This is a genomic window from Selenomonas sp. FOBRC9 (assembly GCF_000287655.1).
Lineage (GTDB): Bacteria > Bacillota > Negativicutes > Selenomonadales > Selenomonadaceae > Centipeda > Centipeda artemidis.
Genome location: NZ_ALJR01000028.1, coordinates 57,672 through 115,342 on the forward strand (window position 1 = coordinate 57,672; position 57,671 = coordinate 115,342).

44 protein-coding genes, 2 tRNA genes and 2 CRISPR repeat arrays (2 of these 48 cut by a window edge) are annotated in these 57,671 nt (G+C 58.0%); of the genes, 37 read left to right on the top strand and 9 right to left on the bottom strand.

Annotated elements, in window-relative coordinates:
- Together leuS and HMPREF1147_RS07410 are read left to right on the top strand one after the other, a co-directional pair.
- Positions 1-55 carry the final stretch of a leucine--tRNA ligase gene (leuS, locus tag HMPREF1147_RS07405; protein ID WP_009658329.1) on the top strand. The gene continues 2,417 nt to the left of window position 1, outside the view, so 55 of the gene's 2,472 nt are visible here — the last part of the coding sequence; its start codon lies off the left edge, out of view; its stop codon occupies positions 53-55.
- A gap of 43 nt (positions 56-98) precedes the next feature.
- Positions 99-1,265, top strand: coding sequence for an HD-GYP domain-containing protein (locus HMPREF1147_RS07410; protein ID WP_009658294.1), 1,167 nt, complete (start codon positions 99-101; stop codon positions 1,263-1,265).
- A gap of 85 nt (positions 1,266-1,350) precedes the next feature.
- Here the strand turns inward: HMPREF1147_RS07410 and typA are convergent, their stop codons facing one another.
- On the bottom strand, positions 1,351-3,168 hold the full coding sequence (typA, locus tag HMPREF1147_RS07415) for a translational GTPase TypA (protein ID WP_009658313.1): 1,818 nt from the start codon (positions 3,166-3,168) through the stop codon (positions 1,351-1,353).
- 237 nt (positions 3,169-3,405) lie between these two features.
- Here typA and uvrB point away from each other — a divergent pair, with 237 nt between their 5' ends.
- The 7 genes from uvrB to bioB all read left to right on the top strand — a co-directional run bounded on the left by uvrB (position 3,406) and on the right by bioB (position 13,799).
- Positions 3,406-5,442, top strand: a complete 2,037-nt coding sequence (gene uvrB, locus HMPREF1147_RS07420; protein ID WP_009658320.1) for an excinuclease ABC subunit UvrB — start codon at positions 3,406-3,408, stop codon at positions 5,440-5,442.
- 8 nt (positions 5,443-5,450) lie between these two features.
- Positions 5,451-8,282 (top strand): excinuclease ABC subunit UvrA, encoded by a 2,832-nt coding sequence (gene uvrA / locus HMPREF1147_RS07425; RefSeq protein WP_009658306.1) that lies wholly within the window; start codon positions 5,451-5,453, stop codon positions 8,280-8,282.
- 37 nt (positions 8,283-8,319) lie between these two features.
- Positions 8,320-9,237, top strand: coding sequence for an AEC family transporter (locus HMPREF1147_RS07430; protein ID WP_009658339.1), 918 nt, complete (start codon positions 8,320-8,322; stop codon positions 9,235-9,237).
- A 22-nt stretch (positions 9,238-9,259) separates the two neighbouring features.
- Positions 9,260-10,414 (top strand): metallophosphoesterase, encoded by a 1,155-nt coding sequence (locus HMPREF1147_RS07435; RefSeq protein ID WP_009658298.1) that lies wholly within the window; start codon positions 9,260-9,262, stop codon positions 10,412-10,414.
- Positions 10,411-11,862, top strand: a complete 1,452-nt coding sequence (locus tag HMPREF1147_RS07440) for a glycosyltransferase family 41 (protein ID WP_009658353.1) — start codon at positions 10,411-10,413, stop codon at positions 11,860-11,862. The genes HMPREF1147_RS07435 and HMPREF1147_RS07440 overlap by 4 nt, the downstream gene beginning before the upstream one ends.
- Positions 11,859-12,689 (top strand): methyltransferase domain-containing protein, encoded by an 831-nt coding sequence (locus tag HMPREF1147_RS07445; RefSeq protein ID WP_009658384.1) that lies wholly within the window; start codon positions 11,859-11,861, stop codon positions 12,687-12,689. The genes HMPREF1147_RS07440 and HMPREF1147_RS07445 overlap by 4 nt, the downstream gene beginning before the upstream one ends.
- A 99-nt stretch (positions 12,690-12,788) precedes the next feature.
- Positions 12,789-13,799: a biotin synthase BioB gene (gene bioB / locus HMPREF1147_RS07450; RefSeq protein WP_009658303.1), complete on the top strand. Its 1,011-nt coding sequence runs from the start codon at positions 12,789-12,791 to the stop codon at positions 13,797-13,799.
- A 376-nt stretch (positions 13,800-14,175) separates the two neighbouring features.
- Here the strand turns inward: bioB and HMPREF1147_RS07455 are convergent, their stop codons facing one another.
- The gene (locus tag HMPREF1147_RS07455) at positions 14,176-14,874 is read right to left on the bottom strand and encodes a Crp/Fnr family transcriptional regulator (RefSeq protein ID WP_009658355.1); all 699 of its coding nucleotides are present in this window, start codon (positions 14,872-14,874) and stop codon (positions 14,176-14,178) included.
- 300 nt (positions 14,875-15,174) lie between these two features.
- Here HMPREF1147_RS07455 and HMPREF1147_RS07460 point away from each other — a divergent pair, with 300 nt between their 5' ends.
- From HMPREF1147_RS07460 to HMPREF1147_RS07480, 5 genes are read left to right on the top strand one after another with little or no spacing between them, the layout of a single operon-like run.
- Complete coding sequence (locus tag HMPREF1147_RS07460; RefSeq protein ID WP_009658332.1) at positions 15,175-16,755, top strand: ABC transporter substrate-binding protein; 1,581 nt, start codon at positions 15,175-15,177, stop codon at positions 16,753-16,755.
- Positions 16,756-16,758: 3 nt separating this feature from the next.
- A complete protein-coding gene (locus HMPREF1147_RS07465) occupies positions 16,759-17,745 on the top strand; it encodes an ABC transporter permease (RefSeq protein ID WP_009658312.1) in 987 nt (328 codons plus the stop codon).
- Positions 17,742-18,593, top strand: coding sequence for an ABC transporter permease (locus HMPREF1147_RS07470; RefSeq protein WP_009658338.1), 852 nt, complete (start codon positions 17,742-17,744; stop codon positions 18,591-18,593). Before HMPREF1147_RS07465 ends, HMPREF1147_RS07470 begins: the two co-directional genes overlap by 4 nt.
- A gap of 12 nt (positions 18,594-18,605) precedes the next feature.
- Complete coding sequence (locus HMPREF1147_RS07475; RefSeq protein ID WP_009658396.1) at positions 18,606-19,427, top strand: ATP-binding cassette domain-containing protein; 822 nt, start codon at positions 18,606-18,608, stop codon at positions 19,425-19,427.
- Positions 19,428-20,045, top strand: a complete 618-nt coding sequence (locus tag HMPREF1147_RS07480; protein ID WP_009658327.1) for an ABC transporter ATP-binding protein — start codon at positions 19,428-19,430, stop codon at positions 20,043-20,045.
- A 113-nt stretch (positions 20,046-20,158) separates the two neighbouring features.
- Here HMPREF1147_RS07480 and HMPREF1147_RS07485 read toward each other — a convergent pair whose 3' ends face one another.
- On the bottom strand, positions 20,159-20,356 hold the full coding sequence (locus HMPREF1147_RS07485) for a ribbon-helix-helix protein, CopG family (RefSeq protein ID WP_009658391.1): 198 nt from the start codon (positions 20,354-20,356) through the stop codon (positions 20,159-20,161).
- 189 nt (positions 20,357-20,545) lie between these two features.
- On the opposite strand from HMPREF1147_RS07485, the gene HMPREF1147_RS07490 reads away from it, so the two are divergent.
- Together HMPREF1147_RS07490 and HMPREF1147_RS07495 are read left to right on the top strand one after the other, a co-directional pair.
- Positions 20,546-20,929: a TIGR02530 family flagellar biosynthesis protein gene (locus tag HMPREF1147_RS07490; RefSeq protein ID WP_009658340.1), complete on the top strand. Its 384-nt coding sequence runs from the start codon at positions 20,546-20,548 to the stop codon at positions 20,927-20,929.
- A 75-nt stretch (positions 20,930-21,004) separates the two neighbouring features.
- Positions 21,005-23,035, top strand: coding sequence for a flagellar hook-basal body complex protein (locus HMPREF1147_RS07495; protein WP_009658311.1), 2,031 nt, complete (start codon positions 21,005-21,007; stop codon positions 23,033-23,035).
- A 69-nt stretch (positions 23,036-23,104) separates the two neighbouring features.
- Here HMPREF1147_RS07495 and HMPREF1147_RS07500 read toward each other — a convergent pair whose 3' ends face one another.
- Genes HMPREF1147_RS07500 through HMPREF1147_RS07520 form a run of 5 tightly spaced genes read right to left on the bottom strand, consistent with a single transcriptional unit; the run spans position 23,105 to position 28,227 of the window.
- Positions 23,105-23,521: a type II toxin-antitoxin system HicB family antitoxin gene (locus HMPREF1147_RS07500; protein ID WP_009438758.1), complete on the bottom strand. Its 417-nt coding sequence runs from the start codon at positions 23,519-23,521 to the stop codon at positions 23,105-23,107.
- A gap of 13 nt (positions 23,522-23,534) precedes the next feature.
- Positions 23,535-24,371, bottom strand: a complete 837-nt coding sequence (gene lgt, locus HMPREF1147_RS07505; protein WP_009658381.1) for a prolipoprotein diacylglyceryl transferase — start codon at positions 24,369-24,371, stop codon at positions 23,535-23,537.
- A gap of 14 nt (positions 24,372-24,385) precedes the next feature.
- A complete protein-coding gene (locus tag HMPREF1147_RS07510; protein WP_009658324.1) occupies positions 24,386-24,937 on the bottom strand; it encodes a phosphoribosyltransferase family protein in 552 nt (183 codons plus the stop codon).
- Positions 24,938-24,942: 5 nt separating this feature from the next.
- Positions 24,943-26,262 (bottom strand): aspartate aminotransferase family protein, encoded by a 1,320-nt coding sequence (locus HMPREF1147_RS07515; RefSeq protein WP_009658393.1) that lies wholly within the window; start codon positions 26,260-26,262, stop codon positions 24,943-24,945.
- A gap of 18 nt (positions 26,263-26,280) precedes the next feature.
- Positions 26,281-28,227 carry a peptidase U32 family protein gene (locus tag HMPREF1147_RS07520; protein WP_009658345.1) on the bottom strand — a complete coding sequence of 649 codons (1,947 nt, stop codon included), beginning with the start codon at positions 28,225-28,227 and terminating at the stop codon, positions 26,281-26,283.
- 1,029 nt (positions 28,228-29,256) lie between these two features.
- A CRISPR array of direct repeats spans positions 29,257-29,489; the repeat unit is 33 nt; unit sequence GTCGCGCCGCGCATGCGGCGTGTGGATTGAAAC.
- A gap of 418 nt (positions 29,490-29,907) precedes the next feature.
- Between HMPREF1147_RS07520 and HMPREF1147_RS07525 the strand changes: the two genes are divergently transcribed.
- Genes HMPREF1147_RS07525 through cas2 form a run of 12 tightly spaced genes read left to right on the top strand, consistent with a single transcriptional unit; the run spans position 29,908 to position 43,037 of the window.
- Positions 29,908-30,723, top strand: a complete 816-nt coding sequence (locus tag HMPREF1147_RS07525; protein WP_009658377.1) for an energy-coupling factor transporter transmembrane protein EcfT — start codon at positions 29,908-29,910, stop codon at positions 30,721-30,723.
- A 13-nt stretch (positions 30,724-30,736) separates the two neighbouring features.
- The gene (gene truA / locus HMPREF1147_RS07530) at positions 30,737-31,513 is read left to right on the top strand and encodes a tRNA pseudouridine(38-40) synthase TruA (RefSeq protein WP_009350449.1); all 777 of its coding nucleotides are present in this window, start codon (positions 30,737-30,739) and stop codon (positions 31,511-31,513) included.
- A 14-nt stretch (positions 31,514-31,527) separates the two neighbouring features.
- Entirely contained in the window at positions 31,528-32,766 is a 1,239-nt protein-coding gene (locus HMPREF1147_RS07535; RefSeq protein ID WP_037351295.1) for a GspE/PulE family protein, read from the top strand.
- A complete protein-coding gene (locus tag HMPREF1147_RS07540) occupies positions 32,759-33,757 on the top strand; it encodes a type IV pilus twitching motility protein PilT (protein ID WP_009658301.1) in 999 nt (332 codons plus the stop codon). The genes HMPREF1147_RS07535 and HMPREF1147_RS07540 overlap by 8 nt, the downstream gene beginning before the upstream one ends.
- Positions 33,754-34,971, top strand: coding sequence for a type II secretion system F family protein (locus HMPREF1147_RS07545; RefSeq protein WP_009658364.1), 1,218 nt, complete (start codon positions 33,754-33,756; stop codon positions 34,969-34,971). Before HMPREF1147_RS07540 ends, HMPREF1147_RS07545 begins: the two co-directional genes overlap by 4 nt.
- 43 nt (positions 34,972-35,014) lie before the next feature.
- Positions 35,015-37,483 carry a CRISPR-associated helicase/endonuclease Cas3 gene (locus tag HMPREF1147_RS07550; RefSeq protein WP_009658288.1) on the top strand — a complete coding sequence of 823 codons (2,469 nt, stop codon included), beginning with the start codon at positions 35,015-35,017 and terminating at the stop codon, positions 37,481-37,483.
- A 12-nt stretch (positions 37,484-37,495) separates the two neighbouring features.
- Positions 37,496-38,215 (top strand): type I-C CRISPR-associated protein Cas5c, encoded by a 720-nt coding sequence (gene cas5c / locus HMPREF1147_RS07555; RefSeq protein ID WP_037351297.1) that lies wholly within the window; start codon positions 37,496-37,498, stop codon positions 38,213-38,215.
- Complete coding sequence (gene cas8c, locus HMPREF1147_RS07560) at positions 38,212-40,149, top strand: type I-C CRISPR-associated protein Cas8c/Csd1 (protein WP_009658389.1); 1,938 nt, start codon at positions 38,212-38,214, stop codon at positions 40,147-40,149. The genes cas5c and cas8c overlap by 4 nt, the downstream gene beginning before the upstream one ends.
- Complete coding sequence (gene cas7c, locus HMPREF1147_RS07565; RefSeq protein WP_009658390.1) at positions 40,149-41,048, top strand: type I-C CRISPR-associated protein Cas7/Csd2; 900 nt, start codon at positions 40,149-40,151, stop codon at positions 41,046-41,048. Before cas8c ends, cas7c begins: the two co-directional genes overlap by 1 nt.
- A gap of 1 nt (position 41,049) precedes the next feature.
- Positions 41,050-41,709, top strand: coding sequence for a CRISPR-associated protein Cas4 (gene cas4, locus HMPREF1147_RS07570; protein ID WP_009658334.1), 660 nt, complete (start codon positions 41,050-41,052; stop codon positions 41,707-41,709).
- Positions 41,706-42,734: a type I-C CRISPR-associated endonuclease Cas1c gene (gene cas1c, locus HMPREF1147_RS07575; protein WP_009658386.1), complete on the top strand. Its 1,029-nt coding sequence runs from the start codon at positions 41,706-41,708 to the stop codon at positions 42,732-42,734. Before cas4 ends, cas1c begins: the two co-directional genes overlap by 4 nt.
- A 12-nt stretch (positions 42,735-42,746) precedes the next feature.
- Positions 42,747-43,037, top strand: a complete 291-nt coding sequence (gene cas2 / locus HMPREF1147_RS07580; RefSeq protein WP_009658371.1) for a CRISPR-associated endonuclease Cas2 — start codon at positions 42,747-42,749, stop codon at positions 43,035-43,037.
- Positions 43,038-43,210: 173 nt separating this feature from the next.
- Positions 43,211-46,243: direct repeats of the CRISPR family, unit length 33 nt; unit sequence GTCGCGCCCCGCACGGGGCGCGTGGATTGAAAC.
- Positions 46,244-46,415: 172 nt separating this feature from the next.
- On the opposite strand, the gene nadE is transcribed toward cas2, so the two are convergent.
- Positions 46,416-48,080 (bottom strand): NAD(+) synthase, encoded by a 1,665-nt coding sequence (nadE, locus tag HMPREF1147_RS07585; RefSeq protein WP_009658352.1) that lies wholly within the window; start codon positions 48,078-48,080, stop codon positions 46,416-46,418.
- 60 nt (positions 48,081-48,140) lie between these two features.
- Between nadE and ybaK the strand changes: the two genes are divergently transcribed.
- From ybaK to HMPREF1147_RS07630, 9 genes are all read left to right on the top strand, one after another.
- A complete protein-coding gene (gene ybaK, locus HMPREF1147_RS07590) occupies positions 48,141-48,626 on the top strand; it encodes a Cys-tRNA(Pro) deacylase (protein ID WP_009658300.1) in 486 nt (161 codons plus the stop codon).
- A 71-nt stretch (positions 48,627-48,697) separates the two neighbouring features.
- On the top strand, positions 48,698-50,182 hold the full coding sequence (gene thrC, locus HMPREF1147_RS07595) for a threonine synthase (protein ID WP_009658323.1): 1,485 nt from the start codon (positions 48,698-48,700) through the stop codon (positions 50,180-50,182).
- Positions 50,183-50,304: 122 nt separating this feature from the next.
- Positions 50,305-51,924, top strand: a complete 1,620-nt coding sequence (gene pckA / locus HMPREF1147_RS07600; RefSeq protein ID WP_009658380.1) for a phosphoenolpyruvate carboxykinase (ATP) — start codon at positions 50,305-50,307, stop codon at positions 51,922-51,924.
- A gap of 80 nt (positions 51,925-52,004) precedes the next feature.
- Complete coding sequence (gene recG / locus HMPREF1147_RS07605; protein WP_255345147.1) at positions 52,005-54,092, top strand: ATP-dependent DNA helicase RecG; 2,088 nt, start codon at positions 52,005-52,007, stop codon at positions 54,090-54,092.
- A gap of 62 nt (positions 54,093-54,154) precedes the next feature.
- Positions 54,155-54,505, top strand: coding sequence for a hypothetical protein (locus HMPREF1147_RS07610; RefSeq protein WP_009438908.1), 351 nt, complete (start codon positions 54,155-54,157; stop codon positions 54,503-54,505).
- A gap of 151 nt (positions 54,506-54,656) precedes the next feature.
- Positions 54,657-54,733 (top strand) — tRNA-Val (locus HMPREF1147_RS07615).
- A 43-nt stretch (positions 54,734-54,776) separates the two neighbouring features.
- Positions 54,777-54,852, top strand: a tRNA-Val gene (locus HMPREF1147_RS07620).
- Positions 54,853-55,014: 162 nt separating this feature from the next.
- A complete protein-coding gene (locus HMPREF1147_RS07625; protein ID WP_037351299.1) occupies positions 55,015-55,944 on the top strand; it encodes a phosphatidylglycerol lysyltransferase domain-containing protein in 930 nt (309 codons plus the stop codon).
- A gap of 115 nt (positions 55,945-56,059) precedes the next feature.
- Positions 56,060-57,671: the 5' portion of a 2-isopropylmalate synthase gene (locus HMPREF1147_RS07630; RefSeq protein ID WP_009438647.1), read on the top strand. 56 nt of this gene lie beyond the right edge of the window; 1,612 of the gene's 1,668 nt are visible here — the first part of the coding sequence; it begins with the start codon at positions 56,060-56,062; its stop codon lies off the right edge, out of view.

Genomic DNA, 57,671 nt, shown 5'->3' on the forward strand with positions numbered 1-57,671 from the left:
CGTCGTAAAGGTCATCTGCGTGCCGAAGAAGCTCGTGAACATCGTTGTAAAATAAATCGGGGAATTTTACACAACAGGAAAAGGGAGAGAAAGCCATTATGTTAAAAGCGTTTGCCGTCCGGAGCCTCTTGCCGGACATGCTGATCGGTCGTACGGTCTACGAGGGAGACACGGACGTTGTACTCATTGAGGGCGGAACCGTTCTCAACCGTGAGATGATCAACCTTCTGAAGGAAAAGGAGGTTGCGTCAGTTTATGTCGATGAGGACAGTATTCTGAGCGCCGTCCAAAAGGAGAAAAAGGCAAAGGAAGAGCGTTCTTCCGCCGAGGAAGAGGCGCCGCTCTTTAATATTACCGTGCTGCCGGAGCGCGATGCCCTCGTAGATACCAAATATGAAGAGGACTACAAATTCGTCTACGGAGAAATGGAAAAACTCTTTGCGGATGCGGCACTCACGGGCAAGCTCAACATGGACATCCTTCAGCCTGTCATGGCAAGTCAGCGCCTGCGCGACCTCTACAAGGAGGGGGCGACTGCCGTCTCCATGATTTACAGTATGAACCAAGAGGGAGACTACAACATTCACCATTGCGTGCATCTCGCCATTCTCGGTGGACTGATGGCAAAATGGATGCACCTCTCGGGCATTGATCGTCAAAATCTTGTGCTTGCAGGGCTCTTCCTCGATATAGGAAAACAGTTTATCCCGCATGAAATTTTGGAAAAGAAGGGAAAACTCACAGACGAGGAGTTTGACCTCATGAAGAATCATGTCGTGGACAGCTTTAAGCTCGTTGAGGGCAGCCCTCTCGCAGGGCGCAGTGACCTGATGAACGGCATTATTCAGCACCATGAGCGCAGCGACGGATCGGGCTATCCGTCGGCGCTTCAGGGAGAGCAGATATCGACATTTGGGCGCGTGCTTGCCGTCCTCGACAGCTACGATGCCATGGCGTCGAGCCGCGCCTACGCACAAAAGCGCGCACCGTTCGAGGTGTTTAAGGTGCTCTATGCGGACGTGCTCGATGGGAAACTCGACTCGGAATACGCGGTGCTCTTCATGCGCAAGCTCAACGCCGCCCTCAACGGCTGTTGGCTGCGACTTTCGGACGGCACGGCAGGGCGTATCGTTTATATCGACGAGTCGCGTGTCACTGCAATGCCTGTTGTGCAGCTTGATTCGGGCGGATTCCTTGACCTCAATACGGTTAAGGATATCACCGTCGTTGAGATCATGACAGCGGCGGAGGTCAGCGCACTCTAAGCACAGCATCAATCAAAGAGAAAAGAGGATACTGCACGGATCATTCGTGCAGTATCCTCTTTTTGTGTGTTGTTTGACGTATCTTTTATTTGCGTGCGTTCTTTGCCGCGCGTCCGCGTGCCGTACGGTCGAGAATTGCCTTGCGCAGACGGATGTTCTCCGGTGTCACCTCGACGAGCTCGTCGTCGTTGATGTATTCAAGCGCCTGCTCGAGACTCAGGATGCGCGGCGGGGTGAGGCGGATCGCCTCATCCGATGCCGAGGTGCGCATATTCGTGACATTTTTCTTCTTGCACGGATTGATGTCCATGTCGATGTCGCGCGAGTTCTCGCCGACGATCATACCCTCGTAGACTTGCTGTCCCGGCGAGATGAACATCGTGCCGCGGTCTTGGAGGGAGAAAATGCCGTAGCCCGTCGTCTCTCCCTGCTCGAACGCTACCAGCGAACCGTGCGAACGCCCGCTCATATCTCCCTTGTAGGGGACATAGCCGTGGAAGATATGGTTCATGATGCCGTTGCCCTTTGTGCTCGTGAGGAGTTCAGAGCGGAAGCCGATCAGTCCGCGCGCGGGAATGAAGAACTCCATGCGGATGTAACCCGAGAGCTCCGTCATATTCGACAGCTCCGCCTTGCGTGTGCCGAGCGCCTCCATGACGGCGCCCATGTACTCTTGCGGCACTTCGACAGTCAGATTCTCCATCGGCTCGCAGCGTTGTCCGTTGATGGTCTTGTAGACCACCTCGGGCTTGCCGACCTGCAGCTCGTAACCCTCGCGGCGCATCTGCTCAATCAAAATCGAGAGATGCAGCTCGCCGCGTCCCGAGACCTTGAACACGTCCGCCGAGTCCGTCTCCTCGACGTGCATGGCGACGTTTGTCTCGATTTCCTTAAAGAGGCGGTCGCGCAGATGACGCGACGTCACGAACTGTCCCTCGCGTCCCGCGAACGGACTCGTGTTGACGCCGAACGTCATGGAGAGCGTCGGCTCGTCGATATTGATGGTCGGCAGCGCCTCCGGATTCTCCGCATCCGCGACTGTGTAGCCGATGCTCACATCGCCGAGACCTGTCAGGGCGACGATCTCGCCCATGCCCGCCTCGGTCACATCTACGCGCTTGAGCCCCTGATAGACATAGACCTTGCCGACCTTTGCCTTCGTCTCATGATCGCCGCTGATGACGACCACATTTTGATTCGGGCGGACGGAGCCTCGGATGATGCGCCCGATCGCCACACGGCCGACATAGTCGTCCGCCTCCAGCGTCGTCACCATCATTTGCAAAGGCCCCTCGGCGTCGCCCTGCGGCGCGGGAATCTCCTTCACAATCGTCTGCATCAGCGGCTCCAGGCTGTCGCTCTCGTCCTCCATGTTGAACTTTGCAATGCCGTCGCGCGCCGTCGCATAGATCACGGGGAAGTCGAGCTGATCGTCGTCCGCATCGAGCTCCATGAAGAGCTCGAGCACTTCGTCGTATACATCATCCACACGCTGATCCGGACGGTCAATTTTATTGATGACAACGATGGGCTTGAGCTTTTGCTCCAGCGCCTTGCGCAGCACATATTTCGTCTGCGGCATAGGCCCCTCGAACGCGTCCACGAGGAGCAGGACACCGTCCACCATATTCAGGACGCGCTCCACCTCGCCGCCGAAATCCGCGTGACCTGGTGTATCCACGATGTTGATCTTGATGCCGTCGTAGAGAATCGCCGTGTTTTTCGAAAGAATCGTAATGCCGCGCTCGCGCTCAATGTCGCCCGAGTCCATCACGCGCTCGCCGACCTGCTCGTTCGAGCGGAACACATGACTCTGACGCAGCATCGCATCGACCAGTGTCGTCTTGCCGTGGTCAACGTGTGCGATGATCGCAATGTTGCGCAGCTTCTCATTTGTACTCATATAAAAATTAACCTCCCCAAGGTACCCGTTCAAAAATAGCTTTTCTATCTTATTACAGCCTGCCCCTTTTGTCAACAAATGAAACGCCGGCGCTCAAATTTTGGCGATAAACCATGGCGCCAATGTGCCTTTCTGCGCTCTTCCGGCTTTTTCTATGGCTGTCTATTGCTATTCGTATCCTTAAATCGTATAATGGAGAAATGATTTTTTACGAAGCGGCATAAAGGAGGGCGTGTGATGGCGACGGTTCCAAAACTCAATACGACGAATTTGGGGGAGGAGATCCCGTTCAAGGTTGTTGCGCCCTTTGAGCCGATGGGGGATCAGCCGCATGCGATCGCCGATCTTGCGGGCGGCATTGAGAACGGGCAGACGGCGCAGGTGCTGCTCGGCGCGACGGGCACGGGCAAGACCTACACGATGGCAAAGGTCATTGAGCGCGTGCAGCGTCCGACGCTCGTCATCGCGCACAACAAGACGCTTGCCGCGCAGCTCGCGAGCGAGTTCAAATCGTTCTTTCCAAATAATTACGTCGGCTACTTCGTCAGCTACTATGATTACTATCAGCCGGAGGCGTACATCGCGCAGACGGACACCTACATCGAGAAGGACGCGTCCATCAACGACGAGATCGACGAGCTGCGCCACTCCGCGACCTGCTCGCTGTTCGAGCGGCGCGACGTCATCATCGTGGCGAGCGTCTCCTGCATCTACGGTCTCGGTTCGCCGGAGAGCTATCACGAGATGGTGCTCTCCGTGCACAAGGGGCAGACGATCCCGCGCGAGGAGATTCTGCAAAAACTCGTCTCCATCCGCTACGAGCGCAACGATATCGCCTTTGAGCGCGGACGGTTCCGCGTGCGCGGCGACGTCGTAGAGATCTTCCCCGCGGGGTACAACAACCGCGGCGTGCGCATCGAGATGTTCGGCGACGAGGTGGAGCGCATCATCGAGTTCGACGTAGTCTCGGGTGAAATCTACGGAGAACGCCTGCATTCGATGGTCTTTCCCGCGTCGCATTACGTCACCGAGGACGAGGATATGAAAATCGCGATGGCGGATATCCGCACGGAACTCGAAGAGCAGCTTGCCATGCTCAAGGGCGAGGGGAAACTTCTCGAGGCACAGCGGCTCGAGCAACGGACGAATTACGACCTCGAGATGATGCAGGAGATGGGCTACTGCTCCGGCATCGAGAACTACTCACGGCATCTAACGCACCGCAAAGCGGGGGAGACGCCGTACACGCTGCTCGACTACTTCCCCGAGGACTTTCTCATCATGATCGACGAGTCCCATGTGACCTTGCCGCAGATTCACGCGATGTACGGCGGCGACCGCAGCCGTAAGGTCTCGCTCGTTGACAACGGGTTTCGCCTGCCATCGGCATTCGACAACCGCCCGCTGACGTTCGACGAGTTCGCGGCGCGTGTCAATCAGATCGTCTACGTCTCGGCGACGCCCGGGAAATACGAGATGCAGCAGGCGCAGCAGGTAACGCAGCAGATCATCCGCCCGACGGGGCTGCTCGACCCCGTTGTCGAGGTGCGCCCGCTCGACGGGCAGATCGACGATCTGCTCTCAGAGATTCGTCTGCGCATCGAACGCCGGGAGCGCGTGCTCGTCACGACGCTGACGAAGCGCATGGCGGAGCATTTGACCGACTACCTGCGCGAGGCGGGGGTGAAGGTGCGCTACCTCCACTCCGACATCGCGACCATCGAGCGTGCGGAGATCATTCACGACCTGCGCGCGGGCGAGTTCGACGTCCTCGTCGGCATCAACCTCCTGCGTGAGGGACTCGATATGCCGGAGGTCTCGCTCATCGCGATCCTCGACGCGGACAAGGAGGGCTTCCTGCGCTCCGACACCTCGCTCATCCAGACCATCGGACGCGCCGCGCGCAACGCGAGCGGGCATGTCATCATGTACGGCGACGTCGTGACCGGCTCCATGCGGCGCGCGATCGACGAGACGGAGCGCCGCCGCGAGATACAGGAAGCCTACAATAAAGAACACGGCATCGTGCCCAAGACCATCGTCAAGCCCGTCGTCCCGCTCATCGAGATGACATTGGTCGCAGCCGAGGGGACTGCGCCCTATGGGAAAAAGAACGGGAAAAAGAAGAAACTCGGCAAAAAGGAGCGGGAAAACCTCGTCAAGAGTCTCCTGCGCGAAATGCAGCAGGCGTCGCGCGCCCTCGAATTTGAGCGGGCGGCGGAACTGCGCGATATGATTGTCGAATTGGAGGGCGAACTTCCAAAGAAAAAATAGGGGAAAATATGAACGAAAGCATTAAGATAGAGGGGGCACGCGCCCATAACCTCAAGAATATCAATGTCGAAATTCCGCGCGACAAACTCGTCGTCGTGACGGGGCTCTCCGGCTCGGGGAAATCCTCGCTCGCGTTCGACACGATCTACGCCGAAGGGCAGCGCCGCTACGTCGAGTCGCTGTCCGCCTATGCGCGGCAGTTTCTCGGGCAGATGGACAAGCCCGATGTGGATAATATAGAAGGATTGTCGCCCGCGATTTCGATCGACCAAAAGACCACGAGCCACAATCCGCGATCCACGGTCGGCACGGTCACGGAGATCTACGACTACCTGCGCCTGCTCTATGCGCGCGTGGGGTGTCCGCACTGCCCGAGCTGCGGCAAGCCCATCGCACAGCAGAGCGTCGATCAGATGGTGGATCAGATTAAAGTTCTGCCCGAGGGGACGAAGCTGCTCATCATGGCGCAGCTCGTGCGAGGGAAAAAGGGCGAGCACCGCAAGGTCCTTGACCAAATGCGCCGCGACGGCTATGTGCGCGTCCGCATCGACGGCGAAGTGCGCGACCTCGGCGAGGAAATCACACTTGAAAAGCAGAAGAAACATACCATCGAGGTGGTCGTCGACCGTCTCGTCGTGCGCGCAGGCATGGAGAGCCGCCTGACGGACTCCCTCGAGACGGCACTGCGCGCGGGCGGCGGCGTCGTCTATGTGCAGATCGTAGACGGCGAGCTGCTGATGTTCAGCGAGAACTTTGCCTGCGTGGACTGCGGCATCTCTCTGCCTGAGATCGCGCCGCGCATGTTCTCGTTCAACAGCCCGTTCGGCGCGTGCCCCGTCTGCACGGGACTCGGCAGTCATAAGGAATTTGATCCCGAACTCGTCCTGCCCGACCCGACGCTCAGCGTTGCGGACGGCGTATTTGCGCCGCTCTCAAAGAACCCGAACTCCTACAGTATGCGCGCGATCTCTGCGCTCCTCGAAGCGCATGACTACGACGTTCACACGCAGTGGAACCGCATGGACAAAAAGACGCAGCATCTTCTGCTGCACGGCGCGCCCGACGAATATGTCTCCTTTCGCTATGTCAACATGTTCGGCGAGGAGAAGGAGTACAACGTCCCGTTCGAGGGGGTTCTGCCCGCGCTCGCGCGCCGCTACCGCGAGACGGACTCCGAGGAGATGCGCGAGAGCTACGAGGACTACATGACGGATACGCCGTGTACGGCGTGCCGGGGCGCACGTCTGAAGCCCGAGACGCTTGCCGTCACGATTGGCGGGAAGAACATCGCGGAGCTCACCGCGCTGACCATTCACGAGGCGGATGATTTTCTCACGGCGGCGGCACAGGAGTTCAGTCCGCGCGAGGCGAAGATTGCCGTGGAGATACTCAAGGAAATCCACGCGCGTCTGCATTTCCTGCTCGATGTGGGGCTTGATTATCTAACGCTCTCGCGCGCGGCGGGGACACTCTCGGGCGGAGAGGCACAGCGCATCCGGCTCGCGACGCAGATCGGCTCGGGGCTGATGGGCGTGCTCTACATCCTCGACGAGCCGAGCATCGGTCTGCATCAGCGTGACAACAACCGCCTGCTCGCGACGCTCCGGCACCTGCGCGACCTCGGCAACACGCTCATCGTCGTCGAGCACGACGAGGACACGATGTATGCCGCCGATCACATCATCGACATCGGCCCCGGCGCGGGCGAACACGGCGGAGAGGTCGTCGCGGAGGGAACGGCACAGGAGATCATGCAGGTACCCGCATCCGTGACGGGCGCGTATCTCTCGCGGAAAAAATTCATCCCCGTGCCCGATACGCGGCGCAAGGGGAACGGAAACGTACTCGAAATCGTCGGCGCGCAGGAGAACAACCTCAAGAATATCAACGTGAAATTCCCGCTCGGAACGCTGACGCTCGTCACGGGCGTCTCCGGCTCGGGCAAGTCCACGCTCGTCAACGAGATCCTCTACCGCGGCGTCGCCTCGCGCCTCTACCGAGCGAAGGGAAAGCCCGGCAAGCATAAAAAAATCAAGGGGCTTGAGCACATCGACAAGGTGATCAACATCGACCAGCAGCCGATCGGGCGAACGCCGCGCTCGAACCCCGCGACCTATACGGGCGTGTTCGACGCGATCCGCGACCTGTTCAGCCAGGTCTCCGAGTCGCGGATGCGCGGCTACAAGGCGGGGCGGTTCAGCTTCAACGTCAAGGGCGGGCGCTGTGAGGCGTGCCGCGGCGACGGCATCCTCAAGATCGAGATGCAGTTCCTCCCGGACGTCTACGTCCCGTGCGAGGTCTGCAAGGGCGCACGCTACAACCGCGAGACGCTGGAGGTACATTACAAGGGCAAGACCATCGCAGAGGTACTCGACATGACGATCGACGAGGCGGTGGAGTTCTTTCAAAATGTCCCGCGCATCGCGCGCAAACTCGAGATCATTCGCGACGTCGGGCTCGGCTACATCCGGCTCGGGCAGCCCGCGACGACGCTCTCGGGCGGCGAGGCACAGCGCGTCAAGCTCGCGACGGAGCTCGCCAAGCGCAGCACGGGCAAGACGCTCTACATCCTCGACGAGCCGACGACGGGACTGCACGCGGCGGATATTCATAAGCTGCTCGTCATCCTCCAGCGTCTCGTAGACGGCGGGGATACGGTCGTCGTGATCGAGCACAACCTCGACGTCATCAAGGCGGCGGACTATGTTATCGACCTTGGTCCCGAGGGCGGCGTACGCGGCGGTACCGTTGTGGCGAAGGGAACGCCCGAGCAGATCGTCAAGGTCAAAGAATCCTACACGGGGCAATTCTTAAAGCCTCTTTTGGATGAACGGCATTAAATTTTTGGGGAATGGAATATAAAGAAGGTAATTTCAGATGCTCATTTTAGGCCAGATGGTCGTATTTTTTCTGATGATCTTTGCGGGCGCGCTTGCACGGCGGTACAACATCATCATTCCGAACAATCAGGAACAGTTTTCCTCGCTGATTGTCAACATCGCGTGTCCGTCTCTCATCATCTCCGCCGCGATGCACGCGGAGGAGCATATGGGGCTCTCGCAGGTCATCGAGACCTATACGGCGTATGCCGTACTGCTCGCAATGATGTGCATCGTCGGTTTCCTGCTGCCGCTCATCCTGCGCTTCCGCGGGCGTCTGCGCGGCGCGGTGAACCTCTCGTTCTGGTTCAACAACTCGCTCTTTATGGGACTGCCGCTCGTGCAGGGCGTCTATGGCGATCAGGCGGTCGTCTATATGACGCTCTTCTTCATCCCCGTCAATCTGCTCTTCTTCGTTTACGGCGTGTCGTCCATCAGCATACATAAGCGGCGCGGCGCCGACCTCATCCGTATGCTGCTCAACCCCGGCATCGTCGCGTCGCTGATTGCGTGCATTATCTATTTCGCCGAAATTCAAACGCCGCTGCTGCTCATGCAGGCGTTCACGATGATCGGCGCGCTCACTGCGCCGCTCGCGATGATGATGATCGGCGCATCGCTCAAGGACATCCACGTGCGCCACATGCTGACGGATCGGAAATTGCTCCTCTATACCTTTTTGAAAGCGGTCGTGCTCCCGATTCCGCTGCTCCTCATCATGAAACTCTTCGTCACGAATCCGTATATCCTCGGGTGCAGTCTCGTCATCGTCGCTGCACCGACGGGCGGCATGGTCGCGATGGTCGCGCTGCTCTACAACAAGGTCGCCTATCCGCTCATGACGGAGATCATCGCGCTCTCGACGATGATCTCGGTGGCGACCATCCCGCTCGTCTCGGTGCTGACCGGCATCTGAGTTCGTGTAGAAAGGGGCGTCCTTGCTCATATTCACGTTGATCCTCATCGGAGCGGTCGGTCTGATCCTCGGCGCGTCGCTGTATTTCCTGCGCTATATCGCCGCGGGGCGTCGGCTGTTCTTTGCGCGTCTCGGCGTTACGGCGTTTGACATCCTCGGTATCGGCAGTCTGATCCTCTTCATCCGAAACGCATTCATGCACGGATGGGGCGCGGCGGTCGCGTTTCTCATCATTCTGCTCTTTACGGCGCAGTGCATTACGCTTGCGGCGGTCGTCGCGGGCGTCACACTGCGGTATCTGCGGCGCAGACTGCTCGCCGCGCCGTATGATCCCGCGCGGCGGAGGATGCTCACGGGTGCTGCCGCCTATCCTGCGGTAGGGCTGCTGCTCAGCGGATACGGCGCGTTCTTCGAGCGCCTGCATACGGTACAAAACGACTATACGATTCCCATCGCGCGGCTCCCGCACGAGGCGGAGGGCATCGTCATCGCGCAGATCAGCGACATGCATCTGGGACCCTATTTTTCCGTGGAGGATTTTGAGCATCTGCTCGGGGAGGTCGCCGCGCGCGGCGCGGATCTCCTCGCCGTGACGGGTGATCTCTTCGACGACGAACGTCAAAATGAGGCGGCGGCAGAGACGCTTGCCGCACATGTCGGAGATTATTCGAACGGCATTTGGTACTGCATCGGCAATCATGAGTACTATCATGACGGGCGGCGCATTGTGAACGCGATGGCGCGCGAAGGACGTGTCCACGTTGTGCTGAACGGCGCGAAGCGCGTCGCGGGGCGCGGCATCTATATTGCGGGCGTCGATTATCCCTTTGCGCGCGGGGATGGATTTTATGCGGAAAAAACGGCGTTTTTCAAGGCGGCGATGGCGGATGTCCCGCCGGATGCCGTGACCGTCCTGCTCGCGCATCACCCGGAGTTCATCGACGACGCGGCGGCACGCGGCAATGTACCGCTGACGCTGACGGGGCATACCCATGGGAGCCAGTTCGGCTTCCTCGGGATTCCGCTGTTCCCCGTATTCAAATACACGCGCGGCATGGTGCGCATCGGCGACAACTACGGCTACGTGCACGTGGGCAACGGAAGCTGGTTTCCTCTGCGCATCGGATGCCCGCCTGAAATCGCATTTTTTAGACTGGAAAGGAAAAAAGAGCAATGAGTTGGATGGAGGACTACAGCGCGATTCGCGAGGATATTCACACGGGATACATCTATGAGGCGATTGAAGCGATCCTGCACATGCGCCGCAACAACGAGATCCCCGACGAGGAACAGTGGCGCTTCTCCGAGATGATGGGCGCGTGCTGCGGTGCGCTCGCCGATACGGAGGGCGCGCTCGCCTCGTATTTTGAAGCGGCGACGGAGGATAAATTTCTGCGGAGTCAGCGCGAGCACTTCTCCAACTACCTCTACCTCTGCCATGCCGTGCCGAACCTCACGCCGAAGGAGCTCAAGGCGCAGTTCGACATGTACGCGACGCTCTACCGCCACGAAGAACCGCTTGCACCGCGTGAGAACGTACGGCATGAGCGTCTGCGCATCGGCTTTATCGCACCGCATTTCCTCGATTCGTCCTCATCGCTCTTTTACGCGGGGCTGATGCGCGGCCTCAGGGAAAAATACGATGTTTACGCCTATGCCCTCAGCGACCGTGCGGATGCGTTCACGGAGTCCCTGCGCGCCGACGTACGCTATGCGTCTCTTGAGAACATCTCCATCGAGGAGCAGGCGGAGTGCATTCGCACTGATGAGATCGACGTGCTCATCGACCTCGGCGGACATACCGAGGGCGGCATGACGCTCATGGTGCTCGCGCGCCGTCCCGCGCCCGTGCAGATCTCGGGCATCGGCTGGTTCGCGACGACGGGGGTGTCCTTTGTCGACGGCTTCCTGACAGACGAAGTACTCTCGCCGACGGGGACGGAGGAGTTTTACAGCGAGGAGCTGCTGCGTCTCCCGTACGCGTTTGTCATGACCCCGACCGCCGGGATGCGCGCCGCGGAGGTCTCCGCGCGCCCCGTAGATGAGCCCGTGACCTTCGGCGTTCTGCAGAACTTTATGAAAATCAATGAAGCGGTTCTGAAGATGTGGGAGCGCATCCTCAAAAAGGTGCCGAAATCGCGCCTCGTGCTCCAAGATGCCGTGGACAGTCCCCTGCGCGTGACAACTATCCTTGAGATGCTTGACGGTATGAAGATGCCGATGAAACGCATCTTCGTGCGCCCCGGCAGGCAGGACTATCTCGCGGATTACGGCGACATCGACATCGCGCTCGACACATTCCCCTATGCGGGCGGCGCGTCCACGGCGACCGCGCTCTACATGGGCGTTCCTGTCGTCTCCCTGCGCGGAGAGACCCATGCGTCTCGTCTCGGGGCGAGCATCCTCACGGCGGCGGGACATACGGAGTGGATCGGCGCGGACGAACGCGCCTATGAGCAGATCGCCGTCGATCTCGCGGGACGCATCGGCGAGGTGCGCGCGGGACGCGCGGCACTCCGTGCGCAGGTGGAGACGTCGCCGCTGATGGACGAGGCGGCATATCTGCGTGCCGCCGAGGAAGCGATTGCGCGTATCTGGGCAGAACGCGGAGACTTTGCATTGTGAAAACGGATTTGGCGGAGCTGCTGACCGAAAGCCCCGAGCGGTTGACGATCCTCATTATCGACGGATCGGAGCGGCTCGCGCATCTGCGCGCGCTTTACCCGAACGCCGAGATTCATGCCGTCACGCCTTACGAAGAGGTCGCGGCACATGAAACGCTCGCGCCGCTTCGGATACACTGGCATGTGACGGACTGGCAAAAAGAAATTCTGCCGTTCCCCGAGGAAATGTTCGACCGGATCATCGCGGAGTTTGCGCTCGAGTTCGCACACGAACCCTACGACGTCCTCATGGCGCTGAACCGCAGGCTCAAGGAGACGGGGGCGCTCTACACGAGCTATCCGAACGTGCGCTACCACGGCATGCTCGACCTCCTGCGCGCGGGTGATTTCCCCGTGCGCGGCGAGCGTAGGCTCTATGCCAAGCCCGAGATCGTGCGCCTCCTGAACGACGCGCTCTATAAGGAAATTCACTTTACGCCCGGCGATCGGGACGACGATCTCTCGGCGGGGGAGGAATGGGCGCGTGAGGGCTTCGCAAATGTCAATGACGACCTCTCGACGCGCACATGGCTCGTGCGTGCAGAGCGCAGTACGGCGGCGGGCGCGAATCTAAAGCTGCTTTTTACACTGGAGATGCGGCGGGAACTCGCACGACTCCTGCATCGCATCGAGTACGGCGTCGCACCGGAGGAGAGCAAGGCGGCACTGCGCGCTCTCTGCGTGCGCGAGGGCATCTTTTCGGAGTATCTTACGGATTTCATCAACGAGGTCTGCGTGCACGACGCCCGCGTTCATGCGGAGCTGCGGGAACTCTTCGAAAATATGTGAAAAAGTAAACGGTAAACTAAATATTTAGTTGACGGGATACGATTCCTGTTTTATAATAAGCAAGATAAAAATTACTTATGATAAGGCAGGGATTTTTGTATGCGCAAAGGATATATCGCAGAACTTACACAAAAGATCATCGCGGGCTATCGTCTGGGACGCGACACTGACCGATCGCTGTTCCTCGAAGCTCCGCTCGAAGAGCTCAAGGAGGGGGCATACCGCCTTCAGCGGCAGTTCTGCGGCAACCATATCGATCTGTGCACCATCGTGAACGGGCGCAGCGGGCGCTGCGGCGAGAACTGCAAATACTGCGCGCAGGCGGCGTGCCACAAGACGGGCGTCGAGACCTACAGCTTCCTCCCGCAGGAGGAGATCATCGCGCACGCAAAGGCGAACCAGGACGCGGGCGCGAACCGCTTCTCCATCGTCACCTCGGGCGGTGCGCTCAGCGGCAAAGAATTTGAACAGGCGATCGATACCTACAAGGAGATCAAGCGCACGCTTACGATCGACCTCTGCGCCTCGCACGGACTCCTCTCGCGCATCCAGCTCCGCCGTCTCCGCGAGATCGGCGTGACGAGCTATCATCACAACATCGAGACCTCCGAGCGCTATTTCCCTGAAATCTGCACGACGCACACCTATGCCGACCGCATCCGTACGATCAAGGACGCGCAGGCGGAAGGGCTCTGCGTCTGCTCCGGCGGCATTATCGGCATGGGCGAGACATGGGACGACCGCTTCGAGATGGCGTTCGCGCTCCAAGAGCTCGGCATCGAGTCCATCCCGCTCAACTCCCTCATGGCGATCCCCGGAACTGCGCTCGAGCATCTCGAGCCGCTCTCGGGCGACGAGATCCTGCGCACGATTGCGATCTTCCGCTTCATTAATCCGACGGCGAACGTCCGCCTCGGTGCGGGACGCAAGCTCCTCCCCGAGAATGGTGCAACCGCGTTCAAGGCGGGCGCATCCGCATCCATCACCGGTAACATGCTCACCACCTCCGGCACAACGATTGCAGAGGACATGGAGCTGTTGCGTGAACTCGGCATGACGAATAAGGATGAGGATTGTAGGGCTTTAACAGGAACCTGCGGCGCTCGATAGGCGTGACGTGCGATATTTGCGCATGGCGGCGTCATATCGTCGAATGCTTCGTCGACGTAGGTTGCATCTACGCCTTCCTCGCATTCTCCTCAATTCCTAGCCCTGCATCAAATCTTGCACGTCACTTACTGTACGGCTTTGCGTACGGGATTTTCGCGCCTAGCGTCGTTATTCGTCGAATCCTGCGCTCGACGTAGCTCTTTAACTACGCCTTCGCTTGTATTCTCCTCATGCCTAGCTATGCATCGAAACTTCCGCGTCACTTAGGTTTCCTCTGAACACGGGATTTTGGTGCCTAGCGGTGTCCTAGCATCGAACCAATGAAAAGGCGCTTGTATCAACGTAATGATGCGTTGGTACAAGCGCTTTTTTGTTGTCACAAATACGATTCGAATACATCCATGTCGAGCACGCGGATTTTGCGTCCCGTTGCCTCAATGATGCCTTCGCGCTGCATGGTGCTCAACTCGCGCGAGAGGGATGGGCGGCTGACGGCAAGATATGCGGCGATAAATTCACGGCTGACAGTGAGCGTTACGTTGCCTTCTGCATCCACATGGGGGAAGAGGTAACGCACAATCTTTTCGCGCAGGGTGCCGCTCGCGAGAATCTTGAGTTTCGTGTGCATTGCGTACGCCTTGCCTGCAAAGATTTTCATGAGATTGCGCTGGACGATGAGCGCACTGCGATGCGGTGCAGCGCCGACATCGAGCGTGAATAGGTGACTCGACACCTCAAGCAGACGCACCTTCGTCACGGCACGGACATACATGTCATATGGACGGCGCAGGACTTCATAGACCTCACCGAACATATCCCCCGGATGATCGATCTCCGAGATAAAGATTTGGCGCCCCGAGTAGGTGTCCTTGAGGATATGTACCTCGCCCTCGAGCAGGATATAGAGCGAGTGCGGCATATCACCGTCGTGAAAAATCATCGCGCCTTTTGGGTAGGTGCGCAGCGCCACCTCGGCGGAGGCGAGCAGCTCCTCGAGATCCTCATCGTTCATTCCCGCTGCGAGGGACGTCTTTGCGAGAATCTGTGCCGCGTTTTTCGTGTCGTTCGTCGCCATCATGTACTCCTTTGCACAGAGGGAGAAATATTTTCATTGATTATAACATAGGATGAATAGGGCTGCAAAAATGTTTCGGTCGATTTTCGACATGCAGAATCATTTGAACAACGAATTTATAGATTTTCATTTTCAATGATTGACGATTTGTCAAAACATGTTAAAATACTATGGAAGATGAGACTGAAAAAGCCGGAGCAATGTCGAAACTGTGCCCATATCGGGCATGTCAAAGGAGGGAAGATGCTTTCGACATTCGAAAAGACGTAAAATTCATAGGATTTGAAGAAAGGATTATTAATGAAAAAGCTTTGTATGTGTTTGATGGCGGCGCTGATGCTGCTCGCAGTCGGCTGCGGAGGAAGCGACCGGGCGAAGAATGAACGCGCCGATAAGGGGGAAATCGTTATCTCTGTCGGTAAATACATGGTCGGCGAGGGCTTTGACCCGACGGCAGGTTGGGGGCTGTGGGGACCCGATCCGTTTCACAGCGCGCTCATGGGGCACGATCGCGACAACAATCTCGTGAAGGAGCTCGCGACGGAGGTCAAGCAGTCGCCCGATGGGATGCAGTATGTCTTTACGCTGCGCGATGATGCGAAATTCTCGGACGGGACGCCGGTGACGGCGGAGGACGTCGTATTCACCTATGAGACGGCAAAGGCTGCCGGTGGCGCCGTGGATCTGACGGCGCTGGCGTCCGCGCGTGCGCTGTCGAATACGCAGGTGGAGTTCACGCTGACGAAGCCGTGGTCAGTGTTCCTCGAGACGGCGGCGAGCCTCGGCATCGTGCCGAAACATGCCTACAAGGAGGGCTATGCAACGGCGCCCGTGGGCAGTGGTCCGTGGAAGGTGGTCTCGTTCCAAAAGGAACAGCAGCTCATCATGGAGCCGAACGAGTATTACTATGGGGAGAAGCCGAAGCTGAAAAAGGTCACAGTGCTGAACCTCGGCGACGACGCGGTGCTCGCGGCGGCGCAGTCGGGGCAGGTGGATCTGATCTTTGCGCCGCCCGAATTTGCAGGCGCAAGCGTGCCGCATATGAACCTCGTGCTCATGGACTCGATCGACAGTTTTTGCATTAATCTGCCGCAGGTACCGGAGCATGACGAAAACGGTGTGCTCATCGGAAATAATGTTACGAGCGATCCCGCGATCCGCCGTGCGCTGAACATCGGCATCGACCGCAAGACGATCATCGATAACGGGCTCGGCGGATTTGCAAAGCCGACGATGAACTTTGCCGAGGCGCTTGCATGGGCGAACAACGATCTGCAGGAGCCTGACAACCGCGTGGATGAGGCAAAGCAGATCCTCGAGGATGCGGGCTGGAAGGACACGGACGGGGACGGCATCCGCGAGAAGAACGGTGTCAAGGCGGAGTTCGTCATCAACGGGCGCGCGAACGATCTGCAGCGCTACAACACGGCGGTTGCGCTCGCCGACGATGCAAAGAAGCTCGGCATCAATATCATCGCGAAGTCAACGCCGTGGTCGGAGGCGCGCAAGGTTGCGCGGAACATCCCGACGACGTGGGCGTTCGGCGACTACACGCCGCAGGCGCTCTATAACTACTTCCATTCGTCTCAGATCGGCGTCAATGTCATCAACAACCCCGCGGTCTATCATAACGCTGCGGTCGATACACATATCGATAAGGCAATGGCGGCAACATCGAACGAGGAGGCGCTGCGCGAGTTCAAGGCGGCACAGTGGGACGGCGTGACCGGGCCGAAGGTCGATCTCCCGTATCTCTGGATTGCAACGGTGCAGGTGCCGTATTTCGTCAATGAACGTCTCGATATTGGAACGCTCCATGTCGGCGAGCGCGGGCAGGGCATGGGCATCCTCGCCAATATCGACGAATGGCAGTGGAAGTAAGCGATGACGACGCATATGGCACGACTCCTCGGACGCAGCACGCTGCGGCTGGTACTGCTGTTGATCGCCGTGAGCATTGTCAGCTTTATCCTGCTGGCGCACTCGCCGATCGATCCGATCGACGCGTACTTCGCGAATAAGACGGCGTCGGCGGAGCAGCACGCGCTGGTTGCGGCGTATTGGGGCTTTGACCGCCCGCCGCTCGACCGCTTCCTTTTGTGGGGCGGGCATATCCTGCACGGGGACTTCGGCATGTCCTTCATCTACCGTGCGCCTGTGCTCGAAGTCATTGGGGAAAAGTTTCGCTTGACGCTGCTCCTCATGATGACGGCGTGGGCGCTCTCGGGCATCATTGGCTTTGTGCTTGGTGTATTGGCGGGGATGTACCGCGACAGTGTGCTCGATAAGGCGATTCAAGGATTTTCCCTGCTCTGCGTGTCCGTGCCGATTTTTTGGCTCGGGCTGCTCTTTTTGATGATTTTTTCCGTTCAGCTGCAGTGGTTCCCACTCGCGCTCGCGGCGCCCATCGGGAAACTGCATGAGGAGGTGACGATGGCGGATCAGATTCGGCATCTGATTCTGCCCGCGCTCACACTCAGTGTGACGGGCATCTCCTCGATCACACTCCAAACCCGGGAAAAGCTGCTCGAGGTGATGAGTACGAACTATATGCTCTTTGCCGAGGCGCGCGGCGAATCCCTGTGGCAGCGCGTGCGGCGGCATGGTCTGCGCAATATCGCCTTGCCTGCGATTACCTTGCAGTTTGCGTCGTTCAACGAGCTGTTCGGCGGCGCGATCCTCGCGGAGACGGTGTTTTCCTATCCCGGGCTCGGCGGTACGGTGACGCTGGCGGGACTGCGCGGCGATCTCTCGCTGCTGCTCGGCATCGCGATCTTCAGCGCGATATTTGTCTTTGCAGGCAATCTCATTGCGAACATCCTCTACGGCATCGCCGACCCCCGCCTGCGTGAGGGGAGGGGGGCGTCATGATGAAGGCTTTGACACTGTCCGCGGCAGGAGGGCTGAACCTGCGCCGACGGTATTTGATCTTTGCCGTGCTCGCGGCGGTCTTTCTCGCCGGGCTGTTCCTCTGGGGCGTTACGATGCCGGAGAGTGCCTATGCGGTGAACTACGGGCAGAAGAATCTCGCGCCGTCAATGTCGCACCTCTTCGGTACGGACAATATGGGGCGGGATATGTTTGCCCGCTCGGTCAAGGGGATGTCCATCAGTTTGCAAATCGGGTTCGGCGCGGCGTTCTTCAGCTCGTGTATTGCGCTGCTGCTCGGCACGCTGTCCGCCGCCTTTGGAGGGAAAGTAGATCAGGTCGTCCTCTGGCTCGTGGATCTCTGCATGGGGATTCCGCACATCCTTTTGATCCTCATGATTTCGGTCATGCTCGGCGGCGGTGTTGCGGGCGTTTCCACCGGGATCGTCGTGACGCACTGGCCGCGGCTCACGCGCGTGATCCGCGCCGAGGTCATGCAGCTCCGTACGGAGCCGTACATCATGGCGGCGCGGCATTACGGGCACTCGTGGCTGACCGTGGCGCGGCGGCATTTCGTGCCGCATGTTCTGCCGCAGTATATCATCGGTCTGGTACTGCTCTTTCCCCACGCCATCATGCATGAGGCGGCGGTGAGCTTCCTTGGCTACGGGCTGCCGCTCGACATGCCTGCGATCGGCATTATCCTTTCGGAATCAATGCGCTACCTTGCCCTCGGCATGTGGTGGCTGGCGTTTTTCCCGGGATTTTTGCTGCTCGTTGTCGTATTGCTGTTTGACCGGTTGGGTACCGCACTGCGCGAGATCATTGACCCGCAGCGCGTGCAGGCGTAGGAGGGGATGCGTATGACCGGTGAGATTCTTTTAGAGGTCGAGCACCTCTCGGTATCCTTCCGCATGTATCGGAACGCGCTGACACACACGCTCTCGTCAGGCGTCAGCGACGTCAGTCTGCGCCTGCACCGCGGTGAGATCATCGCGGTCGTCGGGGCGAGCGGTTCGGGCAAAAGTCTGCTCGCGCACGCCGTGCTCGGGATTCTGCCCTACAATGCCGTGATGAGCGGAGAGATGCGCTACTGCGGCGCACCTCTTGATGCCGCGCGTCAAAAGGTATTGCGCGGGCAGGAGATCGCGCTGATTCCGCAGTCCGTAACCTATCTCGACCCGCTCATGCGCGTCGGCACACAGATTCGCGGGCTGCATGGGACGCAGGAGAATATGGAGGCGACACTGCGCCGCCTGCATTTGGAGGAGCATGTCACCGCGCTGTATCCGTTTCAGCTTTCGGGCGGGATGGCGCGGCGTGTGCTCTTTTCGACCGCTGTGATGACGGACGCCGCGCTTATTATTGCCGATGAGCCGACGCCCGGGATGGATGCCCGGAGCGCCGCCGAGGCACTGCAGATTCTGCGGGAACTCGCGGATACGGGCAAAGGTGTACTGTTGATCACGCATGATATTGATCTTGCCACCCTCGTTGCGGATACGGTTGCCGTATTTTACGAAGGCCGCAGTGTCGATATGGTTCCGGCGGCGGCATTTCGCGGAGACGGTACGGCGCTCGCGCATCCCTATACGCGGGCGCTGTACCATGCGCTGCCGCAGAATGGATTTGCCTGCTATACGGCAGAGGAAGTGGCGCGGATGACCGCAGCGGGAGGTGCGTAAATGCTGTCCATACAGAATGTTTCCTATCGATATGGGAGCGCCGCACCTGTTCTGCGCCATGTTTCGCTCGAGATCGCACGCGGCGAGCGTGTCGCACTGCTCGGACCGAGCGGCTACGGGAAAAGCACGCTTGCACTCCTACTCGCGGGCTATCTGCCGATGCAGGAAGGCAGGATCACGCTGGGCGGGAATCCAATCCTGCGGAGCGGCTACTGCCCCGTGCAGCTCGTCTATCAGCACCCGGAGAAAGCCATGGATCCGCGTTGGAAACTGGCAAAAACACTCTCCGAGGCGTGGGACATTCCCGCCGAACTCTTCACCGCCATGGGTGCAGAGGAACATTGGCGTTCCCGCTTCCCACACGAACTCTCAGGCGGGCAGCTGCAGCGTCTCTCGATCCTGCGTGCGCTGAATCCTGCGACGCGCGTCCTCATCGCGGATGAGATCACGGCGAGTCTCGACCCCATCACACAGGCACAGATCTGGTCGGTGATACAAACGCAAGCGGCGGCGCACGATATGACGCTCATTGTCATCACGCACAACGAGCATCTTGCGAAGCGGATATGCACGCGGATCGTGCGTGTCGAGGAACTGCAGGACACAGCGGAACATTGATTTTGTAAAAACTATATTGTTGGAAAAACGCCGGCGGCGAAGGTTTTATCCTTTGCCGCCGGCGTTTTCGTGTGCAGATTTTTTTATAAAGAATAAGAAAGCGTTTTATATCGTCAGCGCCCTGTGCTGACTTCGGAATTGCTCAGCCCGAACTCCAGAAGCATACCGATCAGCTCGTTGCGTGAACGTCCCGTCTTTGCGGACAGCTCTTCGATGCCGTCGAAGATTTCCTCCTTAATGCGAATGGAAAAAATCTTATAGCCGTCCTCGCCCTTCGGGGGCTTTTTCGTGATGATCAATTTTCCTGTCATACTACCACCTCTATATATATCATACGAAAACATCATATAACATAGTATGACGAGAACCATAGTGAGGTATATCTCATAAATAAATATCAAAATAAACATACATACTTATGTTAAAAATAAAAACAACGATATATTTAGTATAGAGAAAACATGTTATAATTTATGTTATAAAATACGGGAGGTGGAGGAATGAAAACAATGTCTGTTCCGCATACGCTCAGTGCATTATCGGCAGGGATGCCGCAGGATCTCAGGGGGAAAACAGAGGAGCGTGGGGATGCACGGACAAGCTTTGCCGACGTGCTTGCGGCATCGGAGCGGCGTGTGAATTTTTCACGGCACGCCGTGCGACGGCTTGAGGAGCGCGAGATCGTGCTCTCACCGCAGGAACTCGAACGCCTTGACGGCATGGTGGATCGCATGGCGGCGAAGGGGGCACGGCAGGCGCTCATCCTGATGAACGATACCGCGTTCGTACTCGCGGTACCAAAGCGTACCGTCATTACAGTGCTCGACGGCGAACATGCGAAAGACAATATTTTCACGAACATTGACAGCGCGGCAATACTCTGAGCCGGACCTTCGGGGGAGCTCTTGGCTGCTGAACGAGTGAAGCAGCGTGCCGCAGAAAAGGAAGGTTGATTCATTATGATGCGTTCTATGTTTTCGGGTGTCTCGGGGCTGAAATCCCATCAGACACGAATGGATGTCATCGGCAACAACATCGCGAACGTCAACACGACGGGTTTTAAGGCGAGCCGCGTGACGTTCGCCGATATGATCTCGCAGAACCTTTCGGGCGCGTCCTCGCCCGGAACGACGGTCGGTGGGACGAACCCAAAGCAGATTGGTCTCGGTACGAGCGTGTCGAGCGTCGATCTCCTTTTTAACGATGGCGTTGCACAATCGACGGGAAAAAACACCGATGTCGCGCTTTCGGGAAATGGTACATTCGTCGTGAAGAAGGGGAACGAGACCTACTACACGCGCAACGGTGCGTTCGAGTTCGATGCCGACGGAAATTACGTCATGCCGGGCAGCGGTCACTATGTGCAGGGATGGATGGCAAATAGTGAAGGGAAGCTCATCACATCGGGGAATGTAGGAAACATTAAGATTCCCAAGGGAAAGTCCATGAACTCTGAGCCGACGACGACGGCAACCTATACCAATAACCTGAATGCAAGCACAAAACGCTCTATCGTTAAGAGTGTTGTGGTTCGTTATGCAGACGGAACGACTGAGAATGTCACGGATTATACTCCGCCGCCGGAGGATGGAAAGCCGTCCGTTTCTGTTGCTACAACGGCTGGAACAAAGATTACGGTAGACAGTACGGCAGATTATAATTTTCAATCGGCTGCGGCTGGAATATCTTTGAGTGGAAAAAAACTTTGGACGTCTACCGTTGACTCTGTGACACAATCAGCGGCAGGGCAGATCAAGAAAATGGTATTGGAAGGCGGTACGGGAAAGGATGACGATCCCGTTACACGATTTGCTACATCCGGTACTACACTTCCGCTTACTTCTGTAGACAATGGAACTTACAAAGTGGGGGGAACGTATAAGGTTACGGGAACGATCAAAACGGCAACGTTAAAAAAAGACGGAACAATCGAACTGGAATTTGAAACGGCAACCCCTCCAATTCCGAACGTTATCGTTCCTGCGCCGCCGAGCGGCACATATAAGCATGGGGATACGTTTACACTAAACCTAAAAATTAAAGAAATGACAGCACAAACAGGTGCTCAAATTAACTGTGACAACGGTCAGTCAGATACATTGGAAGCAGCCGACGGTGATGTAGATGTCAATAAGGCAGTACAAAACTATGTGAGAAAAGGGCGGGCTTCTGACGGCAACGTCGCGGCTGTTGCACGCAGAGGTGTTGTGAAAAGTGTAACGCTCTCCCTTGATGACGGGACGAGCGTTGAGGGGCTTCCGGGACAGGGCTATAAGGTTGGCGGCGATTACTATCCTTCCTATGTGACCAATATCACGACATATGACAGTCGTGGCGGTTCACATCGTATTCCAATGCTCTTTACGAAAAAAGGTGAAAATGAGTGGAAGATGCTTTTTGGTAATGGGCGTAAGACGTATCAGTACGAAGAAGAGGACGGCACCATAACGACGATGCGGTTCTCAACGATTGAAGATTTGAAGTTTACGACAAAAGGTAGATACGAGAGTGGCACAGCCTCTATTGCGACGACGCATGCAGGTGCGGATGATGGGTCAATCACTTGTAATCTAGCGGGGCTTACCCAGTATGTCGGCAATAATACGATTGTCGGCACGACGAACGGGCATAAGAAGGGCGTTCTAACCAGTGTCTCTATTGATCAGTCGGGTGTGATTACTGGGACATATGACAATAATGTCCGCCAGGCAGAGGCGCAGATCGCAGTCGCACAATTCAACAATGCTACGGGTCTCACGAAGATGGGCGGAAGCCTCTATCAGGAGTCGAATAACTCAGGCCCTGCAAATATCAAGACAGCGAATGATCTTGGCGTGAGTATGACACCGTCCGCTCTCGAGATGTCGAACGTCGACATCGCCGATCAGTTCTCCGACATGATCATCACACAGCGCGGCTTCCAGTCGAACTCGAAGATCATTACCGTCTCCGACGAGATGCTCGAGACGCTGATTAACATGAAGCGGTAATATAATATTTCGGTAAACGAAAACGGGGCGATTGCACGAATCAAAGTGCAATCGCCCCGTTTTGTCGTGTTATACGGCGGCTTCTTTTTGATAGAGTTCGGTGAGCGCATCCTGCAGGACTTTTGAGATGTTGAGTTTTTTCTGTGCGGCGAACGTATCGAGCCACGCGGGAATCGTGAGATTCTTGCGTACGGATTTTTTCCCATACTTCGCGGCGTATGCATCCATATCGAGAGAGAGGAGGCTGACGAACCCCTCTCCAATATCGGGATCGGGACGAATATCGCTGAAATTGCTCGCAGGGGGCGCTTCTTTTCCGTCCTCAATCTCGCCTAGAATCCATCCGGAAGCCGCATCTTCCCCCATGGCAATCGCTTCGGCAAGCGAATTTCCACCCGTCACACAGCCTGGAAGATCGGGGACGGTCACACAATATGCGGTAGAATCCGGATCGGGATAAAAGACTGCAGGGTAAACGAGCTGCATATAAATACCTCCGTTATTTCCTATGTTTCCCTTTTTTTCGCCGCTCTTCGGGGGCGTGCGGTTCGGCGGGCACGGTCTCCTTTTCTTTTCGAAAACCGAGCCATATGAACGTCGCGAGGGCGAGGAGTCCGAATGCGAGGGCGCCCGTCTGCGCGCTGGTGAAGAGTCCGAGGTATTTCTCCGTGTAGTCCCCGCGGAAATATTCGAGGAGGAAGCGCACGCCGCTATACAGCATGACGTAGAGGGCGAAACACTGTCCGCGCGCGTGTCCGTAGGCGCGGAACGCGAGGAGGAGGGCAAAGATAACGATGTCGAGCTGTCCTTCCCATACCTCTGCGGGCCAGAGCGCCTGTGCGCCGTAGGTGTGGTAGGCGAGTGTGCTCTCGGGATAGAGGATGCCGAAGCTCCCGCCCGTGGGCGCGCCGAATGCGTCGCCGTTGAGGAGGTTCGCACAGCGTCCGAGCGCTTGTCCAAAGACGATGGCGGGGGCGAGGACGTCCATGAAATGCACGGTGTCAAGGCGGTGCCGGCGGCAGTAGAGGATGCCGACCACGACGCCGAGGAAGACGCCGCCCTGTATCGCCATGCCTCCCTGCCAGACGTTCAGCAGCTCTGTGAGGTGATGCCGGTAGTAATCCCAGTCAAAGAAGAACACGTCCCACAGGCGCGCGCCGAGAAGCCCTGCGATGCCACAGTAGATGCCGATGTCCGCGACGTGTTTTTCATAGCCTCTGCCGTCCGCCTTTGCGAGGAAGTAGCCGACACCCGTCGCGAGCAGGATGGAGAGGGAGATGACGACGCCGTAGGCGCGGATGGGGAAGTCCCCGATGTAGAAAAGATACTGATGCAAGGAACGGCGCTCCTTTACTCCGCGGCAAAGAGCGGCAGCTCGGCGAGGAAGATGATGTCCTCTCGTTTCACTGCGTTGCCCTCGGCGAGGACGGCGGCTTGCCCGATGACATGACCGCCCGCCTTTTCGGCGAGACTGCGCAGGGCGGTCATGGAGCCGCCCGTGCTGATGACGTCGTCGAGGAGGAGCACGTTCCTGCCCTCGATGCGTTCAATGTCTGTGTTCATGAGATAGAGCCGCTGTTTGCCCATGGTGGTGATGGACTCGTCCTCGACCCAGATGGGATCTTCCATATATGCCTTGACGGATTTGCGCGCTGTGACGTAGTAGGGCATACCGATCTGCCGTGCAAGTGCGGCGGCGAGGGGGATGCCCTTGGTCTCGGCGGTCATGATGATGTCGGTCTCCTGCGGAATCTTTTTCGCGAGGTCGCGCGCGCAGCATTCGCACAGCTCGACGTCGCCGAGCATGACGAAGCCCGCGATGGCGAGCGTTTCGTTGAGGTTGATGATGGGGAGGGTGCGCGTGCACCCTGCGACGGTCAGATCGTAGAATCTTTTTGCCATTTCCCTTAGAATCCTTTCTCAGTGAGTGTGAGTTCGAGTGCGTTCAGTACGTCGTTCACGTTCTCCTCCGTGATGACGAGCGGCGGCTGGAATGCCATGACGTTGCGCCGGACGCCGTTCTTGCCGACGATGAAGCCGCGGTCTTTGAGCGATTCGAGTATGGCGTCCAGCTCTGCGGCGGCGGGGGATTTCTCCTTGTCCGCGTGGACGAACTCGGCGCCGACCATGAGTCCGAGACCGCGGACGTCGCCGATGATGGGGTGGCGGCGCTGAATCTCCTTTAGCCCCTTGCGGAGCTGTTTGCCGCGCGCATCGGCATTGCCCATGAGGTCGTGTTCCTCGATGTACCGGATGACGCCAAGTCCCGCCGTGCTGGAGACGGGATTGCCGCCGAGGGTCGACGCGCCGGGCTTCGTATAGGTGTCGGCGATTTTCGCCGATGCGATGAACGCGCTGATGGGCGCGCCGTTGCCGAGCGCCTTTGCCATGGTCATGATGTCCGGGACGACGCCGAAATGCTCGATGGCGAACATCTTGCCCGTCCGCGCAAAGCCCGTCTGCACCTCGTCGGCGATGAAGAGCGCGCCGTAGTGTTCGAGGATTTCCTTCACGCGCTTGAAATAACCCTTGGGCGGGACGATGATGCCCGCGTTGCCCTGGATGCTCTCGGCGATGAATGCGGCGGGATGCCCGGACGTTACGTTCTTGATGGTGTCCTCAAGGGCGTTCGCGCAGTCGAGCCCGCAGGCTTCCGCCGATTTTCGGTGCGGACAGCGGTAGCAGTACGGATTCGGCACGAAGTTGATGCCGCCGACGGGATTCGGGTCGGTGCGCCACATGGAGATGCCCGTGAGGCTCATTGTGAGCTTCGTCCGCCCGTGCAGTCCGCCGCGCAGGGCGAGGAACTCGCTGCTGCCCGTGTAGATCTGCGCGAGGAGCGCCGCGCCCTCGTTCGCCTCGGTGCCGGTGGAGCAGAAGAAGCTCTTTTGCAGATCGCCGGGGGTGATGCGCGCGAGCTGCTCGGCGAGGTTGACGAAGTTCTCCGTGAGGTAGATGTTGCAGACGTGCTGGAGAGTCTCCGCCTGCGCGGTGACGGCGGCGGTGATCTCGGGATTGCAGTGCCCGCAGTTGATGACGGAGACGCCGGCGAAACAGTCGAGATAGCGCCGTCCCTCGCTGTCGTAGAGGTACTGCATCTTGCCGCGCACGATCTGGCGCGGCTCACTGTAAAAATGCCCGAGACAGGGCATGATGTATTTCTTCTTTTTTTCGAGGATGGCGGCGGCGCCGATGTATTGCGTTTCGCCGCGGGAGGTTGTTCCCATATCGCTCCTTTTTTCGAATTAGATGGAATTTCTGCTCTGCCGGAATCGGTAGGTGCCGATGCCGAGCGGGCGCGGGGAGAGCTCTTTGAGCCTTTGAAAATCCGCTTCCTCGTATCCGTCCGCACCTGCGGCAAGGCGGTCGAGCGCGGCGCGGTAGATGCGGACGATCTCGCCCGTGAGCGCGGCACTATAGTCCTGCGCTTCGATGCGCAGTGCGCCGAGCCCCGTGAATTTCTCAAGGTAGGAATAGAGACAGAGATCGTTTGCAAAGTAAATGTGATTGCGCCCGTACTGGTCGATGCGGATGGAATGCACGCCGCCCGCCTCGTTGCGGAAGGCGTAGTGCCGATCCATGACCTCGGGCTGCGAGAGCTCGCTGTAGGCGGGCAGGGACATCGCGGGGAAATTGTAGTCGCAGATCATCGACTCGTACGAACCGTGCACGACCGCCTCGATGGGGAGCACGGCGTTCTCTGCGATGTCGCGCAGTTGGCGGAAGGAGAGCTCGTAGGAGGCTGTCGCCATCGTGAGACCGTTTTCCCGCAGGAACGAAACGGCGAGATGGTTGAAGATGTTGAACGAGTGATCCGCCTGCACGGGGAGCGTCGTGAGCGACCGCGCGAGTTTCAGTGTGCCGAGGTTGCCGACCATGATGCCGTCCACGGGAATATCGCGGAGCGCGGTGAAAAACTGTTCGATCTCGCCGCACTCGCGCCGCATCGTCGTGCGCGGCGTGAGGGCGACGACGCGTGTCTTTCCTCCCGCGTAGTCCGCGATCTCCGCGTAGTCGCGGAGTTTCCACGGGCGGTTCGGGCGGAGCGCTTCGCCGCCGACGTAGACCGTATCGGCGCCCGCGTCGATCGCCGCACGCGCCGCCGCGGGTGTGCCGACGCGCACGCTGAGTCGATGCTCCGACGGTTGGCGCGCACGGATGGGCTCCTCTGCGCGGAGTACGTCGTCGTCGAATCCCGCCTCCTCGACCGCCTTGCTGAAAAAGCGCGGCTCGCGCTCGCCCGTCATGCCGATGTCGACGGCAGTCGGCTGACCAAAGGCAAACGTCGTCGTATAGTCGCGCACGCGGTTGTCGTAGAGCGTGCGCCAGCCCTCTTCGTCCGTCGTGTATCCGTTCGGATCGGCGATATACGCGTCGATGGCGCGGCGATAGGTCGAGACAAGCCGAGCGATGAACTCGGGCGAGCGCATCCGTCCCTCAATTTTGAACGAATAGACGCCCGCCTGTATGAGCGCGGGGATGGAGCGGTACATGCACATGTCCTTGAGTGCGAGCTTGTAAGGTCCGGGGCTGTTTTCGTCGAGCACCGCGCCCGTCTCCTCGTCGATGAGAGCGAACGGCCAGCGGCAGATTTTCATGCAGCGGCCGCGGTTGCCGCTCTGCCCGAAGAGGACGCCCGAGTGAATGCATTGACCGCTCTCGGAGATGCACATGTCGCCGTGCATGAAGTATTCGACCTCGATGCCCGTGCGTTCGCGGAAGAGCGCTAGCTCGGAGAGCGTCATCTCGCGGCCGACGACGATGCGTGTGATGCCGTATTCCTTGAGCTTTTCAATCGCGTGCTCGTTGTGCGTATTCATCATGACGGACGTGTGCAGCGGGACGCTGACGCCCATTTCATGCACGAGCTGGAGCACGGCAAAGTCCTGTACGAGGATCGCGTCGGGGCGGATCTCGTCGAGATACGCGAGGTAATCGCGCAGCGCGGGCAGTTCCTCGTTGCTGATGAGATTGTTGAGCGTGACATAGAGCTCGACGTTGTGCGCGTGCGCGTATTCGACCGCGGCTTTCAGCCGCTCGTCGTCAAAATTGAAATCGCCCTCGTGGAGCCGCATATTGAAATGTTTGCCGCCGAGATAGACGGCATCCGCGCCCGCTTCGATGCCCGCGGTCATGGCGTCCCATGACCCGGCGGGGGCAAGCAGTTCGACGGATTTACGGTGTAACAGCATCGTGAAGATTACTCCTTCTGATCGGAGAACGCGCTCCTGTCAAAGGGGGGCTATTCTCCCATGTTATGATGATTATAGCAGGAAAAGTACTTTCTTTCAAATGATGGGCGCCATGCGGACAAAGATAAATTGCATTGGTCTCTGACCTATGCTAGAATACGCGTAGGGCGTCGTCTTTTTTGTGGAAAAGACGAGCCGCTGCTTCGCATAAGCATGCGGGGTGGATGTCGCATCTCGAACGAGAGGCGTGGATTGAAACCGGAGCGATAAGGCATGGGATATTTCTATAAGGCGATGTCAATAATTACAATAATTGATTTCGGAGTGATAACGTATGAAAAACTTAAGGAGATGGTATCATAGAAAAATGAGGAAGAGATAAAAAGTGCGGATTCCATGGGCATGAAATACCGTGTCGATTTTGGGGGATACAAAAGTGCAGGGGAGCATCAATGCACGACTTGCCGAAAAGACCGGATTTAGCGAAGAAGCTAGAAGCTGTATGGAAACTCAAAGAGGTGTTACGAACAATGTTTGAAAACAACGACTCATCGGCGCGTCTTAAGGGGACAATAGAGATGCGTCGACTTTATTTGGATCGAACACAACAATAAAACTGATGTCTTATCGACCGGAAAAGCGCATCGGGGTGTCACCGGGCATAAAAAGACGGCGTAGATTATGCGCTAGAGGGTATACTTAAACTGAGGGACAGATATAATGTGCGCCGAGCGACCGAGCCCTCCGGTAGAGAGCATCCTCTGCGGGCGGGTGAGGAGGAATGCCGATATACTGGGAATCTCTTTCTAGTAGTTTGGCAGATGAAGCGTTGGGAAAAACTGCTATAGGTTTTATTAGAGTAACTCTTTATGTGTGCGAAAGTGGAGTGAACAGGAAATACCGTAATAAATATAATAGGAATACCGTATCGAAGGAGGGCTGTGGGACAAAACGGTGAGAAAAAACATATTTGTGGCAAGTAATACCCACGAATATGTGGCAAAAGAAACCTTCCATGGAACCTTTTGCGTCGCGCCGCGCATGCGGCGTGTGGATTGAAACGACAAGCTCCGCCCCCACGTGCGCAATGCACTCGTCGCGCCGCGCATGCGGCGTGTGGATTGAAACGGCAGAGCCGGAGCGGTTGGAAGAGCCGGAGCAGGTCGCGCCGCGCATGCGGCGTGTGGATTGAAACCATACGCCGCCCGGATTGGTTCGAACTCGCTCAAGTCGCGCCGCGCATGCGGCGTGTGGATTGAAACCATCTGCAGGTTGGGGCGTTATTTGCTTCGCACGGTCGCGCGCCGACGAGTGCGTGGATTGGCACTTGTAGATTTGTCTACGATTTGCCTACAAAATCTTGCTTCACTTGACACAGTCACGCAGATTAAAATTCATGAGAACTTTTCAATTGATTTTGAAAATTTTATGGGAATAGCAATTGAAACACTTGTACCTTTGCGTTATGTATGATATACTATCGTCATATCCAAGATGAGGGCGCTTGTTTTTTGAGGCGGCGACGTTGCAACTTGTGTTGAATCGCGTGGATTGAAACATTGCCGATCCGTTGAGACCAAGAGCGAGAGTGTATCGTGTCGCCCTAACAACAGCATGGATTCAAACGATATTATAGAAACGACATTATTATAGGCAACAAGAACCGGAGTGTGGTAAGATTTGCTTCACGATATTCAAATCGGCAGATATTTACCGGGGGATTCGTTCCTGCACCGCATGGATGCGCGTGTAAAAATCCTCTTACTGATCGGGTTCTTGTTGCTTATTTTCTTTGTGGAAAATCCGGCGGGATTTGCCTTCCTCTCCGTCGCAGTTGGTGTTCTGATGGTGATGTCTCGTGTGCCTCTGATGATGCAGCTGCGCTCGGTTCGTCCGATTCTGTGGATTGTTGTCTTTACCTTCTTTGTTCATCTCTTTATGACGCCGGGGGAGGAAGCGTTTCGGCTTGGTGTGTTGACGGCGACGTGGGAGGGGCTTGCACGCGGCGGCTATATCGGATTGCGCCTGATCCTTCTCATTTTGCTGAGCACGCTGCTCACGCTGACGACGAGTCCGCTGCGTCTGACAGATGGGCTGGAGGCGCTGATGTCGCCGCTGCGGCGTGTAGGTGTGCCGGTGCATGAGCTTTCGATGATGATGACGATCGCGCTGCGCTTTGTGCCGACGCTTCTTGAGGAGATGGATCGCATTATGAAGGCGCAGAAAGCGCGGGGGATGGACTTCGAACAGGGGAATATTCTGCGGCGAATGCGCGCGATTGTGCCCATTCTCGTGCCGCTATTCCTCTCGGCGTTTCGCCGGGCGGACGAGCTGGCACTTGCGATGGAGGCACGGTGCTATCAGGGTGGCGAGGGGCGTACGCGGATGAAGGAGATGCGCATAGGGCGGCTCGACTACGCGGCGGTTGCGATCTTTTTGACTGGGGCGGCGGGTGTTTGTGCCGTGAGTCTTGGAGGCTCGTATCTTGCGCCCTGAGCATGTGGAGATAATGAAGGCACGTGCGCGTAATATCGCACTGCGCCTTTCCTATGACGGTACGCGTTACCATGGGTTTCAGCGACAATCACTGCCTGTTGTTGCGGTACAAAATGTGCTGGAAAAGGTGCTTGCGGAGGTCTGCGGGGAACCGGTGGAGCTTGCGGCGGCGGGGCGTACGGATACGGGCGTACACGCCTATGGGCAGGTGGTTAATTTCTTCACGGACGGGCGGATTCCGGTTGCGCAGCTGCCGCGTGCGGTGAACGGGCTCCTGCCGCCCGATATTGCGGTGATGGCAGCGTGGGAGGCGGGACGGGATTTTAGTGCGCGTCACTCTTCGACGGGCAAGGCGTATCTTTACCGTATCGAGCGGTGTACGGTTCCGAACCCGTTTACGCGCAATTATGCGTGGCAGATCTTTCGTCCCCTTGATGTGGCGGCGATGCGCACGGTGCTCAGGCTGCTTGTCGGCACACACGACTATAGTTCATTTCGTGCAGCTGGGGGCGCGCCGATGTCGCCTGTGCGCACGCTGGATGAGATCCGTCTCGATGAGGAGGAGGGCGGGCAGCTTTCCTGCTATATGCACGGAAACGGGTTCCTCTACCATATGGTGCGCAATATCATGAGCACGGTCGTTCATGTGGGGCTGGGGCGTATTTCTACGGACCGTTTCACCGAGATTTTTGCAGCGCACGATCGGCGTTTGGCAAGCCCAACAGCGCCCGCCTGCGGGCTTTATCTGCTCCATGTAGACTATGCGGGGCGCACGGATGTGCCGGACTGAAAGGGGCGGACGCCATGGAGCAAGTGTTTCCGGAGAGACTTGTGGCGGCAGCGATGCGTGATCTGCGCGCCGGCACTCGTGAGGGTGGGGCACAGGGCAGTCCGGTTGTTGCGCTCGTGAACGCGATTCTAGGAGCCGGGCTTTTCGAGGGGGCGACGGACATCCACCTCGAGCCTCAGGGCGGCGGGATGCGTATCCGCCTGCGTGTGGACGGGCTGCTGCGGGAAATTGCGCCGCATCTGCCAAGAGAGCTCGCGCCCGTTGTGATTGCGCGACTCAAGGTGATGGCGGGCATCGATACGGCAAAGCGCAACCGCCCGCAGGATGGTAAGCTCTCCCACTCGCATGAGGGGCGTGTTGTGGATATGCGTGTTGCGGTGCTTCCCGTTATGGACGGTGAGCGGATGGTTGTGCGCATTATGGATGCGGACGCGCGGTTTCTCGGTTGTGCGGAGTTGGGCTTTTCCGCGCGGAATCTCTCACTTTTTGAAAGCCTGATTCGTCGCCCGACGGGGCTGCTCCTCCTCTGCGGACCGATGAACTCGGGCAAGACGACGACGCTCTATGCGGCGATTGCGGCGCTCAGCGATGTGAGCTGTAATATCATGACGCTCGAGGATCCTGTGGAGCGGCGCATCGATGGGGTGAGCCAAATACAGGTAAACCCGGAGGCGGGGCTGACGTTTGTCGCAGGACTGCGCGCGGCGCTCCGGCAGGATGCGCAGAAGATCCTTCTCGGTGAGATCCGCGACCGAGAGACAGCGGAGATGGCGGTGCGTATCGCGCTGACGGGACATGCGCTCTTTTCGACGCTGCACACGGAGGATGCGGTGTCGGCGGTCTTTCGCATGGCGGAAATGAGCGTGCCGCGCTATCTTCTTGCGGCGACGCTCTCGGGGGTGATTGCGCAGCGGCTGGTACGTCGTATCTGTCCGCACTGCCGTGAGCGCTATACACCGGGAGAAAAAGAAGCGGCACAGCTCGGCGCGTTTTATCAGGAGGGGCTGCAACTCACACGCGGACGGGGCTGCGCGCATTGTCGCGGCACGGGCTATAGCGGTCGCATGGCGATCCATGAGGTGCTGCCCATCTCCGAACGCATTCGCGGCGCAATCCTGCGGGAGGAGGACAAAGCGGCGCTCTATGCGGCGGCAGCGGAGGACGGCGTGGAGACGCTGTGGCAGGACGGCGTGGTCAAGGTGATCAGAGGAGAAACGACTCTGGATGAAGTCGGGAGGGCGCTCTATGGATGAGCAGATGCAATGGGAGAAAATCCTGCGGCGGGCAATCGCGGCGGAGGCGTCCGATCTCCATGTCTCTGCACATCAGCGAGTACAAATGCGCTGTGACGGTGTGCTGTGTGCGGCGGAGATGACGCCGACCGCAGACTTTATGCATGTGCTGACGGCCTCGATGCTCTCTGAGGGGCAGCAGGCGGTACTTGCCGCACAGCATGATGTGGACTTTTCGTGGCAGTACGAGGGACGTCGATTTCGTGGAAATGTATACAGGGTACGGGATGTTCCTGCGCTTGCGTTTCGCCTTTTACCGGCGCGGATTCGTACGCCTGGGGAAATCGGGATGCCCGCTTCGCTCCGTGCGCTCGCTGCGGCACGTGAAGGACTGGCGCTCGTCTGCGGGGCGACCGGCTCGGGCAAGACGACGACGATTGCGGCGCTGCTCGAGGAGATCAATCAAACGCGGGCGGCGCATATTGTGACGCTCGAGGATCCGATGGAATACATATTTGCGCCTAAGCGCTCGTTCATTAGTCAGCGAGCGCTTGGGCGCGATTTTTTATCCTTTCCGGCGGGTGTGCGGAGCGCGCTGCGTGAGGATCCTGATATCCTGCTCATCGGCGAAATCCGCGACCGTGAGACGATGGAGGCGGCGCTTTCGGCGGCGGCGACGGGGGTGCTCGTGCTCGGTACGCTCCATACACGCAGTGCTGCGCAGACGGCGCTCCGCGTGGAGAGTATGTTCCCGGCGGATGTGCGTGATGCCGTGCGTGCGGCATTTGCCGATACGGTAACAGGCATCTTTGCACAGCAGCTCCTGCCGTGCGCGTCCGGCGGGCGCGTTGCGCTGATCGAAGCGCTTTGCGCGACGACTGCCGTACGCAATATGATTCGGCAGGGACATTATGCGCAGCTTGACTCCGTGATGATGAGCGGTGCGGCGCAGGGAATGCAGACGGCGGCGATGGCGGAGGCGACGCTGCGGGCAGAGGGGCGCATCCGATGAAGTCGTTTTCCTATCGTGCGTGCGCAGCGGATGGAACACATGTCAAGGGGACGGTTACGGCGGAGCATCCTGTGAAGGCAGTGCGCAGTCTTGCTGCAGAGGGGCTGACGGTGGTCGATCTCAAGGAGCGGCGTCGTCTGCTGCGCGTGGGGGACATTCGCTTATGGTGCCTTGATGTGCCGTCGGAGGAGGAGCGCATCGCACTCTTTGAGGAACTGGCGGCACTGCTGGCTGCAGGGATGCCGGTTCATGAGGCGCTGGGGCAGATCGCGGCGGGGGCGGATGCCGCATCTGCTTACGGACGGCTTGTTACCGCGCTCCATGCGGATGTGCTGTGCGGTACGGCGCTGTCACAGGCGATGGAGCGCCGACCGAGGGTGTTCTCACCGAGTGTTGTCGGCATGGTTCGTGCGGGAGAGGAGAGCGGCACGTTGGATCATATCTTTGCGGAGACGGCGGCGTTCCTCACGGAGGCGCATACGCTGCGGGAGTCGATGAAAAGCGCGCTTGCGTATCCGCTCTTTTTGCTCGTGGCGACGGGATTTTCGATCGTGCTCATGACGATGTTTATCCTGCCGGTATTTGCCTCTCTCCTGCGCGACCTCGGGGCGGAGCCGCCGCTTCCGACGCGTCTCCTGTTGCAGGCTGCGGATGTATTTACGACTCATCCCTACCTCGTCCCCGGCGCCGCCGTTTTGCTCCTCGTCGGAATGATTGCGCTCGTGCGTGTGCCTGCGCTGCGGTATTATTTGGATGCGTTGCTGCTTTGTGTGCCTGTATTGGGGCGCTTTCTGCGATTTTCGGCGTGGGGGATGATCCTGAGAACTCTAGCTATCCTGATGCACAGCGGTATACGGCTGGACTGCGCGGTGCATTTAGCACGTTCTGTGGCGGGGAACTGCGTGCTCGTCCGCTCGCTCGGGCGCGTGGAGGAACGTCTCATGCAGGGACGCACGCTTGCCTATGCGCTTGCACAGGAGGGACAGCTCCCTCAGCTTTTGCAGGGAATGCTTGCGGCGGGGGAGACGGCGGGTGACCTCGAGAGGCTGCTGCGACGGTCGGCGGACTACTGTAAACGTGTGTCGAAACAGCTCGCGGCGCGCATTGAGGCGCTTGCTGAGCCGATCATGATCGTCGTGATCGGACTCGTGATTTTCTTCGGGGTACTGTCATTCTTACTGCCCGTCTTTGAGGCGATGGATCGGATGATGTAGTTTTTTCGCCAAACTAATTTGAAGTATCGGCAGGGAGGCTTGTATGGCGCGTGTGTATCTTGCACATATGAAGAAAGACGATTTGAATAGGAAAAACGGCGCGCCCCAAGCGCAGTCGCTTTCTGAGCATCTGCGTCACGTTGCCGGTCTGATGTCGGCATCCGCCGAGGCGGCGGGGCTTTCCTCGACAGCGTATCTTATCGGTATCCTGCACGATCTAGGCAAATGCAGCGAGGCGTTTGCAGAATATCTTTCTTGGAGCCATGCACACCCCGGCGACTATAGTAGGAAGGGCACAGTTGACCATTCCTCGGCAGGCGGGAAGCTCCTCATGGCTCGATACGGGGGGAAAAGTGATGACCAACAGCTTGTCATTGAGCTTGCTGCGCTTGCAATATTTTCTCATCATACGGGACTTTTGAATTATATTGGTGAACATGGGCTGATGAACGCCTCCGGCAGAGAAGATGCCTATACGTTTTCACATCGGATGGACAAAGCGGATATACTGACGGGTGTTGACCTTGGATATTTTTTTGAAAATATTATCTCGGAAGAGGAATTGGATAACCTCTTTGCAAAGGCGGTGCATGAGCTGTCTGCGTTGGATGAGCAGATACAAAAACAGAAGTCGGATGAAATATATTTTTTCTATTGGGGTATGGTCATCAAGCTTCTTTTTAGTATGCTCGTGGATGCGGACCGCTTGGACAGTGCGGAGTTTGAACTGGGCGACCGTCTGACATGCGCATGGGAGACGGAGCCCCTTTGGGAAGAGTTCTCTGCAAAGCTCGAAAAGAAGATTGCGGGCTTTCCCACCCCGCGGGAAGAAAAGGCGAAGAGCATCGCACAGCTGCGCCAAAAGATGAGCGACGACTGCCTGCATGCGGCGGAGCAGACGCCGGGCATCTATCGGCTCACCGTTCCGACGGGCGGCGGCAAGACGCTTGCAGGTATGCGTTTTGCGCTCACACATGCAAAGCGTTGGCATAAGAAACGGATTATCGTTGTGATTCCGTACACATCTATCATCGACCAAAATGCCAAGGAGATTCGCGAGATATTTGACCGGGATGAGGCTGTTCTAGAGCATCACTCCAATGTCATCTCAGAGGAGGATGACGGAGAAGACACGGAGGGCATGGATTGGCGGCGCATCCTAACGGAACGCTGGGATGTCCCCGTGATCTTTACGACCCAGGTGCAGTTCCTCAATACGATCTTTGCCGGCGGAAACAGTTCCATAAGAAGATTGCACGCGTTGCAGGACAGCATACTGATCTTTGACGAGATACAGACGATGCCTGTGAAATGCACTTATATGTTCAATCTTGCGATCAACTTTCTCAAGGATTTCTGCCGGACGACGACGGTTCTATGCACTGCGACGCAGCCGCCGCTGGAACACCTGGATTTTCCGATCGATGCAGGGAAGTGCGCCGAGCTGACAACGGATATATCGGAAGTGTTCGAGGCGTTTCGCCGTGTACGCATTGAAAATTGTTGCCGCGACGGAGGCAGCTCCGTGGAAGATATTGCCGCGGCGATTTGCAGGAGTGCGGAGGAAGAAGGCGATGTGCTCTGCATTGTGAATCTCACGAAGCAGGCGCGAGAACTCTATCAGGCGGTATCTGAGCTCGTTCAGGATGCTGATATAGAGATTCGCGTGGTACACCTGAGCACGAAGATGTGTCCCGCACATCGTAAGAAAGTCCTCGCAGAAGTACGAGAGGAACTCAGGTGCCGCAAAGAACACCCCGAGAGACGGCTCATCTGCATCAGTACCCAACTCGTTGAAGCGGGTGTGGATGTTTCGTTCCCCGTCGTCTATCGCGCGCTTGCGGGATTTTCCTCCATTGCGCAGGCGGCAGGGCGGTGCAATCGACACGGCGAGCTGGCGCAGGGGACTGTGCGCATCTTTGCATTTACCGATGAAAATCTCAGCCGTCTTGAGGATATACAAGCGGGACAAAAAATTGCGCGCGCACTGCTGTTTGAGAAGGAGGCAGATGGGATCCTTTCTCCTCAAGCGATGGAAGAATACTTCCGTAAATTTTATAAAGAGCAAATAGAGGGGCGCATGGGCTACCCCCTGCATGATGGGAATACCTTGCTTGACCTCTTGTCCGTCAACGATGCGGGGGTGCGCGTATGCAAGGAGCGCGGGGACACGGTACATACCGGTTTCGCTCATGCATTTCATGATGCAGGCTGGGCGTTTGAAGTCATAGATTCTCATGCAGAAGCTGTACTGGTGCCTTACGCTGCGGGAAAGGAGCTGATTACGGCGTTTGAATCAAAAGATGTCGGGTGGGGGCAGGATTATCGGAAACGATTGAAGAGCGCACAGCAGTACATGGTCAATCTATTTTCATACGAAATAAAAATCCTTGATAGACTAGGGGCGATTAGTCGCATGGAGAGCGGGGTGATTGCGCTGCGCGAAGAATATTACAGCGAGGCATTCGGCGTGCAGTTTGAGGAGCAGCAGAATGCGTACTGCATGATTTAAGGAGGTGATATGATGAGAAATGGAATCGAGTTCCAAGTATACGGGAGGATGGCACTGTTCACCGACCCCATCACAAAGATTGGCGGCGAACGCTCCTCCTACTCTGTGCCGACCTATCAAGCGCTCAAGGGCATCACGGAGAGCATCTATTGGAAGCCCACCATCTTTTGGGTGATTGACGAGGTGCGGGTGATGCATCGGATTGCCACGCAGTCGCGCGGTGTAAAGCCGTTAAAGTACGGAGGCGGTGGAAATGACCTCTCTGTCTACAAATATCTGAGCGATGTTTGCTATCAAGTGCGCGCGCATTTCGAATTCAATACGCATCGCAAAGAGCTTGCAGGGGACAGGGATGAGCATAAGCACCACAACATCGCAAAGCGCATGGTGGAGCGCGGCGGGCGCCGCGATATCTTCCTCGGCACGCGCGAGTGTCAGGGCTATGTCGAGCCCGTCACCTATGGGGAAGGCGAGGGATATTACGACCACGCGGGCGAGATGCCGCTCGGTACGATGTTTCACGGGTTTAACTATGCCGACGAGACCGGAGGCAATATGCTCCAAGTGCGGCTATGGCAGCCGATGATGAAGGACGGCATACTCCGCTTCCCGCGCCCCGAGGAATGCACCCTTGTCCGCGATGTGCGCAAGGTAACGACCAAGCTGTTTGACAAGAGCAGCGTTACGTTTGCGGAGGAAGAACTCAAAGAGCTGGAAGGAGGGCGTCTATGAGCTGGATGGAGCAGTTGGTACAAACCTATAACGAAAACGAGCAGTTCGCCGGCAAAGTCGGCGCTGCCGGCATGAAGGCGCTCCTTCCTCCCGTTGGACATATCGTGCAGAACGCTCTGATTGAGATGACATTGAGCGGCGGCGGACGGCTCATTCATGCCGAGGTCGTGTCGGATAAGGGGCAGCAGCCAACGCTCATTCCCTGTACGCCGGATTCGGCGTCGCGGACGTCCAGCCCGTCGCCGCACCCGCTGCATGACAACCTGTCCTACATCGCGCGGGATTATCATGCGTTTGTCCCGGCGAAGAAAAAAGACCGGAAGAGCGCCTATGAGCAGTACGCGGAACTGCTGGGGGCATGGGCGCAGTCGGAGGACGCCGAGCCTAAGGTGCGCGCCGTTTATCGTTACATTACGGAGCATGATGCGATTCGCGATTTGATTGCAAAGAAGGTGCTCTATTGTAACGACAAGGGGGAGATTCTTCAAAAGTGGACGGATAAGGAACAGGAAAAGCCTCCGATTTTTAAGGCTGCTGCCGGCGACGTGCTGAAATCGATGGTGCGGTTTCGTGTGGAGCTCGACGGCGACGATTGTCCGGAACTTTGGAGAGACACCAATTTACAAAAGAAATACCGGCAGTTTTTTACGCATCACTTCTCCGATATGGAGCAAAAACTCTGCTATGCGACGGGAGAGATGCTCCCCGTGACGGATAAACACGGGAAGGGAATTCGGTTCGCGGGAGACGGCGCGAAAATCATTTCCTCCAACGACAGCCAAGGCTTTACATTTCGCGGTCGGTTTGCCGATGCGGACGAGTGCATCTCCATCGGTTATGAGACCTCGCAAAAAGCCATGAATGCGCTCATGTGGCTCATTCGCAATCAAGGGTACGTCGTCGACGGGCGCGTATTCCTTGCGTGGGGGCGGCATGCGCAGGAAATTCCCTCCGCGTTCGACGATACGGCAAGGATGACGCGCCGGCGCCGGGCAGCGGACGCAGCGCCATCGATGCCGGTCACGATGGAGGACTGGGCAGCGTCCATGAAGCGCACTCTGGACGGCTATCGCGCCGAATTCAAACGGGCGGAGACGAGTCAAGTCAATGTCATGATTCTCGATGCCGCAACCCCCGGACGCCTTTCCATCTGCTATTACAGCGAGATGGCGGGCGAGGACTTTATCGAGCGCATCGAGAAGTGGCACAGCTGCGGACGCTCGCTCCAGCACGGCTATGACAAGGAGACCGAAAAATCCTATGCGTATTTTGGCGTGCCGGTACCGAAGCGACTGGTCGAAGCCTGTCATGGAGAAAATATCGGTGACAATCAATTAAAAATGGAGTTGGAGCGTATCTTTTGCGCCATTGTGCAGGGACAGGCGCTGCCGCTCGATATGGCAAAAATGGCGCTCAGCAGAACGGTGAAAAGAGCTGCGATTGACGATTATTTCGGTTGGCACAGACGGCTGCTTGAGCCGGCGTGCGCCATTATCTGCAATCGGCTCAATCATGTGAAGGAGGAGTATACTGTGGCGCTTGACGAGGAGAAGAAAGACAGGTCCTATCTGTTTGGCCGGCTTCTTTCAGTCGCGGACCAGATGGAGCGAGCGACGTTTAGTCGGGAGGAGCTTGCGAGCCGCACGACCAATGCGATGCGCTATATGGAAATCTTTTCGGTTCGTCCGGCATCGACATGGATGACCCTGCGGAAAAAGCTGCTTCCGTACGAACAGAAAAGGGAACGATATGGCGGTAAAGAGAGGAAGCTGATTGATAAAATCTGTTGGCTGTTCGACGACAAAGACTTTAGTTCGGACGCGCCGCTCGATGTGAAATTCCTGTTGGGGTTCTCTTGCCAAAATTATGCAATGGAACTTGAGCGGAAAGAAAATCGGCAGAAAGTGGAAGAGAAGAGAGAGGAGAATGTATAATGGCTGCATTAGCAAATAAAATTGATTTCATCGGGTTCGTCGTCGTGGACCATTCAAATCCGAACGGAGACCCTCTAAACGGCAACCAACCGCGTACGGACTATGACGGTTACGGAGAAATCTCCGACGTATGTCTCAAGAGAAAGCTGCGCAATCGTCTGCAGGATGTGGGAGAGGCGATTCTCGTCCAGTCCAACGAACGCGTGGACGACGGTTACGACAGCATCCGTTCGCGTGTCGAAGGCAATCCTGCGATGGAAAAACCGTTGAAAATGAAGGATAAAGAAAAAGGGCGCATTCGTCTCATTGCGGAAGAAGCCGCGAAGGCATGGTTTGACGTCCGTGCATTCGGACAGGTATTCGCGCTCAAGGCGGGCACCGGTGTGGACGCGGTCTCCGTCGGCGTGCGCGGCCCCGTGACCATTCATACGGCGGTCAGTCTTGATCCCGTCACCATTACGGGCGTTCAGATTACGAAGAGCGTCAATAACGAGCCGGGGGATAAGAAGGGCTCGGATACAATGGGCATGAAGTACCGTGTGGACTTCGGCGTTTACAAAGTGCAGGGGAGCATCAATGTCCAGCTTGCCGAAAAAACAGGATTCAGCGAGGAGGATGCGCGCAAGGTCAAGGAGGCCCTGCTCACAATCTTTGAGAACGACGCTTCGTCGGCACGCCCCGAGGGCAGCATGGAGATGAACCGGTTCTACTGGATTGAGCATCACAATAAGACCGGTGCCGCGTCAAGTGCAAAAGTGCATCGGAGTGTCGAAGGGCATAAAAAAGACGGCGTGGATATGCCAAAGTCGCTCGAGGACTATACGTTTAACGACAGCGCCCTCTATGCACTCAGCGGCGTTCGCATCGAAAAATACATCGAGGGCAGTAAGGTCGAGTGATATGGGCTATGCGGAGGAAGACTATCTGCAGCTCTCGGAGATTCAGCATTATGCCTTTTGTCCGCGCCAATGGGGGCTGATTCATCTCGAGCAGCACTGGCAGGAGAACGTATTGACCGTTGAGGGCAATGCCCTGCACGAAAAGGCGCACGATGAGGACATCAAGGAAAAGCGCGGCGGTAAAATCATCGTGCGCGGCATGCGCGTCGCGTCCGGCCGCCTCGGCATCTCCGGCGCATGCGACGTCGTCGAGTTCCATGCCGATACCGCAGGCGTTGCGATTCCCTCTTATGCGGGGCGATATCGTGTTGTCCCCATCGAATACAAGAGAGGAAAGCCGAAGGAAGGAGATGAGGATGTGCTTCAGCTGACACTGCAGGCACTCTGCCTCGAGGATATGCTCGCGGCAGAGATTCCCTTCGGGTTTCTTTACTACGGAGAGATTCGCCGGCGCGTCAAGGTGGACATCTCGGATGAGCTGAAAGCGCAGATTCCCGTTCTGGTTGCGCAGATGCGCCGGTATATCGCACGCGGACACACGCCTGAGGTCAAACGGAGAAAAGGCTGCGCCAACTGTTCGCTCAGCACGGTCTGCATTCCGAAACTGAAACGGCTCGGGTCGGCGAAACGGTATTTGGAGAGGAGGCTCGCCGAAGGATGAAACCGCTCCTTAACACGCTTTATGTCAACCAGGACGAGGCATACCTCGCGCTCGACGGCAATAACGTCGTCGTTCGCCGCGAGAATAAGGAACTCGCGCGTTTTCCGCTCCATAACTTTGAGCAGATTACGACCTTTGGCTATACGGGGGCGAGTCCCGCGCTCATGAGAAAATGCGCCGAAGACAACATCGCGCTGACGTTCATGACGCCGGAGGGCCGGTTCCAAGCGCGCGTCATCGGCAAGACCAACGGCAACGTCCTTTTGCGCAAAGAACAGTACCGGCGTGCGGACAGCGAGGAGGAATCTCTGCCCCTTGCGCAGAACTTTATCCTCGGGAAGATATATAATGCGCGTTGGACAATCGAGCGCACACGCAGAGATCATGCGCTGCGGATTGACGAGGAGAAATTCAGCAGTATGAGCGAATTTCTCCAAACATCGTGTCGTGAAGTGATGAAGACGCGGGATTTAGAAGAGCTGCGCGGCGTCGAAGGGAAGGCCGCAGTCGCGTACTTCTCCCTATTCGACGATATGATTCTCAAACAAAAGGAGGATTTCTTCTTCACGGAACGCAACCGCAGACCGCCGCTCGACAACATGAACTGCCTGCTGTCCTTTCTCTATGCGCTGCTCATGAACGATGTCGCATCCGCGCTCGAGGGCGTCGGACTGGATTCCTATGTCGGCTTTCTGCATCGCGATCGTCCTGGGCGGCAGTCGCTCGCGCTCGACATGATGGAAGAACTTCGTCCGACGGCAGATCGCACGGCATTTTCGATGGTCAATACGAAAAAGATTTGCCGCAAGGATTTTAAAACCGAGGAGAGCGGCGCCGTTCGTCTCACGGACGACGGGCGGAAGAAAATTCTTGAAGCGTGGCACGCACACAAGGAGACGAGCATCACACATCCCTTTATGGAGGAAAAGGTGAAGCGGGGACTTGTGCCGCATGTGCAGGCAATGCTCCTCGCGCGCCATCTGCGCGGGGACCTCGACGCATATCCGCCGTTCCTATGGAAGTAGGAGGGGAATGTCATGTATGTTTTGATTACCTACGATATCAAAACTGTCGATGTCGAAGGGCGGCGGCGCCTGCGCCAGGTTGCGCGGAAATGCCGCGCATATGGACAGCGCGTGCAGAATTCAGTCTTTGAGTGCAAAGTTGACCCAACACAGTGCAAACAGTTGGAACTTGCCCTGCTCGACATCATAGACCTGCAGGAAGACAGCCTTCGGTTTTATTTTCTCGGGAAGAATAAAGGGCCGAAGGTGAAGCATTACGGAACCAAAGAGTCTTACGACTTGGAGGCGGCCGTCATCATCTGAGCAGTTCTTTATGAGTGCGAAGGTGAAGTGAACAGAAAATAGCATGATAAAATATAGGCGGAAGAACCGTGCCAAAGGAGGGACGTGGGACGAACCGCCGAGAAAAATCGTATTTGTGGCGAGTAACACCCATAAATACGTGGCAAAAGGCTCCCTTTGTGGAACCGGTTGCGGTCGCGCCCCGCACGGGGCGCGTGGATTGAAACCCCCCTAATCAAATACCAATCTCAAGCCCTGCCTCGTCGCGCCCCGCACGGGGCGCGTGGATTGAAACCTCAAGCAGTACGGCAAATCTGTTGAAGAGGCGGGTCGCGCCCCGCACGGGGCGCGTGGATTGAAACCTCGCGATCGATAATTACGAAGCGGAGACGAAAGGTCGCGCCCCGCACGGGGCGCGTGGATTGAAACCCGTACCGCCGAGGCCGCCTAGTCCACCGAAACCGTCGCGCCCCGCACGGGGCGCGTGGATTGAAACATTTTGTGTACCTTCCTTTCGCCCATATGGGCAAGTCGCGCCCCGCACGGGGCGCGTGGATTGAAACTAACTTGCAAAAACCTAAAAAAGCCTTATACTATGTCGCGCCCCGCACGGGGCGCGTGGATTGAAACTTTTCTTTCTTTTTCCGCGCGGCAGGAATAGGAAGTCGCGCCCCGCACGGGGCGCGTGGATTGAAACAAGATAGCCCCAATAATAGGGCTTTTCAACCCTTGTCGCGCCCCGCACGGGGCGCGTGGATTGAAACATCACGGCGTGCTTGCAGTATGCGGCAGGAAATGTCGCGCCCCGCACGGGGCGCGTGGATTGAAACTGTCAACCTACCTCAAAAAGAAAACCCTGCCGAGTCGCGCCCCGCACGGGGCGCGTGGATTGAAACAATTCCTGCCTCATACAAGGCACAGAATCTAACTGTCGCGCCCCGCACGGGGCGCGTGGATTGAAACCAGCCCAAAAACACAACATATAGTAATATAGGGCGTCGCGCCCCGCACGGGGCGCGTGGATTGAAACTTAAAAAATATTATGGGAAGATGGTGTTAAACTCGTCGCGCCCCGCACGGGGCGCGTGGATTGAAACTCCCTGCGCCGCTGTCTATGATGCTGCCTATTATGTCGCGCCCCGCACGGGGCGCGTGGATTGAAACTTGATCCCTACAGCCCTTGATATTACTAGCTCTAGTCGCGCCCCGCACGGGGCGCGTGGATTGAAACTTGCGCGATCCTAGCCCTATATTACTATATGTTGTCGCGCCCCGCACGGGGCGCGTGGATTGAAACCATGCCAACTGTTTCCCTCTACCGCCGCCCGCTCGTCGCGCCCCGCACGGGGCGCGTGGATTGAAACTTGACGGCGTGCTTGCAGTACGTCGCACAGGATAGTCGCGCCCCGCACGGGGCGCGTGGATTGAAACATCAACAATGAACATCTTGCAGCAAGATTCAAAGTCGCGCCCCGCACGGGGCGCGTGGATTGAAACTCTAAAGTCCTTATTTTGCCGCCCATATCTATCGTCGCGCCCCGCACGGGGCGCGTGGATTGAAACCTAAAATGTACCTATATATTACCACATAGCCCTAGTCGCGCCCCGCACGGGGCGCGTGGATTGAAACTCCTCCTCCGCCGCGTATGCCGTCCACGCCGCCTGTCGCGCCCCGCACGGGGCGCGTGGATTGAAACCCCTGCCACATGCAGGGCTAGATGATTGACTATGGTCGCGCCCCGCACGGGGCGCGTGGATTGAAACTAGAAAGATGCATGAATGCTATAAAATGGTACATGTCGCGCCCCGCACGGGGCGCGTGGATTGAAACCCTCTATTGCCGCCCGCTCTCTGTTGTAAACTGCGTCGCGCCCCGCACGGGGCGCGTGGATTGAAACTTCATGGTGTTTACCTCCTGCCCATATGGGCGCGTCGCGCCCCGCACGGGGCGCGTGGATTGAAACAACTCTGCAGGGATATAGTGGAGGATAGCGTTTGTCGCGCCCCGCACGGGGCGCGTGGATTGAAACCTTGACCAGCAATCCCCTTTGCGATCTCACCGAAGTCGCGCCCCGCACGGGGCGCGTGGATTGAAACTCTCCTTCCCCTGCACTAGGCAGGACTACAAAATCGTCGCGCCCCGCACGGGGCGCGTGGATTGAAACCTGCCGCCTGTGCATAGTATCCAATATAATGCATGTCGCGCCCCGCACGGGGCGCGTGGATTGAAACTTTACGGCTTGCAAAACAAGCCGTAAGAATTGCGTCGCGCCCCGCACGGGGCGCGTGGATTGAAACTCTTTTCCGCGCCAAAAACACAATATATAGTAGTCGCGCCCCGCACGGGGCGCGTGGATTGAAACACTATGCATTTTTATTTTAGCCCCCTATTTTCGTCGCGCCCCGCACGGGGCGCGTGGATTGAAACCCTTTGGCACCTCTCCCGCCTCTTTTTTGGACGGTCGCGCCCCGCACGGGGCGCGTGGATTGAAACATTGAGCGTGTCCCGTGAGGGACGCCCTGCCTCTGTCGCGCCCCGCACGGGGCGCGTGGATTGAAACCTAAACTAGATAATGAGGCACTGGACTATATCCCGTCGCGCCCCGCACGGGGCGCGTGGATTGAAACAACAAGTTCGGACAAGGTGTATTCTGTCCAGCGTCGCGCCCCGCACGGGGCGCGTGGATTGAAACATTATGGGGACAAAGTCGCTTGGCGATGCCCTCGGTCGCGCCCCGCACGGGGCGCGTGGATTGAAACTGCCATTGCTGTCCTCACTACCCTGAGGCTAGGAGTCGCGCCCCGCACGGGGCGCGTGGATTGAAACCATGTAACAAGCATACTCATAGCTTGCTACATCTGTCGCGCCCCGCACGGGGCGCGTGGATTGAAACCGTTGTGTATCCCGAGAATGAGGTCTCAAAAGATGTCGCGCCCCGCACGGGGCGCGTGGATTGAAACGCAAAAAGGTATTGACGCGAAAATTGCTGTGTGGTCGCGCCCCGCACGGGGCGCGTGGATTGAAACCTACGGCGGGGTCGTCTTCTCCCGTCAAGCGGGGTCGCGCCCCGCACGGGGCGCGTGGATTGAAACACCGATGCGGATGTGACCGAGCAAAACGAGGAGCGTCGCGCCCCGCACGGGGCGCGTGGATTGAAACTTCTCTTGAGAGAATCCAGTAAGACCGACGCCAAGTCGCGCCCCGCACGGGGCGCGCGCATCAAAACAGCTCACAGTGTGTATGGAGACCCTTGCTGAGCCACAAGATGGAGCCGTTTTTCTTCGATGTGGGGCGCTCCTGCATTTTTGAGAGGATGGCTCAGATGACATAAAAGGGCTTGTTGCAGGAATACGTTTTTGCGTATCTGCAGCAAGCCCTGTTTGTATAAATTGGTTTCTTCAGAAGTCGAGTAATTTTGCTTTGTACTTACGATAGGCGCGTGTCTCGTATGCGCCGATTTGGGACTCGGGGTGATCCGCGCCGTAGGCGTGAGAGCTGACGGAGAGGATGGGCGGGGACTGGATGCGCTTGGCGACTGCCATGCCGGTATAGAGCCCCCACCAATGTTCGAGGTCGGCGATGAAATCCGTTGCCGTCGGGAAATATGCGGCGACAAGTCCCGCAGCGCAGCCGATATATTCTTCGAGCGTGTTTTTCGCATATGCCCGCAGGATGTCCTCGGGGAGACGGTTCTCCTCGGCAAAGGCGCGGAAGAGGTAGTCGTGGTACGGGTAGCGGATGGGGTCGCCCTTTCCCTCGTCGACATTCTGCGCGTCGGACAGCTCCGCGCTCGGCACGATGTCGATGATGCCCTGTGGGATCGCTTCGCGTCCGTAAACCTCGGCGTTCAGATAGCGGGCGAGATCGTAGACCTGATATTTCCAAAGATCGGCGAGCGCGGCGAGAAAACCTGCCAAATCGCCGTAGAGGGTGGCATAGCCGACCGTGCATTCCGCCTTGTTCCCGTTGCAGGTAAAGCCCGCGCCCCACGCAGCCGCAATGCTGCTCAGCACGCGTCCGCTGCGGTTGCGCGCCTGCATATTCTCGCGGACAAAGGAGGAGATCGTCAGATGTTCGCCGGGTGTCGCCGCCGCGCCCTCAATGGGAATCTCCGAAAGCTGTGCGGCGGTATAGGCGACACTTTCCTCGATGGGGACGATCATGGAACGGCAGCCGAGATTTTCCGCAAGCCGTGCGGCGAGCCCCTTCGTCGTTTCCGAGTTGAACCGGCTCGGCATGTTGACGAGGAGCACGCGATCCGCGCCGATGGCGTCGACATAGAGCGCGGCGGAGACGGCGGAGTCGATGCCGCCGGAGATGCCGACGACGACGCGCTCCATATGAATGCGCTCCAAAAATTTTCGCACGGCATAGCGGAGCGTACGGTAGACAGGTGCAATAGACGTCTCTTCCACCGCGGGGGCGAGCGAGGTGAGCTGTGTCGTATCGACGACGGTCAGCCCCTCCTCATAGGGCGCGGAGGTCAGCACCGGCGCGCCGTCCGCACGATAGACGCGGCACACGCCGTCAAAGGCATAGACGGTTTTTCCCGTATCCTGCACGCCCAGTGCGTTGACATAGACGACGGCTTTCCTGTGTTTGCGTGCGAGCGCCGCGAGTCCCGCACCGTGTACGGGCGTGGGGAATGGCGCGGCATCGACGGCAATGAGGACGTTTTCATCCGGGAGGGCATAGGTGAGCGGGGAGAAGGGGCTGCTCGTATGGAGCGGGCGGCGCGCAATCTCCGTGAGTACGCCGTCGCGTGCGCGGAGGAGCGTGCGGCCGTCCGATACGGGACGTTCCGCCTCGTCCGCGATGCTGCCAAAGAGGACGGTGACGCCCTCCGCCGCGTGTGCAATTTCCTGTGCATAGTCCATGCAGTCGTGCAGGAATGCGGGCTGCGAGAACGCGCTTCCGAGGAATTTCCCCGAGAGTGCAAAGGCGGGGAATACCGCCGTCTCCGCGCCCGCGGCTTTGGCTTCCTCTATTTTCTTTCGGATATGCTCCATGTTGAGATCGGGACGACCGGGGATAATCTCCATGGATATGAGTGCAATTTTCATTGACGGCGCTCCTTTCCAAAACGGCGCGTGCTGTGCTATAATTTAACGCGGTGAATAATCGTGGCAAAAAAGAAAATTCAAAAGACGAATGCCGCGCGCATCCTCGACCGGTGCGGCATCTCCTATGAACTGTTGACGTATCCGGTGGACGAGAGCGATCTCTCGGCGGTACATGTGGCTGAGGTGACGGGCATCCCGCTCGAGCGGCTCTACAAGACGCTCGTTGTACGCGGGGATCGGACGGGGATCTTCATGGCGGTGGTTCCGGGCGGCGGCGAACTCGATCTCAAGGCGGCTGCCGCCGCATCGGGCAATAAGCGCGCCGAGATGGTGCATCTCAAAGAGGTGTTTGACCTGACCGGCTATGTGCGCGGCGGATGTTCGCCGCTCGGTGCGAAAAAAGCCTATCCCGTCTATCTCGACGAGAGCGCGCTCGCGCACGAACGCATCTGCATCAGCGCGGGGCGGCGCGGCGAGCAGATCGAGCTCGCACCCGGCGATCTCGTCCGCGCAGCGGATGCCGTGACCGTCAAAATCGAGCGCTAGCGATATGCCTTTACGCATTACACTATTATAGCACAGATGAATGCCAACGCCTGAGCGAAAGGATGTATACAATGGATTATTTCAGTACACGCGGCGCGGCGGAGCGCGTTTCCTCTGCCGCGGCGATTCTCAGTGGGCTCGCCGCAGACGGCGGACTCTTTGTCCCCGCAGCGTTCCCACAAGTCAGTCTCGCGGACATCGAAGCGCTCGTGCCGCTCTCCTATGAGGAGCGCGCAGTTCGCATCCTGCGCCCCTTTCTCACGGATTATACGGAGGAAGAGCTGGTAGAATGTGTGCGGCGCGCCTATGGGCACACGTTTGACGATGCGCGCCGGACGCCCGTGCGTGCGGTCGGCGGTCTCTCGGTGCTCGAGCTTTGGCACGGACCGACGAGCGCGTTCAAGGATATGGCGCTCCAACTCTTGCCGCAGCTCATGAGCGCGGCGCGTGAGAAAATGGGCGCGCGCGATACGATCCTCATCCTCGTTGCGACCTCCGGCGATACGGGGAAGGCGGCACTCGAAGGATTTGCGGATGCACCCGGCATTCGGATGATGGTATTCTATCCGGACGGCGGCGTCAGCCCCGTGCAGCGTCTCCAAATGGTGACGCAGGAAGGAGGGAATGTTAAGGTGGTCGCCGTGCGCGGCAACTTTGACGATGCGCAGAGCGGCGTAAAGGAGATCTTCGGCGACGCCGCGGCGCAGAAGGAGCTGGCGGTGTCGCATACGCGCCTCTCCTCGGCGAACTCGATCAACTGGGGACGCCTTGTGCCGCAGATTGTCTACTACTTCAGCTCGTATGCCGATCTCCTTGCCGAGGGGCGCATCCGTCTCGGCGATGCGGTAAACTATACCGTGCCGACGGGAAATTTCGGCGACATTCTCGCCGGCTTTTATGCAAAGCGCATGGGACTGCCCGTCGGGCGGCTCGTCTGCGCGTCGAATGCGAATAACGTGCTCACGGACTTCTTGCAGAGCGGCGTCTACGACCGCCGGCGGGAATTTTATCAGACTATCTCGCCGTCGATGGATATCCTTGTCTCGAGCAATCTCGAGCGGCTGCTCTATCATCTGACGGGAGATACGGCGCAGGTTGCCGCGTGGATGCGGGAACTGACGGAGACAGGCAGGTACGACGCGAGCGTCCTCCTGCCGCAGCTGCGCGAACATTTTTGGGCGGCATTTGCGGACGACGACGCGACGCGGGCGGAGATCCGCGCCGTCTACGAGCGGACAAAGTACACGCTCGATCCTCATACCGCGGTCGCCTACCGCGCGGCGGAGAATTATCGGCGCGCAACGGGGGATGAGCGCCCCATGGTCGTGCTCTCGACGGCAAGCCCGTATAAATTCGGCGTGAGCGTCCTCGAAGCCCTCGGCGCAGAGGCGGAGGACGATCCTTTCGCGCAGATGTCACGCCTGCATGACGTCAGCGGCATAGCGATCCCCGCAGGGCTGGCGGGACTGCGCGAGAAACCCGTGCGTCACACGGATGTCTGTGATCGGGACGGAATGCGCGCGGCTGTGCTCGCATTTGCCAAAGAGACACACTGAAAACCGTTCTATCAATAAAAACTTTATCTGCCAAAGAAGGATTTTTTGCGTATATGAAGAATTTTCTAACATGTACGAGTCATTATCTATTCCAATCTTTTTGGAGAAAGAGGTAGAGTGTCATGGCAACGATTGATCTCACACAATATGGCATTACAGGCACGACCGAGGTTGTTCACAACGCGAGCTACGACCAGCTGTTCCGCGAGGAGCTGCGTCCCGATCTGGAGGGATATGAGCGCGGGCAGGTCACAGAGATGGGCGACGCGGTCAACGTGATGACGGGCATCTATACGGGGCGCTCTCCGAAGGATAAATACATTGTGGACGACGAAACGTCGCATGACACGGTTTGGTGGACGTCGCCCGAGTACAAGAACGACAACCACCGCGCGACGCAAAAGGCGTGGAACGCCGTACGTGAGATCGCGATCCGCGAGCTGTGCAACAAGCGTCTCTTCGTGGTCGATGCGTTCTGCGGCGCAAATAAGAATACGCGCATGGCGGTGCGTTTCATCATGGAGGTGCCTTGGCAGGCGCATTTCGTGACGAATATGTTCATCCGCCCGACGGAGGAGGAGCTGAAGGAGTTCAAGCCGGACTTTATCGTCTACAATGCGGCAAAGGCGCGCGTGATGCATTTCGGCGACCTCGGGCTGAACTCCGAGACGGCGGTCATGTTCAACCTGACGAGCCGGGAGCAGATCATTGTCAATACATGGTACGGCGGCGAGATGAAAAAGGGTATGTTCTCGATGATGAACTACTACCTCCCCTTGAAGGGCATCGCATCCATGCACTGCTCGGCGAACACGGATAAACAGGGCGAGAATACGACGTTGTTCTTCGGACTCTCCGGCACGGGCAAGACGACGCTCTCGACCGACCACGAGCGTCTGCTCATCGGCGACGATGAGCACGGCTGGGACGACGAGGGCGTGTTCAACTACGAGGGCGGCTGCTACGCGAAGGTCATCAACCTCGACCCCGAAGCGGAGCCGGACATCTATGGGGCGATTAAGCGCAACGCGCTGCTCGAGAACGTCACGGTCGATCTCGCGGGGCATGTGGATTTTGCGGATAAGTCCGTCACGGAGAATACACGCGTTTCCTATCCCATTCATCATATTGAGCACATCGTCAAGGGGCATGTTCGTGATAAATCATCGGGTCCGCACGCAAAGCATGTAATCTTCCTCTCGGCGGACGCATTCGGCGTGCTGCCGCCGGTCTCGATCCTGACGCCGGAGCAGACGAAGTATTACTTCCTCTCGGGCTTCACGTCGAAACTTGCGGGCACGGAACGCGGCATCACGGAGCCGACGCCGACGTTCTCCGCGTGCTTTGGTCAGGCGTTCCTTGAGCTGCATCCGACGAAATACGCGGATGAGCTCGTGCGCAAGATGGAGGAGCACGGCTCGAAGGCGTTCCTCGTCAACACGGGCTGGAACGGTACGGGCAAGCGCATCTCGATTCAGGATACGCGCGGCATCATCCATGCGATCCAGAGCGGTGCGATCGACAGTGCGCCGACGAAGAAGATTCCGTATTTCGACTTTGAGGTGCCGACGGAGCTGCCGGGGGTCGATCCGAAGATCCTCGATCCGCGTGACACTTACGCGAGCCGCGTCGAGTGGGAGGAAAAGGCAAAGGATCTCGCCGAACGCTTTATCAAGAATTTCAAGAAATACGAGGGCAATGAAGAGGGGCAGAGTCTCGTCGCGGCGGGACCGAAACTCTAATCGTCGCTGACATCCATCGGCGCAGGGGCTGCCGCACAGGTGCGTATGACGCTGCCGTGCGGCAGTCTCTTTTTCGTAACATGAACGGAAGGGGGAGGCGTATGAATTTAGAGGACGGCATCAATAAGGTGCGCGGCGTGGGAATCCAAAAGGCGGCGGCGCTGCGTCGTCTCGGCATCGAGACGGTCTCCGACCTCCTGACCTACTATCCGCGCGCCTACGAGGATCAAAGCCGGATCACGCGGATCGCCGACCTGCGCCCCGGGACGCGCGCGACGATCGTGGGCGTCATTCATACGGTCGTGGAGCGACCGACGCGGCGGCGCGGCTTTACGGTGCTGACAGCGCTCGTCGGCGACGGGACGGGCTGCGCACAGGCGGTGTGGTTCAATCAACGCTTTCTGAAGAGCAAGCTGCGCGAAGGGCGGCGCATCTTCCTCAGCGGCAAGGCGGACTATGCCTATGGGGGCGGCGGACAGCTCGCCCTCACGCAGATCACCGCGCTCGAATTTCTCGGTGCGGAGGAGTCGCCGGCGTCTCGGCTCGGCATTTTGCCGATCTATGCGGCGACCGAGGGGCTGACGCAAAAGCAATTGCGGCAAATGATGGAATACGCACTGCGCGAGACGGCGGCGGAGCTGACGGAGACGCTGCCCGACGCCGTGCTCACGGAATACGGTCTCGTCGGGCGGGCGGATGCCTTTCGCCGGATTCATTTTCCAAAGCGCGCGGAGGAGCTGAGCGCCGCACGCCGGCGTCTTGCCTTTGAAGAACTCTACCTCATCCAATGCGGACTGCTCGCGCTTAAAAAGCGCAGTGTGGAATCGCAGCGCGGGATCGCCCACCGGGAAAACGGCGCGCGTGTTGCCGCAGTGCTGGAGGCTCTGCCGTTTACGCTGACGGAGGATCAACAGACGGTGTGGCGGGAGGTCGCGCGCGATATGGAGTCGCCGCTGCCGATGCGCCGCCTCGTGCAGGGGGATGTCGGCTCGGGCAAAACGGCGATCGCCCTGCTCGCGCTCGTCAAGACGGTGGAGAGCGGCCGGCAGGGGGCGTTCATGGCGCCGACCGAGATCCTTGCGCGGCAGCATTATGATTACCTCCAAGAACTCTTGACGCCGCTCGGCATCCGCGTCGCGTTCCTCTCGGGGCGGCTCGCGAAGAAGGCGCGGACGGAGACGGACGCGGCCCTTGCGGCACATGAGGTCGATATTGTCGTCGGCACGCACGCGCTGATTGAGGATCATGTCGCCTTTGCCGCGCTCGGACTCGTCGTTACGGACGAGCAGCACCGCTTTGGCGTCGCGCAGCGATCCGCGCTTGAAAAAAAGAGCGAGGTGACGCCGGACGTCCTCGTCATGACGGCGACGCCGATCCCGCGCACGATGACGCTCACGGTCTACGGCGATCTCGACGTCTCGCGCATCGAGCATCTGCCGCCCGGACGCCGCGCAATCCGCACGTTCCTGCGCACGGACGCGGCGCGGGCAAAGATCTATGCGTTTGTGCGTAAGGAGATTGAGAGCGGGCGGCAGGCATACGTCGTCTGTCCGCGCATCGAAGCGAGCGAGGAGAGCGATCTGCCGTCGGCGGAGGAAGTTTACGACGAGCTTTCGCGCGGCGTGTTCCGCGGGATTCGCTGCGGGCTTCTGCACGGGCGGATGAAGGCGGCGGACAAGGACGCGGTCATGCGGGATTTTTACGAAGATCGGATCAAGCTCCTCGTATCGACGACCGTCATTGAGGTCGGCGTCAACGTGCCGAACGCGAGCATCCTCGTCGTCGAGCACGCGGAGCGGTTCGGGCTGGCACAGCTCCATCAGCTGCGCGGGCGCGTGGGGCGCGGCGCATACGCGTCGTACTGCATCCTCATCGCGGGGGCGAGCGCGGCGCAGGCGGAGCGGCTGAAAGTCATTGAGCAGACGAGCGACGGATTCCGTCTCGCCGAGGAGGATCTGCGCCTGCGCGGCCCCGGGCAGTTCTTTGGGGCGATGCAGCACGGACTCGGGGATCTGAAGATCGCCGACGTCCTCGCCGACATGGATCTCCTGCTGCTCGCGCGCAAGGCGGCGCTCCGCACACTCGACGATCCCGCCGCGCTCGCCTTTGTCCTGCCCGCCATCCGCCGGCAGTACCGCGGACAATTCGATCATATTTGGCAAATATAGGCATTGTATTAGTGCGTTCAGATGGTGTAAGATAGAAATATCATCAAGGGGAGGAAAGCATCATGAGCAACAAGGAACAGGCTCCGGGCTGGCTGCAGGCAGAGGAAGCCATTCGTGCGGCGCTGCAAAGTCGGAAAAACGAATTGTTTGCGGCGTTCGAGCAGGGCTATATCGCGGATATGAAACACGCGTGGACCGACGGCTATGCGGCGGGCAGCGCCGCAGGAAAAGCGGAGGCCAAGCAGGAGGGGATCTCCGAAGGTGAGTTCCGCGGGCGTAAGCAAGGCATCATTTATGCCGCACTCAATCTCCTGCGCGATGGGATGCCGCCCGACAAGGTTGCAAAGATTGCGGAGCTGCCGGAGCTCATCATCCGCAAGCTCGCATCCGACAATGGCATAGATGTTTCGTAGAAAAAGAAGACGCTGACGTGCGGAGGCAGACCTCTAGTATATGGTTATCGTAATCCGATACCAAAGGTGGAATTTTTCGCCGATTTGGGCTTGACAGGCTAATATACCATCTGTTATAATTCATCTCGTCGTTTGGCAATAAACGATACTCGGGGTTATAGCTCAGTTGGTTAGAGTGTCTCGTTGACATCGAGGAGGTCACAAGTTCGAATCTTGTTAACCCCACCATTTTGTTACATCTGTCCGCAAATTTGCGGATTTTTTATTCGTTGCTCACTTAGCTCAGTTGGTAGAGCATCTCCGTCACATGGAGGGGGTCGGGGGTTCGAATCCCTCAGTGAGCACCATCTAGGATATTCTAAGAAGGTTTTCTGCGGATGTGGGAGACCTTTTTTTTGTTGCTGTGATGATAAAACTATGAGCCTGTCCTTCTGAAAAAATATACGGGACTTGACGGCTTTGCTATAATGGTAATCGTTAGGAGAACTTTTTCGAATGCCTGCGGGAGGGTGAGGGAAATCGAATTTCATGCGTTGACAAAGGAAGACAAGCCGCTGCTGGATCGATATTTTCGTGCGAACTACTATGAAAACTCGCATTTTAACTTTACAAATCTCTATATGTGGCGCGAGCCGTTCCGCGTGCAGATCACGGAGGAGGACGACGTTCTCTATGTGACGAGCGAGTGGAAGGGCAAGGTCGCGGCGCTCCAGCCGTTCTGCGATCCCGCGCTCTACCGGGCTGCAACGAAAAAAATACTTGCGTATTTCGAGGAGATCGGGCAGCCGTTTCACATCTACGATATGGAGCGCGGCTATGCGGACTTTTTGAAGAGCTGCGACTGCGCCTCGCTCGAGGTCGTGGCGGACCGCGACAACTACGACTATGTGTATCTCGCGGAAAAGCTCATCACGCTCGCGGGGCGCAAGATGCACTCGAAGAAGAATCATTTGAACGCATTCCGCAAGGAACATCCCGAGGCGGAGTTCCGCCCCATCACGGACGAGATCGTGACGCAGTGCAAGCTGGAGCTGAACAGCTGGTACAAGCAGCACCGGCAGGACGACGGCACAGTCGATCCGTTCATCGGCTACGAGCGCACGGCGATTCTCGAGGTGCTGAACAACTTCGAGGACTTTGGTCTGAAGGGCGGCGCGATCCTGATGGACGGGCGCGTGGTCGCCTTTACCTTCGGCGAACAGCTCAACACCGACACGGCGGTCATCCATGTGGAAAAGGCAGATCCCGAGGTGCGCGGCGCATATCCGGCGATCAATCAGGGCTTTGTCGAATACGCGTGGAGCGGCATGACCTACATCAACCGCGAGGAGGATATGGGCATTGAGGGACTGCGCAAGGCAAAGGAATCGTACAAGCCCGAGAAGCTGATCGAAAAGTTCAACGCGACGCTGCGCTCAAACGATTGCAAAGCGTTATGAGATGTGATAAGATAGCACAACGCTAGGAGAATGCAGGCAAAGCCCTTCGCCCCGATTAGCGGCGCGGGGCTTTTCTGTTATTCTGTTCTATGATGCATGGACGGGGGGATTCGTCATGAATTACACGAAATACGCCAAGGGATACTATATGCCGCCCGAGATTTCGCTCGACTGGCTGAAGAAGGATGCGCCCGATCACGCGCCCGTGTGGTGCAGCGTCGATCTGCGCGACGGCAACCAGTCGCTGATGATCCCGATGAGCCTTGACGAAAAGCTCGCCTTCTTCAACCTCCTCGTGCGCGTGGGATTCAAGGAAATCGAGGTCGGATTCCCGGCGGCGTCCGAGACGGAGTATGAGTTCCTGCGCCGCCTTGTGGAGGACGATCTCATCCCGGACGACGTGACAGTGCAGGTGCTCACGCAGGCGCGCGAGCACATCATCCGCAGGACGTTCGACGCGCTGCGCGGCGTGAAGAACGCCATTGTTCATGTCTACAATTCGACCTCCGTCGCACAGCGCGAACAGGTCTTTCAAAAGTCAAAAGAAGAGATTTTGGAGATCGCGGTCGAGGGGGCGGAACTCCTCAAAAAGCTGACGGAGGAAGCGGGCGCAAACTACCGCTTCGAATATTCGCCGGAGAGCTTCACGGGGACGGAACCGGAGTACGCACTCGAGGTCTGCAACGCTGTGCTCGACGTCTGGCAGCCCACACCCGAGCGCAAGGCGATCATCAATTTGCCCGTGACTGTGCAGATGTCGATGCCGCACGTCTACGGGATGCAGGTCGCCTATGTGGGGGCGCATCTCAAGTACCGCGACGCCGTTGTGCTCTCCCTGCACCCGCACAACGACCGCGGCTGCGGCGTGGCGGACGCGGAGATGGGACTGCTCGCGGGCGCGGATCGGCTCGAGGGGACGCTCTTCGGCAACGGCGAGCGCACGGGCAACGTGGACATCATCACGGTCGCGATGAATATGTGCGCGCTCGGCGTCGACCCGCAGCTCGATTTTTCCAATCTGCCGCATCTCGTCGAGGTCTACGAGCGGGTCACGCGGATGCAGGTGAGTCCGCGGCAGCCGTACGCGGGATCGCTCGTCTTTGCCGCGTTCTCCGGCTCGCATCAGGATGCGATCGCCAAGGGGATGAAGCATTGGGAGGAGCAGAAACCCGAAAAATGGTCGCTGCCGTACCTCTACATCGATCCCAAGGACGTCGGGCGCACCTACGACGGCGACGTCATCCGCATCAACAGTCAGTCCGGCAAGGGCGGTGTCGCCTACATCATGGAGCAGCAGTACGGCGTCGTCATGCCGAAACAGATGCGCGAGGACTTCGGCTACCGCGTCAAATCCGCTTCTGACAACAGGCACAAGGAGCTGCAGCCCGACGAGATCTACAAAGTCTTTGCGGACACCTACGTCAACCTCCCATTCCCCTATGAACTGGTGGATTTCCTGTTGAAAAAACTGCCCGACGGCACGCGTGTCGGCGATGTGCATCTGAAGGTGGACGGTGAGGAGCGCACCTATGAGGCGCGCGGCAACGGCCGTCTCGACGCGATCTCAAACGCGCTTCAGCAGAATCTCGAACTGTCCTACACGAACCTCACCTACAGCGAGCACGCTCTTGAGATCGGGCAAAACTCGCGCGCGATTTCCTACATCAGCATCACGGGAGCGGACGGCAAGGTGCATTGGGGCGTCGGACTCGACACCGACATTATCA

Excerpts from the sequence above, each read along its gene's own strand:
- HMPREF1147_RS07455 (WP_009658355.1), bottom strand. The coding sequence starts at position 14,874 with ATGGCGACGAACGACACGAAAAACGCGGCACAGATTCTCGCAAAGACG.
- cas8c (WP_009658389.1), top strand. The coding sequence starts at position 38,212 with ATGAGCTGGATGGAGCAGTTGGTACAAACCTATAACGAAAACGAGCAG.
- HMPREF1147_RS07545 (WP_009658364.1), top strand. The coding sequence starts at position 33,754 with ATGAAGTCGTTTTCCTATCGTGCGTGCGCAGCGGATGGAACACATGTC.
- HMPREF1147_RS07500 (WP_009438758.1), bottom strand. The coding sequence starts at position 23,521 with ATGCAGCTCGTTTACCCTGCAGTCTTTTATCCCGATCCGGATTCTACC.
- HMPREF1147_RS07535 (WP_037351295.1), top strand. The coding sequence starts at position 31,528 with ATGGAGCAAGTGTTTCCGGAGAGACTTGTGGCGGCAGCGATGCGTGAT.
- uvrA (WP_009658306.1), top strand. The coding sequence starts at position 5,451 with ATGAACGAAAGCATTAAGATAGAGGGGGCACGCGCCCATAACCTCAAG.
- HMPREF1147_RS07465 (WP_009658312.1), top strand. The coding sequence starts at position 16,759 with ATGACGACGCATATGGCACGACTCCTCGGACGCAGCACGCTGCGGCTG.
- HMPREF1147_RS07515 (WP_009658393.1), bottom strand. The coding sequence starts at position 26,262 with ATGGGAACAACCTCCCGCGGCGAAACGCAATACATCGGCGCCGCCGCC.
- HMPREF1147_RS07495 (WP_009658311.1), top strand. The coding sequence starts at position 21,005 with ATGATGCGTTCTATGTTTTCGGGTGTCTCGGGGCTGAAATCCCATCAG.
- HMPREF1147_RS07550 (WP_009658288.1), top strand. The coding sequence starts at position 35,015 with ATGGCGCGTGTGTATCTTGCACATATGAAGAAAGACGATTTGAATAGG.
- cas7c (WP_009658390.1), top strand. The coding sequence starts at position 40,149 with ATGGCTGCATTAGCAAATAAAATTGATTTCATCGGGTTCGTCGTCGTG.
- pckA (WP_009658380.1), top strand. The coding sequence starts at position 50,305 with ATGGCAACGATTGATCTCACACAATATGGCATTACAGGCACGACCGAG.
- cas1c (WP_009658386.1), top strand. The coding sequence starts at position 41,706 with ATGAAACCGCTCCTTAACACGCTTTATGTCAACCAGGACGAGGCATAC.
- HMPREF1147_RS07490 (WP_009658340.1), top strand. The coding sequence starts at position 20,546 with ATGAAAACAATGTCTGTTCCGCATACGCTCAGTGCATTATCGGCAGGG.
- thrC (WP_009658323.1), top strand. The coding sequence starts at position 48,698 with ATGGATTATTTCAGTACACGCGGCGCGGCGGAGCGCGTTTCCTCTGCC.
- recG (WP_255345147.1), top strand. The coding sequence starts at position 52,005 with ATGAACGGAAGGGGGAGGCGTATGAATTTAGAGGACGGCATCAATAAG.
- HMPREF1147_RS07410 (WP_009658294.1), top strand. The coding sequence starts at position 99 with ATGTTAAAAGCGTTTGCCGTCCGGAGCCTCTTGCCGGACATGCTGATC.
- typA (WP_009658313.1), bottom strand. The coding sequence starts at position 3,168 with ATGAGTACAAATGAGAAGCTGCGCAACATTGCGATCATCGCACACGTT.
- HMPREF1147_RS07480 (WP_009658327.1), top strand. The coding sequence starts at position 19,428 with ATGCTGTCCATACAGAATGTTTCCTATCGATATGGGAGCGCCGCACCT.
- HMPREF1147_RS07475 (WP_009658396.1), top strand. The coding sequence starts at position 18,606 with ATGACCGGTGAGATTCTTTTAGAGGTCGAGCACCTCTCGGTATCCTTC.
- HMPREF1147_RS07485 (WP_009658391.1), bottom strand. The coding sequence starts at position 20,356 with ATGACAGGAAAATTGATCATCACGAAAAAGCCCCCGAAGGGCGAGGAC.
- uvrB (WP_009658320.1), top strand. The coding sequence starts at position 3,406 with ATGGCGACGGTTCCAAAACTCAATACGACGAATTTGGGGGAGGAGATC.
- HMPREF1147_RS07460 (WP_009658332.1), top strand. The coding sequence starts at position 15,175 with ATGAAAAAGCTTTGTATGTGTTTGATGGCGGCGCTGATGCTGCTCGCA.
- truA (WP_009350449.1), top strand. The coding sequence starts at position 30,737 with ATGAAGGCACGTGCGCGTAATATCGCACTGCGCCTTTCCTATGACGGT.
- bioB (WP_009658303.1), top strand. The coding sequence starts at position 12,789 with ATGCGCAAAGGATATATCGCAGAACTTACACAAAAGATCATCGCGGGC.
- cas5c (WP_037351297.1), top strand. The coding sequence starts at position 37,496 with ATGAGAAATGGAATCGAGTTCCAAGTATACGGGAGGATGGCACTGTTC.
- cas2 (WP_009658371.1), top strand. The coding sequence starts at position 42,747 with ATGTATGTTTTGATTACCTACGATATCAAAACTGTCGATGTCGAAGGG.
- HMPREF1147_RS07440 (WP_009658353.1), top strand. The coding sequence starts at position 10,411 with ATGAGTTGGATGGAGGACTACAGCGCGATTCGCGAGGATATTCACACG.
- nadE (WP_009658352.1), bottom strand. The coding sequence starts at position 48,080 with ATGAAAATTGCACTCATATCCATGGAGATTATCCCCGGTCGTCCCGAT.
- HMPREF1147_RS07520 (WP_009658345.1), bottom strand. The coding sequence starts at position 28,227 with ATGCTGTTACACCGTAAATCCGTCGAACTGCTTGCCCCCGCCGGGTCA.
- HMPREF1147_RS07470 (WP_009658338.1), top strand. The coding sequence starts at position 17,742 with ATGATGAAGGCTTTGACACTGTCCGCGGCAGGAGGGCTGAACCTGCGC.
- HMPREF1147_RS07610 (WP_009438908.1), top strand. The coding sequence starts at position 54,155 with ATGAGCAACAAGGAACAGGCTCCGGGCTGGCTGCAGGCAGAGGAAGCC.
- HMPREF1147_RS07510 (WP_009658324.1), bottom strand. The coding sequence starts at position 24,937 with ATGGCAAAAAGATTCTACGATCTGACCGTCGCAGGGTGCACGCGCACC.
- HMPREF1147_RS07430 (WP_009658339.1), top strand. The coding sequence starts at position 8,320 with ATGCTCATTTTAGGCCAGATGGTCGTATTTTTTCTGATGATCTTTGCG.
- cas4 (WP_009658334.1), top strand. The coding sequence starts at position 41,050 with ATGGGCTATGCGGAGGAAGACTATCTGCAGCTCTCGGAGATTCAGCAT.
- HMPREF1147_RS07540 (WP_009658301.1), top strand. The coding sequence starts at position 32,759 with ATGGATGAGCAGATGCAATGGGAGAAAATCCTGCGGCGGGCAATCGCG.